Raw genomic sequence first — 54,182 nt, forward strand, 5'->3', positions numbered from 1 at the left:
TTCATGTTCGAGACGCGTTTTCCGCAGAAGGTGAGCCGCTTCGCGGCCGAGACGGCGGCGCTGCAGCGGGACTACGGCGACTACGGCCGTGCGCTGGCCCGCCACTTCGACCCGAACCGGCCGGAGGCGCGGAGATGAGCGGGATCGATCACACCCACGATACCGGCTTACGCAGCTGGGTTCCGGGGGCGGACGGCCACGCGGATTTCCCGATCCAGAACCTGCCGCTCGGCGTGTTTTCGCCGAACGGCGAGGCGCCGCGAGCGGGCGTCGCGATCGGTGGGCGCATCCTCGACCTGCCGGCGCTCTGAACGCTCATGCCCTGGCATCCCGTCGCCGACACCGCCGACTTCGCGCAGCGCCCCGTGATCGGGCGCGACTGCGCCGGGCGCAAGCTCGCGCTCTACCGCCTCGCCGACCGCTACTACGCCACCGCGAACACCTGCACCCACGCGAACGCGCTCCTCTCGGAGGGCGAAGTGGTGGAGGGCTACATCGAGTGCCCGGCCCATTACGGGCTGTTCGAGATCGCCACCGGCAAGGCGCAGGGGGCGCCGGTCTGTGTCGACCTCGCCACCTATCCGGTGCGGGTCACCGGCACCCGGGTCGAGGTCGAGATTCCGGACTGAGGGCCGCCCCTCAGGGCGTGCCGTGCTCCAGGCCGCGCAGCGGCAGCGGCGCCCCGCTCTTGAGCGTGTCGAGCACGATCGAGGAGCGCACGCTCGCGACGCTCTCGTGGGCCAGGAGCGCGCCGTTGACGACCGCCGACAGGGCGTTCAGGTCCGGCACGATCATCTTCAGCAGGTAGTCGCTGTCGCCGGTGAGCGCGTGGGCTTCGAGCACGCAGTCGAGGCTGCGCACGAGCTGCGCGAAGCGCCGGGAATTGTCGCCGCTGTGCGTGGCGAGCGTCACCCGGGTGAAGACCGTCACGCCGAGGCCGAGCCGCGCGGGATCGAGCTCGGCCCGGTAGCCGCGCACCACGCCCTGCTCCTCCAGGCGGATGCGGCGGCGCGAGCACTGGCTGGCCGACAGGTTCACGCGGTCGGCGAGCTCCTGGTTACCAAGCCGCCCGTCCTCCTGCAGCGCCGCGAGGATCTTGAGGTCGAACCCGTCGAGCGTGATCGAACCCGTCATCTCCGGCCCCTCCGATGCACGATCCTCGCGCGGATCGCCGCCGAGAGCCGTCACTTTGCACGCCCATCGCATCCTGCGCGTGCTGTCCTCGGCGCCGTCAACAGGAGGACGCGATGGGCCCCTATCCCCACGATGCACCCGCGCCGCGGATCGGCGAGGCGAACCCGATGGGCACCGACGGCTTCGAGTTCGTGGAATACGCCCATCCGGACCCGCAGGCGCTGCACGACCTCTTCCGGGCCATGGGCTTCACGGCCGTGGCGCGCCACCGCACCCGGGCGATCACCGTCTACCGCCAGGGCGACGTGAACTACCTCGTCAACGAGGCGCCGGGCACGCATGGGCACCGCTTCGTGGCGGCCCACGGCCCCTGCGCGCCCTCGATGGCCTTCCGGGTGGTCGATGCCCGCCACGCCTATGAGCGCGCCGTCGCGCTCGGCGCCGAGCCGGCCGATCCGACGGACGGAGAAAAGACCCTCGATGTCCTGGCGATCAAGGGGATCGGCGGCTCGCTCCTGTACTTCGTGGACACCTACGGGCCGAAGGGCTCGCCCTACGAGGCCGAGTTCGAGTGGCTGGGCGCGCGCGACCCGCGCCCCGAGGGCCTCGGCCTGTTCTACCTCGACCACCTGACCCACAACGTGCATCGCGGGCGCATGCAGGTCTGGGCGGACTTTTACGAGCGCCTCTTCAACTTCCGCCAGATCCGCTACTTCGACATCGAGGGCAAGCTGACCGGCCTCTTTTCCAAGGCGCTGACCTCGCCCGACGGCAAGATCCGCATCCCGATCAACGAGTCCGCCGACGAGAAGAGCCAGATCGAGGAGTACCTCCACGCCTATAACGGCGAGGGGATCCAGCACATCGCCTGCGGCTGCCGCGACATCTACGCGACGATCGAGGCGCTGCGGGCGCGCGGGGTGTCGTTCATGCCCTCGCCGCCCTCGGTCTACTACCGGCGCATCGACCGGCGGCTGCCCGGCCACGGCGAGCCGCTGGAGCGGATGGAGCGCAACGGCATCCTCATCGACGGCGAGGGCGTGGTCGAGGGCGGGATGACCAAGATCCTGCTGCAGCTCTTCTCGGCCAACGCGATCGGGCCGATCTTCTTCGAGTTCATCCAGCGCAAGGGTGATGACGGCTTCGGCGAGGGCAACTTCAAGGCCCTGTTCGAGTCGATCGAGGAGGACCAGATCCGCCGCGGCGTGCTCGGGCGGCCGGACGAGGCCGCCTGACGCGGCCTCTCAGGCAACGCGGTGCGGCGCGGCGTCCGCGGCGCCCGCCACGCGCACGTGGTTGCGGCCCTGCCGCTTGGCCTCGTAGAGGGCCGCGTCGGCGGCCGCGAACCACGCGTCGGTGGAGGCCTCGGCCGACAGGCGGCCTGCGTGCATCGCCCCGATGCTGACCGTGACCATGCCGCCTTCGTGTCCGGCATGCGGGATGGCCTTGGCGGCGATCGCCCGCCTGATCCGTTCCGCATAAGTCGCAGTGCCGGCCTCGTCCGTATCCTTGAGGATCACGGCGAATTCCTCGCCGCCGATCCGGCAGGCGAGGTCGCCGGTCCGCGCCACCTGCCGCTGCAGGACGCGGGCGATCGTCTTCAGCACGTGGTCGCCGGCCAAGTGCCCGTAGATGTCGTTGTAGCGCTTGAACTGGTCGGCATCGAGCAGCAGCAGCGCCGTGCCCGGATGCCGGCGGCGCGCGGCGCTCGCCATCGCCGCGTCGAAGCGGCGGCGGTTGGGCAGGCCGGTCAGCCCGTCGGTCTCGGCGAGGCGAGCGAGTTCCCGGCTCGCCGCCTGGGCGGCCGTCTCGGCCTCCCGGCGCCGTTCGAGTTCGCGCCGCAGCCACAGCGTCAGGCCGGCCACGCCGCCGCACATCACCAGCACGGTGAGCATCATGAGCAGCGCCTTCGGCCGCCACGCCGCATCGATCGCCGCCACCGGATAGGCCACGCTGATCCGCAGCGGCCGGCGGCCGACCCGCATGAAGGTCTGCAGGGACTCGGTCCCGCCCGCCATAGCGGTGAACCGTCCGGCCTCCTCGCTCAGGATGCGCGCGACGGCGGCGGCGTTTCCCTCCCCGGGCGGTGCGGCCGGAACCCGGACGAGCGGCGTGCCGTCGTCGAGCAGCAGCGTGATCGCGAGGCCGGGTTCGACGGTGAGGCGCGCGAACGCGCTCTCGAAATGCTCCACCTCGATGGTGCCGACGACCACGCCCGCGAAGGCGTCGTCCGCGTAGGCGAGGCGGCGGCTCAGCGGGATCACCACCTTGTCGCTCATGGACGAGGTCAGCGGACGCCCGATGTAGAGCCCGACGTCGGACGACTGCTCATGGACCTGGAAATAGGTGCGATCCGCGGCGTTCAGGCGCCGCGGCACGACGAACTGCGAGTCGATGTAGGCCTGCCCGCCCGCGTCGAGCACGAACATCGAGCCGAAGCCGGTGCCGCTCGCGGCGCGGTCGAACAGGACGAGCTGGCGGATCTCCGGGCTCAACCCCTCCAGCTCCGGGTTGCGCAGACCCTCCGTCACGGCCTGCAGCGAGAGGCCGTAGAGTTCGATGTCGCGGTCGAGGGTGCGCTCGACGCTGCGCAGCAGGCTCTCGGCGGTGCTCGTCGCATGGTCCCATGCATTGTTTCGCAGGGTCATGATGAGGCCGGTCGCCAGCGCGCAGAGCGCCACGGTCACGGCCGCGCTGAGGCCGACGAGGACGCGTGCCAGCTGCTTCAGGCGGTGCGGCTGATCCTGCGGCGTGGCGTTGCGTGGCATCCTGGGGTCCGGCCCGGCCTCTTGCGCCGACCGTAGGTCCGAACTCCTAAGCCGCCGTTGCGTCCCCGCCGATGCCGCCACCCCGAGGCCACGCGGGCCTGGAGCGGGATCCGATCGCGTTGTGACACGGTCCACGACAGCGCGATGGTGAGGAGGGCGCACGGATCTCGGAGGTTTCAGGGGGCCTCCTGAGTGACCCATCGTGTGGACACCTCCGGATGAGGTCGGGGGTAGTCTGAAGCTACAAACTCAGTCAAATTCTCTCGCACGTGCCTTTCCCGGACGACTGTAACGAAGTGGAAGGAGATCCGGGATCCAGCCGATGATTTGCCGCGCAGGGGCTCTGCATTTTTCACCGTTTCAGACAGGCGGACGCTTCGCGATGTCTTGCTCTGGGTCCCGGATCTCCTTCCGCTTCGCTCCAGTCGTCCGGGAAAGGGGGATTGGAGTGGGCCTGTTCCGCCATGCGGCATGGCCGTGTGCAACTGTCGTGTACCGCGGGCAACGCGATCGGATGCGGCTCTAGTGTGGCGATCCCGGCGTCTCCTGCGCCAGGATCCGGGCCACGTGGCGCAGCTTGTCGGGGTTGCGCATGATGTAGATCGCCCGGATGCGGCCGTCCTCGACCGCGAGCGCGGTCGTCTGCAGCACCTCGCCGCGATCGAGGCTGGCGAAGCCCGGCAGTCCGTCGATCAGCATCGGCCGCAGCAGGCGCGCGGGCTCGGCGCCGGGCTTGCGCCGCAGCCCCGCATAGAGCCGCAGCACCCGCGCGAGGCCGGTGATCGGGTTGCGGAAGGCGATGACGCGGCCGCCGCCGTCCGAGTGCAGCACCACGTCCTGCGCCAGCATCGCGCCGAGCGCCTGCGTGTTCCCGTCCCGCGAGGCGGCGAAGAAGGCCTGCGCGATCCGCTCGGCTTCCGCGTCCGCGATCGCGTAGCGGGGGGGGGCCCGCCCCNGCCAGCATCGCGCCGAGCGCCTGCGTGTTCCCGTCCCGCGAGGCGGCGAAGAAGGCCTGCGCGATCCGCTCGGCTTCCGCGTCCGCGATCGCGTAGCGCGGGCGCGCCGTCCGCACGTGCCGGCGCGCCCGCACGGCGAGCTGGCGCACAGCCGCGGCGTCCCGGTCGAGGGTGCTCGCCACGTCCGACAGCGCGACTCCGAAGACGTCGTGCAGCAGGAAGGCCGCCCGTTCGAGGGGGGAGAGGCGTTCGAGCGCCATCATCAGGGTCAGCGTGAGATCGTCCTCCGGCTCCGCCTCGCCGGCCCCGACCAGCGGCTCGGGCAGCCACGCGCCCACATAGGTCTCGCGCCGCGCCCGCGCCGACTTCAGGCGGTCGAGGCACAGCCGCGTGACGATGCGCGTCAGGAAGGCGGCGGGACTATCCACCGCCCGCTCCACGCCCTGCCAGCGCAGCCACGCATCCTGCACCACGTCCTCGGCCTCGGCCACCGAGCCGGTCATGCGGTAGGCGAGACGCAGCAGCCGGGGCCGCTGCGCCTCGAAGGCCGCGGTGGCCGCGTCAGGTTCCGGCACGGGGCGTCTCCACCGGATGGGCGGCCCGGAACCCGACCTGAAGGCGGTTCCAGACGTTGATGGCGCCGATCAGGAGGGTGAGCTGAACCTGTTCGGCCTCGCTGAAGTGCCGGGCCATCTCCTCGTAGTCGGCATCCGGGGCGCCGGTCTCGGCCACGCGGGTCAGCGCCTCGGTCCAGGCCAGCGCCGCGCGCTCGCGGGCGCTGTAGAGCGTCGATTCGCGCCACGCGCTCAACAGGTACAGGCGCATCTCGGTCTCGCCGTGCGCGCGGGCCTCGCTGGTGTGCATATGGATGCAGTAGGCGCAGCCGTTGATCTGCGAGGCCCGCAGCTTCACGAGGTGCTTCAGCCCCTGCTCGATCGGACCCGACCGGAAGCTCGCCTCCAGCGCCATCATGGCGCGGATGCCTTCGGGGGCAAGATCGTAGGGTTTATGCAGGCGAGGGGTCATCGTGCGTCTCCCGCGGGCGTTCTGCCCGCTCGCGGCGATGACGAGGCGGACCCTGCCCGGTGTGACATGGCCGCGCGAGAAATCGCGCGGCGCCGGCCGAGGCGAGATAGTTGCCTAGGCAACGAAATTGTGGCAGGTTGCGTCCCATGAGCCTGGGCCGCGATCCAGCGCGGAGGAAGCGATGCACGAGGCGTGGTCATGAGCGGCCCCGGCGGAATCGTGATTGTCGGGGCCGGCCAGGGCGGGTTCCAGGTGGCGGCGTCGTTGCGCGAGGGCGGCTACGAGGGATCGATCCTGCTCCTCGGCGACGAGCCGGCGCCGCCCTACCAGCGGCCCCCGCTCTCGAAGGCCTACCTCACCGGCAAGACCGATGCGGCCGGCCTGCAGCTGCGGCCCGAGAGCTTTTACGCCGATCACCGCATCGCGGTGCGCACCGGCGCGCCGGTCGTCGCCATCGACCGCGGGGCGCGGCAGGTGCGCCTCGCGGACGGGGAGGCGATCGGCTACGACCACCTCGTGCTGGCCACAGGCTCGCGCAACCGGCCGCTGCCGGTGCCGGGCACCGACCTCGCGGGCGTGCGGCAGCTGCGCACCCTGGCGGAGGCCGACGCGATCCGCGCCCGGCTCTCCGAGATCCGCCGCGTCGCGGTGGTGGGGGCGGGCTTCATCGGGCTCGAATTCGCCGCCGTGGCGGCCGCCCGCTCCATCGCCGTCACCGTGCTGGAGGCGACCGACCGGCCGATGGCCCGGGCGCTCTCGCGGCCGATGTCGGCCTTCTTCCGCGCCGCGCACGAGGCCGCGGGCATCACCTTCGCGTTCGGGGCCGGCGTGGTGCGCATCCACGGAGAGGACGGCCGCGCGACCGGGGTGGAGACCGCGGACGGGGCGATCGTGCCCGCCGACCTCGTCCTCGTCGGCATCGGCGTCGTGCCGAACGCCGAACTCGCGGCGGCGGCGGGCTTGGCGGTGGAGAACGGCGTCGTCGTGGACGCGCAGCTCCTGACCGCGGACCCGGCGATCTCGGCCATCGGCGACTGCGCCGCCTATCCGAGCCCCTTCGCCGACGGGGCGCCGACCCGGATCGAGGCGGTTCAGAACGCCGTCGATCACGCCCGCTGCGTCGCGGCCCGCCTCAACGGCCGGCCGGCCGCCTACGGGGCGGTGCCGTGGTTCTGGAGCGACCAGGGCCCGCTGAAGCTGCAGATCGCCGGGCTCGCCGTGCCGCACGACGAGACCGTGACCCGGGGAGACCCGGGGAGTGGCGCCTTCTCGGTCTTCTGCTACCGCGGCGGCCACCTCACGGGCGTCGAATCGGTGAACAAGCCGGCCGACCACATGGTGGCCCGCCGCCTGCTCGCCGGCCGCATCCCGCTCGCGCCTCGGGAGGCGGCCGACCCTGCCTTCGACCTGAAGGCGCGGCTCAGCGCCGCCTGATCGCCGCCGATGGTCCGCCTCAGCCTCATCCGCCACGACGGCCGCCGGCTCGGCGCCTCAGCCCTCGGGCATCGCCTTGGTGACGGCCGGGAGGTTCGCGTGCAGGCGGTTGAGGAGGCCGATCAGAGTCGCCTGCTGCTCGGCGTCGAGGCAGGCGAGCAGGCGCCGCTCCCGCTCCAGCGCCACCACGATGATCCGGTCGTGCAGCGCCGCCCCGGCCTCGGTCAGCCGGATCAGCCGGCGGCGCGCGTCGCCCGGATCCTCGGCGGTGTCCACGAGGCCGCGGCGCTCCATGGCGGCGAGCGTCCGGCTCACCGGCCCCTTGTCGAAGCCGATGACGTGGCAGATGCGGGCGGCCGGGATGCCGGGTTCGAGGGCGAGCAGCGAAAGAATCCGCCACTCGGTCACGTTCACGCCGAAGCGGCGCTGGTAGGTGGTGTTGGCGCTGCGCGAGAGCTTGTTGGCCACGAAGGTCAGGAGCGCCGGCACGTAGCGGTCGAGGTCGAGGCGCGGCGCCTCGCCGGCCACCGGACTCCGCTCCGCCCGTCCCTTCGCCATCCGTGCCTCGGACCGTCCTGCCTGAGGCCCGGTATGGCGCAACCGGTGCGGGCCGTCGACCCGCTCTGCCGAACCGCACACACCAGGGAGGTGCACCCATGACGCCGCTTCCACGCCCGCCCGAGACGGCGCCCGGACTCCCGCCGCTCGCTCCCGGCCTCTCGCCCTCCGGTGCGCCGGCCGTGGACGTCGATCCGTTCTCGACGGAGTTCTTCGAGGACCCGCACCGCATCCACGAGGCTTTGCGCGAGGCCGGGCCGGTGGTCTGGCTGCCGCGCTGGAGCGTCCACGCGGTGGCCCGCTACGCGGAGGTTCACGCCGTCCTCAACGATCCCGCCACCTTCTGCTCCGGCCGCGGCGTGGGCCTGAGCGACTTCGCCCGCGAGACACCGTGGCGGCCCAAGAGCCTGATCCTGGAGGCCGATCCGCCCGAGCACGGCCGCGCCCGCGCGGTCTTGAGCCGCGTGCTCTCGCCCGGCGTGATGAAGACCCTGCGCGAGCGCTTCCGGGTCGCCGCCGAGGCGCTGGCCGACGACCTGCTCGCCCGCCGCTCCTTTGACGCCGTCGCGGACCTCGCCGAGGCCTTTCCCCTCTCGGTCTTTCCCGACGCGGTCGGGCTGCAGCGCGAGGGGCGCGAGCACCTGCTGCCCTATGCGGGGCTCGCCTTCAACGCCTTCGGCCCGCCGAACGAGCTGCGCCAGCGCGCCCTGGAGACCGCCGCGCCGCACGTGGAGTGGGTGATGACCCAGTGCCGGCGCGAGAACCTCACATCCGGCGGCTTCGGCGCCGAGATCCACGCGGCGGCCGATCGCGGCGAGATCACTCCCGACGAGGCGCCGCTCCTCGTGCGCTCCCTCCTCACAGCCGGGCTCGACACCACGGTGAACGGGATCGGGGCGGCGATTTATTGCCTCGCCCGCTTCCCCGAGGCCTTCGCGCGGCTGCGTGAGAAGCCGGCCCTGGCGCGGGCGGCCTTCGAGGAGGCGGTGCGCTTCGAGAGCCCGGTGCAGACCTTCTTCCGCACCACGACGCGCGACGTCGAGATCGGTGGGGTGACCATCCCGGAAGGCTCCAAGGTGCTGATGTTCCTGGGCGCCGCCAACCGTGACCCGCGCCGCTGGCAGGAGCCGGCGCGCTACGACCCCGAGCGGCAGACCGTGGGCCATGTGGGCTTCGGCTCCGGCATCCACATGTGCGTCGGCCAGCTCCTCGCGCGGCTCGAAGGCGAGGTGATGCTGGGCGCGCTCGCCGCCCGGGTCGGGTCGATCGCCATCACCGGACCGGTCGTGCGCCGCTACAACAACACGCTGCGCGGCCTGGAGCGTCTGCCCGTGACCCTCACGCCGGCCTTCAGGCCGGTGCCGGCCCGAGACCGGCCCATTCCGACCTCGGGCGCAGCCGCCCGGGGTCGGTCCGCCCCTCTTCCCGATCTTGCACCCCGTTCGCCCCCGGACCGCTGACCGGGCCGGCGAACGGCGCCGAGGATGCACCATGACGAGCATCACCTTCATCCAGCCCGACGGCCACTCCCGGTCCCTCGGCCTTGCCGACGGCACGAGCCTGATGCAGGGCGCCACGGGGGCCGGCCTCGACGGCATCGTGGCCGAGTGCGGCGGCAACGCCATGTGCGCCACCTGCCACGTCTACGTGGACGAGGCCTGGGCCGGGCGCCTGCCGCCGCTCTCCGACGACGAGGACGCGCTCCTCGACGGCGCGGCGGCCGAGCGCCTGCCGACGAGCCGGCTCTCCTGCCAGATCACCGTCACGCCCGAACTCGACGGGCTCGTGGTACGCCTGCCGGAACGGCAGATCTGATCACCGCACACCACAAGATGGGGGAGGAGACCATGACGAAGACGATTCGCGCGCTCGCGCTCGCGGCGGCGCTCGCCGCGCCGCCGGCGCTGGCCGAGGTGTCGGACGGGGTGGTGCGCATCGGCGTGCTCACCGACATGTCGGGGCCGTTCCAAGACACCAACGGCATGGGCTCGGTGGAGGCCGCGCGCCTCGCCGCCGAGGATTTCGCCGGCGGAGGCAAGTCCATCCGGGTCGAGATCGTCTTCGCCGACCACCAGAACAAGGCCGATGTCGGCTCGGCCATCGCCCGCAAGTGGCTCGACATCGACAAGGTCGACGCAGTGGTCGACGTGCCGAACTCCTCGGTCGGGCTCGCCGTGAACGCGCTGGTGCGCGACACCCGGATGGCGCTCCTCGCCTCCGCCACCGCGACCTCGGAGCTGACCGGCAAGGCTTGCTCGCCCAACACCGTGCAATGGGTCAATGACGCCTGGGCCACCGGCAACACCACCGCCGCCGCGATGATGAAGCGGGGCGGCACCTCGTGGTACTTCCTGACCGTGAACTACGCCCTCGGGCAGGGTATCGAGGCGGAGGCGAGCGCCTACGTCACGCGCAACGGCGGCACCGTGAAGGGCGCGAGCCGCCACCCCCTCGGCACCGCCGATTTCTCCTCGCTGCTCCTTCAGGCGCAGAGTTCCGGCGCCAAGGTCGTCGGCCTCGCCAATGCGGGGGCGGACGCCATCAACATCGTCAAGCAGGCCTCGGAATTCGGCCTCAAGGAGAGCGGCCAGTCGCTGGTGGCGTTCTTGGTCTTCATCAACGACGTGCACGCGATGGGGTTGAAGGACGCGCAGGGGCTGCTCCTCACCGAGTCCTTCTACTGGAACATGAACGACGCCACGCGCGACTTCGCCAAGCGCTTCGCCGCCCGTCCCGGACAGGCCGGCAAGGTGCCGAGCGGCAACCAGGCCGGCGTCTACTCGGCGACGCTGGCCTATCTCGACGCGGTCGCGCGCACCGGCAGCGACGACGCCCGGACGGCGGTCGCCGAGATGAAGCGCCAGCCCCCGCGCGACAAGCTCTTCGGCGACCTCTCGGTGCGACCGGACGGACGGGCGATCCACCCGATCTACCTGTTCGAGGTGAAGAAGCCCGGCGAATCGAAGGCGCCCTACGACTACTACAACCTCGTCGCGACGGTGCCGGCCGACCAAGCCTTCCGGCCGATGGCCGAAGGCGGCTGCCCTATGGTGAAGTAGTGCGGCGCCCACCTTGGCCGTCGGCCTTCCTCGGCCCAAGCAGAATTGCACGGGGCAATTCTGCTTGGGCTCTTGTTTTGCATCATTGTCGCCGCCGAACCGGTGACCACTTCGGCGAATGATGCTTAGCTTGGCGGGGAAGGCGACACGGGGGTGGATATGGGACGGTGGATGGCGTGCGCGGCAACGCTCCTCGCGGTGGGGGGCCTCGCGCCGGCGCGGGCCGCCGAGGTGGTGGTCCGGGTCGACAAGGATGCCCAGCGCATGACCGTCACGGTCGACGGGCAGGAGCGCCATGCCTGGGCGGTTTCCACCGGGGCCTCGGGCTACGAGACGCCGGCCGGGTCGTTTCAGCCCAACCGGCTCGTGGCCGACCACCGCTCGAAGGAGTGGGACGATGCGCCGATGCCGCACTCGATCTTCTTCACCGAGGCCGGGCACGCCATCCACGGAAGCACCGCCGTCCGGCGGCTCGGCTCGCCGGCCTCGCACGGCTGCGTGCGGCTCGCGCCCGCCCACGCCCGGGCGCTGTTCGCCCTCGTGCGGACGGAGGGCATGGGCAGCACCCGCATCGAGATCACCGGCACGGAGGGGATCGCCACCGGCGTGGCGGGCGGAGCGTCCGGCACGCCCCTCGACTACCGCCGCCTCACCAGCTTCAACCCGATGGTGAGCGGCATCATGGTCGGCGGCACCGAGGCGCCGCGCCGGACCCGCACGCCGTAGGGCGGGGGAGGGGGCCGGAAACCGGCGGCCCCGCGCCCGGGTTGACCGAGCCCGGACGCGATGCGGAGTGGCGGATGCACGACAACGTCGAGAGGAGCCGCTTCGAGCTGCCGGTCGGGGACGCGATCGTCTACGCGGATTACCGACGCCAGGACGGGCACCTCGCCATCCTGTACGTCTACGCGCCTCCGGCGCTGCGCGGCACCGGCGCGGCGGGGCGGCTGATGGCTGCGGTGGCCGCCCGGGCACGGGCCGAGGGCCTGACCATCCGGCCGCTCTGCGGCTACGCGCGCTCCTGGCTGCGCGCCCATGGCAGCGATCTTCTGGCGTGACTTGGCGGCATGACCTGGGCCGGCCTGTACCGGCGGCCTCGATCTGGTAGGGTGCCCGCATGACCCTGCCCCGGCCTCTCGCGCGCCTGCTGGCGGCTTTGATCGTGACGATCGCCGGCTGCCTCCTGGCTTCGGCCGCGGAGGCCCATGCGGGGCATGCCCATGGACCGTCCGCCGCGTTCGTGGAGCGGCCGGCCGTGCAGGCGGTACCCGTCGCGGCCCGGCAGGCCGACGCGCCGGAGCCGTGCCTCGCGGCGGCGGACCGCGCGCCTTCCTGCCACGGCGTGTGCTGCAGCCTCGGCGCCTCCTGCTGCGCCCCGTCGCTCGGTCCGCCCGCGCTGCCGGGTCTCGCGGTGCCGGGCGCCGGGATCCGGCTGGCCGCGCCCGCGCAGCCCTTCCGCGCCGGCCTCTCGCCCGAAGCGCTGCCGCGACCGCCCCGGTCGCGCGCCTGAGGCACCCGCGCTCCCGCCCGTGACGGGCCGAGGGGCCTAAGGCTTTCACCCAACCTTCCCCTTCAGGCCGACCCGATCGCTGATCGAGGCGTGCAGACGCGCTCTCGCGCGCCGTCCGGTCGTGCCCGCCCATCCCCCCGGAGAACCCCATGATACCCTGGAGACTGCTCGTCGCGGGCGGCCTGCTGCTCGCCGCCCCGGTCTGCGCCCACGAGGCCTCGGGCCGCAACGGCGGCCGTGTCGCCGATGCCGGCCCCTACCACCTCGAACTCGTCGCGCGGGAGCGCACCGTCGACGTCTACGTGCTCGACGGGGCCGAGGCGCCGCTTCCCGCCGCCGGCTTCACGGCCACGGCCTTCCTGATGATCGACGGCAAGCCCGCGCGCATCGCGCTCGCGCCCGCCGGCGGCAGCCGCCTCACCGGTCTCGCCGAGGCCGCCCTCCCGGCCGCGCCGAAGGGCGCCGTGCAGCTCACGGCCCCGGACGGCTCCCGGGCCAGCGCCCGCTTCAACTGACGGAGGACCTTTCCCATGAGTCCAGCCACGATCACCCGCCGCGCGATGCCGGCCGTCCTCCTGCTCGGCCTCGCCGGTCCCGCTTCCGCGCAGCCGGGCGGCCACCACCACGGCGCACCGGCTGGCGGGACGCCGCGACACGACATGCAGGCGATGATGGACGCGACGAATCCCGCCCCGGGCGACGCCCCCTCGACGCGGGACTTCAAGGCCGCCGACCGGGCGATGATGCACGCCATGCACGTGCCCTATACCGGCGATCCCGACGTCGATTTCCGCACCCACATGATCCCGCACCACCAGGGCGCGATCGACATGGCGAAGGTGGTGCTGCGGCACACGTCGGACCCGGCGACCCGCCGGATGGCGCAAGCCATCATCGCCGAGCAGGAGCGCGAGATCGCCGAGATGCGCGACTGGCTGAAGGCGAAGGGCCGCTGAGGCCGGGCCGGTCAGGCTGCCTGACCGGCCACCAAGTCGACCACCGTGGTCCCGGCGGCGTCGCGCCGGGCCTGCGGCAGGCGCACCAGCACGATGGTGCCGGTGCCCTCCTCGGAGCGGATGCGCAGGCCCCCGCCATGCATGTCCGCGAGCGAGCGGGCGATGGCGAGGCCGAGCCCCGAGCCCTTGAAGCTGCGGGCGAAGTTGCTCTCGACCTGCTCGAAGGGGGCGCCGAGCTTCGGCAGCACCGCCTTGGGGATGCCGATGCCGCTGTCCTCCACGTAGATGTGGATCGCGCTGATCGCCCGCCGGATCCGCACCGCGACGCGGCCGGCCTCGGGGGTGAACTTCACGGCGTTCTGCAGCAGGTTGACGAGGATCTGGTGCAAGGCGCGCTCGTCGGCGAGCACCACCGCCTCGGCGTTCATCTCCACGCTGAGCGTCAGGCCCTTGGCGCGGGCCGGCTCCGCGATGAGCTTGAGCGCCCGCTCCAGCGCCTCGGCCACCGGCACCGGCTGCTTGGCGAGCGTGACCCGGCGCGCCTCGATGCGCGACATGTCGAGGATGTCGTCGATCACCGACAGCAGGTAATGCCCGCTGGAGCGGATGTCGCGGCAATACTCGCGGTATTTCTCGGAGCCGAGGGGGCCGAAGACCTCGTCCTGCATCACCTCGGCGAAGCCCAGGACCGCGTTGAGCGGCGTGCGCAGCTCGTGGCTCATGTTGGCCAGGAACTCGGATTTCGAGCGGTTGGCGCTCTCGGCCTGCGCCTTCTGGTCGAGGTAGCGCTCGGCGAGGTCGGCGAGCTGCTGGGTCTGGAGTTCGAGGGTGCGCCGGGAACGCTTGAGGTCCGCGACCGTGGCGATGAGCTGGCGCTCGGATTCGACGAGCCGCTCCTGGTGGCGCTTGAGCGTGGTGATGTCGGTGCCCACCGAGACGTAGCCGCCGTCCTTGGTGCGCCGCTCGCTGATCTGGAGCCAGCGCCCGTCCGCGAGTTCGGCCTCGAAGATCCGCGCCCCGGAATCCGCGAGATCGGGGTTGGGGAATTCCCGCCGCACCTGGGGCAGGGCGGCCCGGCCCATGATGGCGTCGTAGCGCCGCCCGGGCTGCGCCTCCTCGGGCGTGAGCGCGTGCAGGCGCCGGAACTTCGAGTTGCACAGCACGAGGTTGTTCTGCGCATCCCAGAGCACGAAGGCCTCCGAGACAGCTTCGACCGCGTCGCGCAGGCGCATGTCGGCGGTGGCGGTGGACTCGGCGAGGCGGCGCTGCTCGGAGACGTCCATCACGATGCCGACGAGGTGGCGCCCGCCATCCTCCTGGTCCTGGACGATCTCGGCCCGGGCCTTGAGCCAGATCCACTCGCCGGAGGCCGAGCGGATGCGAAATTCGTGGTCCACGGCCGCATCCTGCGCGGCGAGCTGCCGGGCGAGGCCGTAGAGGTCGGTGTCGTCGGGATGCACCAGGGCGTTGACGTCGCCGAAGGACAGGAACTCGCGCTCCCGGACGAAGCCGAGGATCTGGTACATCGAGTCCGACCAGTAGATCCGGCCGCGGGCGATGTCCCAGTCCCACAGGCCGCAGCGGCCGCGGCCGAGCGCGGTGTCGAGGCGCTGCCGGACTTGGTCGCAGACGCGGTCCACCGCCCGCGCCCGGTCCGCCTGGAGGGCGTAGGCGAGGCCGATGCAGATGATGACGAGGGCCACCGAGCCGACCACGATCCCCTGCGTGCGAGCCCGGCCCCACCACGCGGCCGTCGCCGCCTCCACGCCCTGGGTCACCGCCACCTGCCCGCGCCCGTCGGCGATGCGGCGCACCGTGGCGAGCACGTCGGCGCCGCCCGGCAGGGTGATGCGCATGATGCCGGCCCGCTCGCCCAGGATGCTGAGCGCCTGCCCCTCGCCGAAATGGTCGGTCAGCGTGCGCCGCCCGGCCGGCCCGGCCGGCAGCGCGGCCGACACCACCTCGTCGGGTCCGACGATGAGGAGGGTGCGGCCGTGATCGAGGGCGCCGGCCGGCAGCGCGGCTGCCAAGCGCTCCGCCAGCCCGGTCCCGCCGGGGGCTTGCCCGGTCCCGCCGGGGGCCTGGGCCAGGGACGCGGCTGCCAGGCGGGCGACGAGGTCGATCTCCCGCCCGGCCTCCGCCAGCACGTCCCGCCGCAGGGCGACGAGCTGGGTCAGCGTGATGGCCGCGAGGGAGAGGAGAAACAGCCCGAGGACGCCGGGGATCGCGAAGCGGAGCCAGGTCTCGGCCCGGGCGAGCCGCTGATGGGCCGGCGTCAGGACCCGCGTGATGCCCAGGATCGTTCCGGCACGTGCAGCGGTGGGGGCGGGATCCGCCTCCAGCATACCCAATCCCCCAAACCACGCGCTGCCGAGCGTTCACCCGCGGGCGCCGGGCACCCGCCGAATCACATCCATTTGTGACATTTCCACAGGCGATTTGTCCAGCATGTCGCTGGGGTCACACAGGCGTTAAACTTTCGTTTAACAGTTGAGAGTCGGCGCGCTGGAACCTGAATTGTTACAGCTGCTCAAGCGTTTGCCTGGTGACGTGCCGGAGCGAGCGACCGGTTGACAATGTCGCCGACGTCCGGCGAGAGCCCCGGCGAGCCCGCGATGGCGCGCAACGCCGCCTCGGCCCGAGCGCGGCGCTTGGCCTCCACCATACGCCACGTGCTGAAAGCCGTGAGGAGGCGCGCGGCGACCTGCGGGTTGCGGGTGTCCAGCGCCAGCACGGTCTCGGCCACGAGATCGTAGCCCGCGCCGTCCTCGCGATGGAACTGCGTCGGGTTGTTCAGGCTGAAACTGCCGATGAGCGAGCGCACCCGGTTGGGGTTGCCGAGCGAAAAACCCTCGTGCCGCATCAGGCCCCGCACCCGCTCCACCGTGCCCGCCTCGGGGATCGTGGCCTGGAGCGAGAACCACTTGTCGAGCACCAGCGGCTCGGTCCGGTGGGTCTGCGCGAAGGATTGGAGCGCGCGCTCGCGTGCCTCGCCCGGCAGGAGCGCGAGGGTGGCGAGCGCCGCCAGCCGGTCGGTCATGTTGGTCGCGCGGGCGAACTGCGCCTCCGCCATGTGCGTGCCCGTCGCCGGGTCGGCGGCCGCCACAAGGTCGAGGGCGGCGTTGGCGAGCGCCCGCCGCCCGGCGCTCGCCGCGTCCGGGCTGAAGGGGGCGTCGGCCGGGGCGGCGAGGCGCTCGCGCAGCGCGATCAGGCGCGGCGCCAGGGCGCGGCCGAGATGCTGCCGCAGGGTCCAGCGGGCGCGATGGATCGCGTCGGGATCGACGTTGGCGCCGATCTCCTGCGCCACCTCCTGGTCGCCCGGGATCGCCAGGACCAGGGCCGCGAAGGCGGGATCGGCCAGGGCCTCGGCGTCGAGGAAGGTGCCGAGCGCCTCGGCCAGCGCGGCGCCGTCCGCCCCCGCCTCGTCCACCAGGGGAGCGCCCGCGCGGGCGCGCGCCGTCAGCACGTCGAGGGCGAGGCCCTGCGCCGCCTGCCAGCGGTTGAACGGGTCGCTGTCGCGGGCGAGCAGGGTCAGGCGCTGGCCCGCGTCGAGGGCGTGGGCCACCCGCACGGGGGCCGAGAAACCGCGAAACAGCGAGGGCACCGGCGCCTCGGGCACGTCGGTGAAGACGACGCGCCCGCTCTCCTGCTCCAGCACGAACACGCCGTCGCGCACCTGCTCCGATCGCGCCGCCACCGGCCCGCCCTCCGGCGCCACGAGGCCGAGGGCGACCGGGATGACGAGGGGCTGCGGCTCGCCGCCCGCGCTCGCCTCGGTGGCGACGACCGGCAGGCTCTGGTGGAAGTCGAGGGTGTAGGTGCGGGCGTGCGGGTCGTGGCGCCCCGACACCGAGACCACCGGGGTGCCGGCCTGGGCGTACCAGCGGGCGAAGGCCGTGAGGTCGCGCCCGCTCACCTCCGCGAAGGCGGCGAGGAAGTCCTCCACCGTCGCCGCCGTGCCGTCGCAGCGCGCGAAGTAGAGGTCCATCCCGGCCCGGAAGGTCTCGGGCCCGAGCAGGGTGCGCAGCATGCGCACGATCTCGGCGCCCTTTTCGTAGACGGTCGCCGTGTAGAAGTTGTTGATCTCGCGATAGGCCTGGGGACGCACCGGATGGGCCAGCGGGCCGGCATCCTCCGGGAACTGGCGGGCGCGCAGGGTCCGCACCTCGGCGATGCGGTGGACCGGGCGCGAACGCTCGTCCGACGAGAATTCCTGGTCGCGAAACACCGTCAGCCCTTCCTTGAGGCAGAGCTGGAACCAGTCGCGACAGGTCACCCGGTTGCCGGACCAGTTGTGGAAGTACTCGTGGGCGATGATCGCCTCGATGTTGGCGTAGTCCGTGTCGGTGGCGGTGTCGGGGCTCGCCAGCACGTACTTGTCGTTGAAGATATTGAGGCCCTTGTTCTCCATCGCGCCCATGTTGAAGTCGGAGACCGCGACGACGTTGAAGACGTCGAGGTCGTAGACGCGGCCGAAGGCGCGCTCGTCCCAGGCCATCGCGCGCTTGACGGCGTCGAGCGCGTAGGGCGCGCGCTCCTCCTTGCCGGGCTCGACGTAGACGGCGACCTCGACCGTGCGTCCCTCCAGGGTAGTGAAGGTCGAGGCGATGCGGCCGAGCCGGCCGCCCACGAGCGCGAACAGGTAGGCGGGCTTGGGGTGGGGGTCGTGCCAGACCGCGAAATGCCGGTCCGGCCCCACCTCACCGGTCTCGACCGGGTTGCCGTTGCCCAGCAGCACCGGCGCCTCGGTCCGGTCCGCCTCGATGCGGGTGGTGTAGACCGCCAGCACGTCCGGCCGGTCGAGGAAGTAGGTGATGCGCCGGAACCCGTCCGCCTCGCACTGCGTGCAGTAGACCCCGTTCGAGCGGTAGAGCCCCATCAGCTTGGTGTTGGCGCTGGGGTTCACCTGCGTCTCCAGGCTGAGCACGAAGGGGCGGCTCGGCGGCTGGTGCAGGGTGAGCCCGCGCGGCCCGGCCTCGATCGCGCCGGGTGCGGTGGGCTGCCCGTCGAGGGCGATCGCGAGCAGCGTGAGGTCGTCGCCGTCGAGGACGAGCGGCGCCCCGGCCTCGCCCGCCGGGTTGGGCCGCAGCGCCAGCGTGGCGGTGACGCGCGTCTCGGTCGGGTGCAGGCGCACGTCGAGATCGACCCGGTCGATCAGGTAGTCGCTCGGCCGGTAGTCGGCGAGGCGGATGACCGGCGGGGTCTCGGTGCGCATGGGTTCTCCGGGCTTCCTGAGCAGGTGTCGCAACGCTGGCTGCCGGTCTCGCGGCCCGACCCTGCGCCATAGCCAAAACCGGGTCGCCGAGCGGCGCCGCGTCCCTCTTTTAGCCGCGACGCGCCCCCGCGCAACGCGGCGGGTGGGTGGCGGGGGGCCGTGCGTTGACCCGACCGGCCGCCGAACCATCTAAGGCCCCGTCATTCAGGAGCCCCCGACGATGGAATACCTGCACACGATGGTCCGGGTCGCCGACCTCGACCGCGCCCTCGACTTCTACTGCGCCAAGTTCGGCCTGCAGGAGGTGCGCCGGGTCGAGAACGAGAAGGGCCGCTTCACCCTGGTCTTCCTGGCCGCCCCGGGCGATGCCGCGCGGGCCAAGGACACCAAGTCGCCGCTCCTCGAACTCACCTACAACTGGGACCCGGAGGAGTACGGGGGCGGGCGCAATTTCGGACATCTGGCCTATCAGGTCGACGACATCTACGCGACCTGCGCCAAGCTGCAGGAGGCCGGCATCACCATCAACCGCCCGCCGCGGGACGGCTATATGGCCTTCATCCGCTCGCCGGACGGCATCTCGATCGAGATCCTGCAGAAGGGGGGCGCCAAGCCGCCGCAGGAGCCCTGGGCCTCGATGCAGAACACCGGGACGTGGTGAGGCCCAGGGTCGGGCACAGCGGCGGGCTCAGCCCTTGCGGGTGAGGAAGGCCGCGATGCCCTCCTCGGCGGCGCGGGCCAGCATATTTTCGGTCATCACCCGGCCGGCATGCGCGTAGGCCTCGGCGAGGGGCATCTCGATCTGCTCGTAGAAGGCGCGCTTGCCGACCCGCACCGTGTAGGGGCTGCGCGCCGCGATGCCCGCCGCCAGCGCCTGCGCTTCGGCGAGCGCGGTCCCGGCCCGCACCACCCGGTTGACGAGGCCGAGATCCTTGGCCTCGGCCGCGTCGGCCAGCTCGGCGGTGAGCAGCATCGCCATCGCGGCCTTGCGCGAAAGATTACGCGAGAGCGCCACCATCGGGGTCGAGCAGAAGAGGCCGATCTGGACGCCTGGGGTCGCGAAGCGCGCCTCCTCGCCCGCCACCGCGAGGTCGCAGGTGGCGACGAGCTGGCAGCCCGCCGCCGTCGCCACCCCTTCCACCGCCGCGATCACCGGCTGGGGCAGGGCGGGGATCGCCATCATCACCGCCGAGCAGAGGTCGAACAACGCGGCGAAGCGCGCCGCGCCCCGGTCCGCCTCGGCGCGGAAGGCGGTCATCTCCTTGAGGTCGTGGCCCGCGCAGAAAGCCGGCCCCGCCCCCGCGATCACCACGACGCGCACGCTCTCGTCCCGCGCCAAGTCCGCGAAGGCGTCCCGCAGCGCGCCGAGCAGCCCGAGCGAGAGGGCGTTGCGCGCCCGCGGACGGTTGAGGGTCAGCGTCGCGACGCCGTCGCGGTCCTCGCGCAGGAGAAGGGGTTCGTCCATCGGTGGCCTGTCAGTCTCCGTGAGGGGCGCCCATTGTCGGGCGGCCGGCGCCGTGCTGCAAGGCGCGCATTCCCATCCCCGACGGACCCGGAGCCGATGCCCCCCGAACCCGTGATGAGCCGCGAGGCGGTGTCCGCCTTCCTCGACGAGGTGTTTCCCCAGATCCATCACGGCGGCCCCGGGCCGGTGGTGGAGGCGGTCGGGCCGCTGACCGCGACCATGCGGCTGCCTTACCACGAGCGGCACCTGCGCCCGGGCGGCACGATCTCCGGCCCCGCCATGATGGGGCTCGCCGACGTCGCGCTCTACGTGGCGGTGCTGGCGAGCCTCGGCCCCGTCCCGCTCGCGGTGACTACCAACCTGTCGTTCAACTTCATGCGCAAGCCCGGGCCGCGCGACCTGATCGGCGAGGCGCGGCTGATGAAGCTCGGGCGCCAGCTCGCGGTGGGCGAGGTGCTGATCCGCAGCGAAGGCGAGAGCGAGCTGGTCTGCCACGCCACCGGCACTTACGCGATTCCGCCGCGCTGACGTGCGCGGTATCAGAGTACCGCAATGGCGAAGTCGCTCTCGCGTCTCGCGTTTTTCCGGACGCGGCGCACCCGAACACGATTGACGGGGCGCACCGGCTCGCGTAGAAGCCCCCGCATCGCCGCTGCGCTCCTCCTTGCGCGGCGGCGTCCTGTTTCTTGGATAGCTCTCGGGATTCCAGCGCGATGAAGACCTTTTCGCTGAAGCCCGCCGACGTCGAGAAGAAGTGGGTGATCATCGACGCCGAGGGCCTCGTCGTGGGCCGTCTCGCGTCGATCATCGCGATGCGTCTGCGGGGCAAGCACAAGGCCCAGTACACGCCCCACGTCGATTGCGGCGACAATGTCATCGTCATCAATGCGGACAAGGTGAAGTTCACCGGCCGCAAGTACGAACAGAAGGTGTACTACCACCACACCGGCTACCCGGGCGGCATCAAGGAGCGCTCGGCGAAGTTCATCCTCGAAGGCCGGTTCCCGGAGCGCGTGGTCGAGAAGGCCGTGGAGCGCATGCTGCCGCGCGGGCCGCTCTTCCGGAAGATCCTCGGCAACCTGCGGGTCTACAAGGGCTCGGAGCACCCCCACGCCGCCCAGCAGCCGGAGACGCTCGACGTCGCCGCTCTCAACCGCAAGAACGTGAGCGCGTAAGATGGCGACCCTTCAGTCTCTCGCCGATCTCGGCCAGGCCAACAAGGCCGGCCTCTCCCAGGGCGAATCCGACGCTCCGGTCCACGTCCAGAAGCTGGACGCCCAGGGCCGGGCCTACGCCACCGGCAAGCGCAAGGACGCGGTCGCCCGCGTCTGGATCAAGCCCGGCGGCGGCACGATCACGGTCAACGACCGTCCGGTCGAGGTCTACTTCGCCCGTCCGGTGCTGCGCATGATCCTGCAGCAGCCCCTGCACGTCGCGGGCCGCGTCGACCAGTACGACGTGATCGTGACGGTGGCCGGCGGCGGCCTCTCGGGCCAGGCCGGCGCGGTGCGCCACGGGCTGGCCAAGGCGCTGACCCACTACGAGCCGGACCTGCGCTCGCCGCTCAAGCGCGAGGGCTTCCTGACCCGCGACCCGCGCGTCGTGGAGCGCAAGAAGTACGGCCGCAAGAAGGCCCGCCGCAGCTTCCAGTTCTCGAAGCGCTGACGGCGATTGCCCGATCGGACGAGAAGGGCGGGTCCTCGCGGGCCCGCCCTTTTTGCGTCTCCGGGGATCGGCGCGGCCGGCTCTACTTCGTCACCTTCACGGAGACCGGGTCGCTGGTCGGGAAGGTTTCTTCCAGCCCCTGGTCGAGGCGCTCGTTGAGCTTGTCCTGGCGGTTGTCGGGGAGGTGCTTGTCCCCCGGGCTCCCGCCCTGGCGAACACCGGGCTGGTCGGTGCGGGGCTTCGGCGTGTCGGCGGGTTGGGTCACGGCGGCTCTCCTGGCTCGCGGGCGCCTCTCCGGGCGCGGGTTCGCCAGGTCAACGCCCGGACCCGCGCAGGGGTTCGGACACAGGTCCCATGATGGGTCCCACGGCCGCGGCGCCATCATTTCAGCGCAGTGCTGTATTGGTGAGGATCGGGGCCTGCGCCGCGCGGTCGTGAGCCGGCCCCCCGATTCGACTCGTCTGGAGCCCCGACCGATGCGCCACTGCCTGCGCCTCCTGCTGCTCGCCGCGCTCGCCCTCGGCCCCGTCGCCGCGAGCGCCGACCCGGCGCCGCCCACCCGGGCGCTGCCCGAGAGCCGCGGGCAGGTGCAGCTCTCCTTCGCGCCGCTGGTGCGCCGCGCCGCGCCCTCGGTGGTGAACGTCTACGGCGCCCACGTGGAAAAGCGCGCGGCCAACCGCAGCGCCATGGACGAGTTCCTGCGCCGCTTCTTCGGCGATGCCGGTCCGGGCAGCCGGCCGCAGGAGCGCGCGCAGCGCTCGCTCGGCTCGGGTGTCATCGTCGATGAATCGGGGCTGATCGTCACCAACAACCACGTCATCGAGAACATGAACGAGGTGCGGGTGGCGCTGAACGACCGGCGCGAGTTCGAGGCGCAGATCGTGCTGCGCGACCCCCGCACCGATCTGGCGGTGCTGCGCATCAAGGCGCCGGGCGGCCTCGTGGCGATGGCGTTCGGGGATTCCGAGGCGCTGCAGGTCGGCGACTTCGTCATCGCCATCGGCAACCCGTTCGGGGTCGGGCAGACGGTGACGCAGGGCATCATCTCGGCGCTGGCGCGCACCCAGGTCGGCTCCGCCGACTACCAGTTCTTCATCCAGACGGATGCGGCCATCAACCCCGGCAATTCGGGCGGCGCGCTCGTCGACCTCAACGGCGGCCTCGTCGGCATCAACACCGCGATCTTCTCGCAGTCCGGCGGCAGCCACGGCATCGGCTTCGCCATCCCGGCCAGCATGGTGCGGGCGGTGGTCGAGACCGCCAAGGGCGGCGGCCGGGTGGTGCGCCGGCCCTGGCTCGGCGCGCGCCTGCAGAACGTCACCCCGGACATCGCCGAGAGCGTCGGCCTCGACCATCCCACCGGCGTGCTGGTGGCCGGCATGGTGGCGAAGAGCCCGGCCGAGGAGGCCGGCCTGAAGCGCGGCGACGTGATCCTCACCGTCGACGGCCAGCCGGTCGACGACCCGGAGGCGTTCGGCTACCGCTTCGCCCTCAAGGGCGTCAGCGGCCAGACCACGTTCACGGTGCTGCGGGGCTCCGCGCGCACGTCGCTGCCGGTGCGCCTCGCGCCCGCGCCCGAGACCCGCCCGCGCGACCTGCTGAAGGTGAAGACCCGCTCGCCCTTCCTCGGCGCCACCGCGGTGAATGCCTCGCCGGCGGTCGCCGAGGAGATGCAGATCGAGGCCTCGGGCGAGGTCGTGGTGATCACCGAGGTGGACGGCGGCAGCATCGCCAACCGGGTCGGCCTGCAGAAGGGCGACGTGATCGTGGCGGTGAACGGCGTCCCGGTCACGACCACCCGCGACCTCGACCGCGCGACCCGCGCCCCGGCCCCGAGCTGGGAGGTGACGATCAACCGCAACGGCCAGCAGCTCACCTCGGTGTTCGGGGGGTGAGGCCGGGGGCCTGAACCCGGGATCCGCGCCACTATCAAGAATGAGGCGCGGGGAACCCCTCTCCCGAGCGGGAGAGGGGCAGGGGTGAGGGTCCAGGTGGAGCCGCAGTGAAACGCGGAACGTGGTGAGGGGAGCGGGAGCGTTCAGGTTCGGCAACCAGCCTCAGTGCTGGTAGCGGCAGCGTCGAGACCACTTGCTGCACCCTCCCGGTACCCTCACCCCTACCCCTCTCCCGCACGGGAGAGGGGGTCCTGCGCTGCCCGCGGTCTTCCATCCAGCGCCGCAGACGGACCTCTGACCCTCAGCGCAGCTTCAGCGTCGCGAGGCCGAGCAGGGCCAGCACCACGGCGATGATCCAGAACCGGATCACCACCTGCGGCTCCTTCCAGCCCTTCTGCTCGAAATGGTGGTGGATCGGCGCCATGCGGAAGACCCGCTTGCCGGTGAGCTTGAAGGACGCGACCTGGATGATCACCGAGGCGATCTCCAGCACGAACAGGCCCCCTACCACCGCGAGCACGATCTCGTGCTTGGTCGCGACCGCCACCGTGCCGAGCAGCCCGCCCAGGGCCAGCGAGCCGGTGTCGCCCATGAAGATCTGCGCGGGCGGCGCGTTGAACCACAGGAAGCCCAGGCCCGCCCCGATCAGTGCCCCGCACACCACCGCGAGTTCGCCCGTGCCCGGCACGTAGTTCACCTGCAGGTAGGAGGCGTAGATCACGTTGCCGACGAGGTAGGCGATGATGCCGAAGGTCGCCGCCGCGATCATCACCGGCACGATGGCGAGGCCGTCGAGCCCGTCCGTGATGTTCACGGCGTTGCCCGCCCCCACGATGACGAAGCTCGCGAACAGGACCCAGAAGATCCCGAGGTTGACGATCGCGTCCTTGAACACCGGGAAGGCCAGCCGGTAGGCGAGCCCGGGCGCCGAGTACTCCGCCACCGCGACGCAGGCCGCCACCGCGATCAGCGCTTCGAGCCCGAGCCGGAACTTGCCGGAAAAGCCCTTGTGGCTCTGCTTCGTCACCTTGAGGTAGTCGTCGTAGAAGCCGATGGCGCCGAAGCCCAGCGTCACCACCACGGTGATCCAGACGTAGGAGTTGCGCGGGTTCGCCCAGAGCAGCACCGCCACCATGACCCCGGCCAGGATCATCAGCCCGCCCATCGTCGGCGTGCCGCGCTTGGTGAGCAGGTGGGTCTGCGGCCCGTCCTCGCGGATCGGCTGCCCCTTGCCCTGGCGCAGGCGCAGGAGCGAGATGATCCACGGGCCGAACCAGAACACGAACAGGCCCGCCGTGAAGAGCGCGCCGCCCGTCCGGAAGGTGATGTAGCGGAAGACGTTGAACGGCGAGAAGACGCCGCTCAGTTCCGACAGGAGGTACAACATCCGGGGCTCATCCCGTGCCTGAGGTGAGCGCCGGCCCAGGAAGGCTGGCGGCGCCGCGTGGGGTCTCTCTCCGGGCGCGCGGGCCGCAACCGGCGTGGGTGAGTCTAGCCCGGCCGGCCGACGGCGCGGTCCGGGGTGGCGCCCCCGTAGCGGGCTTTGAGCGCCTCGACAATCCGGCCCATGCGGGTGCTGTTCGAGCCCTTGACCATCACGGCGTCGCCCGGGCGGATCCCGGCCACCACCGCGTCGAGGAGATCGCCCGAGGCCGGGGCCGCGACGCCGCGCAGGGGAGCCGGGAGGGCATTCGACAACTCCGCCATCATCGGCCCGGCCGTGTGGACGAGGTCGATCCCGTGCTCGCGCACGCTCTCGGCGAGGTCGCGGTGGTGGCGCGCCGCCTCCGGGCCGAGTTCCAGCATGTCGCCGAGCACGGCGATGCGCCGCCCCGGGGGCTCCACCGCGATGCCGGCCAGCGTCGCCAGCGCCGCGCGCACCGAGGCCGGGTTGGCGTTGTAGCTCTCGTCGACGAGGAGCGCCTCGCCCCCGGGCAGCCGCAGCATCGTGCGCTCGCCGCGTCCCACCGGCGGGCGCAGCTGGGCGAGCGACAGGGCCGCGAGCGCCAGATCGGCGCCGAGCGCGTGCACGGCCGCCATCACGGCGAGCGAGTTGAGCGCGGTGTGGCGCCCCGGCGTGCCGAGCTGGTAGGTGACCGGAACGCCCTGCACCTGCGCGTCCACGATCGACAGGTCGGGGCGCATCACGATCCGCTCGGCCCGCACGTCGGCCTGCGGATGCTCGCCGAAGCTGATGATCCGCCCGGCCCGCGAGGCCAGTGCGTGGGCGCTCAGGCGCTCGAAGCTCGGATTGTCGCGGTTGAGGATCGCGACGCCGCCCGGCTCCAGGCCGGCGAAGATCTCGCCCTTGGCGTCGGCAATGCCCGACAGCGAGCGGAAATGCTCGATATGCACCGGCTCGATCGTCGTGACGATGGCGATCTCGGGCCGCACGAGGCGGGTGAGCGGGGCGATCTCGCCCGCGTGGTTCATCCCGATCTCGAACACCCCGAAGGCGCTGGCGGCCGGCATGCGGCCGAGCGTCAGGGGCACGCCCCAATGGTTGTTATAGGAAGCGACCGAGGCGTGCGTCGTCCCCTGCGCGGCGAGCACGTGGCGCAGCGCCTCCTTGGTGCCGGTCTTGCCGACCGAGCCGGTCACGGCGACGATCCGGGCGGCGGTGCGGGTGCGGGCCGCGACCGCCAGCGCCCGCATGGCGGCGAGCACCGGGTCGTCCTCGGCCTCTGGCACCACCAGCAGCGGGCCGGCCTCGGCGAGGTCGGCGGCGCGCGACGCGCTCACCACGGCCGCACCCGCCCCGCGCGTCAGCGCGTCGCGCACGAAGTCGTGCCCGTCGCGGGCCTCGCCGCGGATGGCGAAGAAGAGGTCGCCGACCTTCAGGGTCCGGGTGTCGATGGACAGGCCGCCGAGCGGCCGCGCCTCGCCGTCGAGGCGCGCGCCGGTGGCGGCAGCGACGGCCTCAAGGGTCCAGAGGGGCTCTGTCATGCGCGCGTCTCCTCGATCGCGGCCCGGACCGCGTCATGGTCCGAGAACGGCAAGGTGCGGTTGCCCACGATCTGGCCGGTTTCATGGCCTTTGCCCGCCACCACCAGCACATCGCCGTCGCGCAGGTCCCGCACGGCTGCGCGGATCGCCTCGGCCCGGTCGCCGATCTCTTCCGCGCCGGGCGCGGCGGCCAGGATCTCGGCCCGGATCGCGGCCGGATCCTCGCTGCGGGGGTTGTCGTCGGTCACGATGACGCGGTCGGCCCCCTCCACGGCGATGCGGCCCATCATCGGGCGCTTGGCCCGGTCCCGGTCGCCGCCGCAGCCCATCACGCAGACGAGCCGGCCGCTGGCGAAGGGCCGCAGCGCCGCCAGGATTCCGGCCAACGCCTCCGGCTTGTGGGCGTAGTCCACCACGCAGAGCGCCCCCTTGACCGTGCCGACCCGCTCCAGCCGGCCCGGCACCCCCGCGAGGCCGCCGAGCGCCGCGATCACCTCGGCGGCTCGACCGCGCCCGGCCTCGGTGGCGAGCACCAGGGCTGCCGCCACGAGCGCGTTCTCCACTTGGAACCCGCCGACGAGCGGCAGGTCGACGCGATGCTCGCGGCCCTCGGCCAAGAGGGTCAGGTGCTGGGCGAAGGCGCGGGTCTCTGCACCGACGAGGCGCAGGGTCTCGCCGGACCGGCCCGTCGTCATCACGGGCAGCCCGCGGGCGCGGGCGGCCTGCACCGCCCGATCGGCCTGCGGGCCGTCCGCGTTCACCACCGCGGCGGCGCCGTCCGGCAGGAGCGTCTCGAACAGGCGCAGCTTGGCGGCGAGGTAGGCTTCCGGGGTGTGGTGGTAGTCGAGGTGGTCGTGGCCGAGATTGGTGAAGGCCGCCGCCGCGAGCCGCACGCCGTCGAGGCGCCGCTGCTCGATGCCGTGCGAGGAGGCCTCCATGGCGAGATCGGTGACGCCGTCCTCGGCGAGGCGCCGCAGGGTCTCGTGCAGGGTGACGGGATCGGGCGTCGTGAGCGAGCCGTAGGACGCGCCGTCGCTCGTCACGACGCCCAGCGTGCCGAGGCTCGCCGAGCGCCGCCCGAGCCGCGCCGCGATCTGGCGCACGAAGTCGGCCACCGAACTCTTGCCGCTGGTGCCCGTGACGGCCACCACTGTTTCGGGCTGGCGCGGGTGCAGGCGGGCGGCGGCGAGCGCCAGCGCCCGCCGGGAATCGGCCACCGGGAGATAGGCCACCGCCTCCGGCAGCTCGGCCGGGCGAGGGCCCTCGGCCGCCATCGCGACGGCGCCGGCCGCGGCGGCCTGCGCGGCGAAGAGCCGGCCATCTGCCTTCGTGCCCGGCACCGCCACGAAGACGAAGCCGGGGCCGACCCGGCGGCTGTCGGCGGTGAGGCCCGCCACGGGGATCCCGGCGGCCGGGCCGGCCGCGTCGGGAAACAGGGTGCCCAGCGTGGGGGCTGTGTCGGTCGCGCGCATCCGTTCCGCCTGCTCGGCCTCGTGGCCGGACGTCTCACACGGTCACGCGTCAAGCGCGGGCAGCACCCCCTCCCGCACGGGAGAGGGGTTCCCGCGCGTGACTCGTCACCCTGGATCGGTCCGGGAGGTACTCCTAGGCTCGCCTGTCCGCAGGGTCGAGCCCTCCCGTCCCTCACCTGACCCCCTCATCGGGTGCCCCAGGCACCCAGCTTCACCATCTGCGGGAAGGGCTTTTCCGGCGGCTCGAAGCGCGGCGGGATGCCCAGCACCGGGCCGACGCGCTCGATGATCCGGCCGGTGATCGTCCCGGAATTCCAGGCGGCGGTCGCGTAGCCGAAGGTCTCGGGCGCCGGCTGCGGCTCGTCCATGATGGTCAGGAAGAGGTAGCGCGGCTTGTCGGCGGGCGAGATCGCCATGAAAGTCGTGAACAGCCGGTTCTTGGCGTAGCGGCCGTTGATGACCTTTTCGGCCGTGCCGGTCTTGCCGCCGATGTAGTAGCCGGGGATCGCCGACTTCTTGGCCGAGCCGTGGACAGCGTTCATCCGCATGATGAAGCGCAGGGCCTCGCTGGTTTGGGACGAGATCACCCGGGCGCCCTTCTCGTGCGCCTCGGCCTCCGAGCGCTTCAGGAAGGTGGGGGTGACGAGTTCGCCGCCGTTGGCCAGCGCCGCCACCGCCGCCGCCGCCTGGATCGGCGCCACCGCGAGGCCGTGGCCGAAGGCGATGGTGATGGTGTTGATCTCGCTCCAGCGGGCCGGGACGATCGGCTCGGCGCTCTCGGGCAGCTCGGTCCGCATCCGGTCGAGCAGGCCCATCTTCTTCAGGAAGGCCTTGTGGCCCGGGACGCCGACGCCGAGCGCCATCTTGGCCGAGCCGATGTTGGAGGAGTGGATGAACACCTCCGGCACGGTGAGGACGCGACCGGTGCCGTGGTACTCGTGGATGACCTGGCGGCCGTAGCGCAGCACGCCGCCGGCCGTGTCGAAGGTCGAGTTGATGCTGAACTTGCCCGAATCGATGGCCATCGCGGTGGTCACGGCCTTGAAGGTCGAGCCCATCTCGTAGACGCCGACGTTCATCCGGTTGATGCGGTCGGGATGAAGGGCGTCGGCGGGTTCGTTCGGGTCGAAGTCCGGCAGCGAGACGAGCGCGATCACCTCGCCCGTGACGACGTCGAGGATCAGCCCGGCGGCGGCCTTGGCGCGGAAATGCTCCATGCCCTTGACCAACTCGTCGCGCACCGCGTGCTGGGCGCGCAGGTCGAGGGAGAGCCGGACCGGGGCGAGGTCGGCGGCGCGCTGGATGAAGCCCAGGCTGTTGAGGTCCTTGAGGCCGGACTTGTCGATGTATTTTTCGATGCCGGCGATGCCGACATTGTCGAGGTTGGCGAAGCCCAGCACGTGGGCCGCCGCGACGCCGTTCGGATAGACCCGCTTGTGGTCGGGCAGGAAGCCGATGCCCGGGATGCCGAGCCGGTGCACCTCGGCCTGCTGCTTGGGCGTGATCTCGCGCTTGACCCAGACGAAGCCCTTCTTGGTGCTCAGCTTCTCGCGCAGCTCGCGGGCGTTGAGGCCCGGCAGCACGGCAGTGAGGAGTTCGACCGCCTCGTCCTTGTCGTAGATGTTGCGCGGCTCGGCGAAGAGCGAGACCGTGCGGATGTCGGTCGCCAGGATCTCGCCGTTGCGGTCGACGATGTCGGGCCGGATCGCCGTCGAGGCCCCGGCCGCCGCGCGCTGCGCGGTGCCGGTCGGATCGTCCGGAAACAGCGCCATGGTGACGAGGCGTCCGACGATGACCGCGAACACCGTGCCGAAGACGAGGCCGACGAGGCCGACGCGCGCGGCGCTGCGCTCGACGGCGAAGCGGAACATCGCCCGCAGGATGGTCTTGAAGCTCCGCGCGCGCGGGGCGGCGGCGCCCGCCTCGGGGATGATCGGGGCCGGATCGGGGGAGGCGTCGGACACGGCAGCTTACCTCGTCGCCGTCGGGGTGCGGGTGGACGTGGATCCGGTGGTGCGGGGCTCGTCGCGGCCGGGGGTCGAGGCCGCGCGCTCCTTGGCGCCCGGGGTCGCGGTGGCGAACAGGCCCAGGCTCTCGAGCTTGCGGGCGATCTCGTCGCCCCGGTCCGTGCGGGCCGGCAGGTCGGCGAAGCGCCCGAGATGGCCCGCGCCGCTCGCCTCCATGGTCAGGTACTTGTCGGCCGCCGCCTGGAGCCGGTCCGGACGGGTCAGGAGCTGCCACTCGGCGCGCAGCACCGCGATCGCCTCGCGCTCCTTGCGCAGGCGGGTCTTCAGCTTGGCGACCTGCTCGGCCTGGTAGAGCGTGTCGTACTTGATCGAGTAGGCGTAGATGGCCGAGGTGATCAGGCCCGCGATGGCGGCGAGGTGCAGGAGGCGGATCATCGGCGGCCTCCGCGGTCGCGGGAGGGAAGGGCGGCCAGCGCTTCGAGCGCGGCCAGGGGTTCGGGCACGGGCGCGTCCGTGCGCTCGCCCGCCCGCAGCTTCGCCGAGCGCGCCCGCGGGTTGCGGGCGGCTTCCGCCTCGCCCGGGCCGACCGGCCCCTTGGTGACGAGGGTGAAGCTGCGCGGCACGGGTTTTTCCGCCATCGGCACGTGGCGGGAGGCCGACACGGCCCGGCCGCTGCGGGCTGAGAGGAATTGCTTGACGATGCGGTCCTCCAGCGAGTGGAAGGTCACGACCGCGAGCCGCCCGCCCGGGCGCAGGATGCGCTCCGCCGCGTGCAGCGCCCGCTGCAACTCGCCGAGTTCGTCGTTCACGGCGATGCGCAGGGCCTGGAAGGTGCGGGTCGCCGGGTGGATGCCGCTGCCGGGTTCCGCCCGCACCACGCCCGCGACGAGGTCGGCGAGCGCCCCCGTGCGGGTGATCGGCGCCCGGCGCCGCGCCTCGATGATCGTGCGCGCCACCACCCGCGCCCGGCGCTCCTCGCCGTACAGGTAGATGATGTCGGCGAGTTCGGCCTCGGACGCCTCGTTGACGAGGTCGGCCGCGCTCAGGCCCTCCGCCCCCATGCGCATGTCGAGCGGGCCGTCGTGCCGGAACGAAAAACCGCGCTCGGCGCGGTCGAGCTGCATCGAGGACACCCCGACATCGAGCACCACCGCGTCGACGGCGGCGCAGCCCTGGTCCGCCGCCAGCGCGTCGAGGTCGCCGAAACGGCCCTCGACCAGCACGAGGCGGCCCTCCAGTGCGGCGGCGAGCGGCCGGCCCGCCGCGATGGCGGTGGGGTCGCGGTCGATGGCGATCACGTGGTTGCGCGGATCGGCATCGAGGATCGCGCGGGTGTAGCCGCCGGCCCCGAAGGTGCCGTCCACGATCAGGCCCGGCTCATCGCCCAGCCGCAGAGCCGCCGCGACCTCGTCGAGCAGCACCGGGACATGGGGGGCGGGGATGCCCTCGCCCGCGCTCATCGGGCGGCTCCCCGCGACAGGAACGAACGGACGGGCCGCGCAGGCGCGGCGCGGTCGCAGACGTGACGGTGCATGGATCCCCGCACTCCGAACGGGCCGCGAGTTCGGCCGGTCTGGGCGCCGCGACGCCGTCGGTCCCGCTCCGGCAGGCGACGCACGGCCGACCACCCTGCACGCGCAGGGTGCAGCCGACGGTTCGGAAGGCGCCGCGGACGGGGTGACTCGGGCTAACATGGGCCTCCGGGAGCGTCAACGCGCGGGCGCGGGACGCCGCGCCCACGCCGGCTCCGATCAGACGTCAGCAACGTTAACGAAGCCTTGCGGCCCCGCTCGGCGGAGGGGAGGAGGGGAGAGTATCAGCCGGCCTGTAAGCCGGGTTCTGTAGGGCCCGGGGAGCCCGCGAGGGTCCCCCGGACGTGGCGGCCATTCCTCTGGGACGGCCGTTGCCGGCCGCCTCGAGCAACCAACCCGGGCGACGGGCCTGGAGATCGGGCCTGCGCGGGCCTTTCGGCCCGCCCGTGTCGCCCCTATTCGGTTTTGCTCCCGGTGGGGTTTGCCGTGCCGTCCGCGTTGCCGCGTCCGCGGTGCGCTCTTACCGCACCGTTTCACCCTTGCCGCGGCGGGACGAGCCCGGCGGCGGTCTCTTCTCTGTGGCACTGTCCCTGGGGTCGCCCCCGCCGGACGTTATCCGGCACCGTCTCTCCATGGAGCCCGGACTTTCCTCCCCGCGCGGGGCGCGGAGCGGCCGCCCGGCCGGCTGATGGCGGCGATGTGCGATGCGGCGCGCGCGCCGTCAAGCGCCCTCGACGGGTTGCCGGGGCCGATCCGATCCCTACCTGCCGGAGTCCGGGCCGCCGCGCCGCGGCCGCAACGAAGGAAGGACGCCATGAGCGAGACCGCCGAGGCCGGTTGGACCTTCGAGACCGTGCAGCAGCTGCGGGCCATGGCCCGCGAGGGCGTGTCGCCGGAGGTGATGAGCCTGAAGCTGAAGCGCTCCGTGACGGCCGTGCACGCCAAGCTCGCCGAACTCGGCATCACGCCATCCGCCAAGGGTTGAAGGCCAAGGGCTGATGGCCAAGGGCTGAGGCGGGGCTCCCGCAGCCGGAGGGCTGGCGTGGGCGCGCGCTCCCGTGCGAAGGAGCCGGACCCACGGAGCCGGACCCAAGCCCGCGAGCCGCCGATGATCGACGCCTTCGACCCCGCCCGCCACGACCGCTACGACGACGAGGCGCTGCGCGCGCTGCTGCGTCGGGTGCGCTCCATCGCCCTCGTCGGCGCCTCGGCGAACCCGGCCCGGCCGAGCTGGATCGTCACCAAGTACCTGCTGGAGCGCGGCTACGACGTGATCCCGGTCAATCCGGGTCTCGCCGGGCAGGACCTGCTGGGCAAGCGGGTGGTCGGGCGCCTCGCCGAACTCGGGCGCCCCGTCGACATGGTGGAGATCTTCCGCAACTCGGAGGCGGCCGGCCCTCTGGTGGACGAGGCGCTGTCGCTCGATCCGCTGCCGGGGGTGATCTGGATGCAGCTCGGCGTGCGCAACGACGCGGCAGCCAGCCGAGCGGAGGCGCGCGGCGTCACCGTGGTGATGAACCGCTGCCCGAAGATCGAGTACGGGCGGCTCTCGGGCGAGATCGGCTGGACGGGCGTCAACTCCCGGATCCTCAGCGCCAAGCGGCCGAAGCTGGCGCCGAAGGGGTTCCAGAAGCTCACGATCGAGGAGCGCTGAGCGCGCAACCGAACCTCTTCTGTCCCGGACGAGTGCAACGCAGTGGAAGGAGATCTGGGAACCAGCGCGAAAAGCGCCGCGAAGGGGCTCAATCTGTCGGCGGTGTCGTCGAGATCGGACGCTTCACGACTTGTCTTGGCTGGTTCCCGGATCTCCCCTCGCTTCGCTTCAGTCGTCCGGGAAAGGGGGCGGCGCCTACAGCAGGGTGCCCCTCAGGATCACCAGCGCCACCGTGAAGTAGATCACCAGCCCTGAGACGTCGACGAGCGTCGCCACGAACGGGGCCGAGGCAGTGGCCGGGTCGAAGCCGAGGCGCTGGAGCAGGAAGGGCAGCATCGATCCGGCGAGCGAGCCGAACAGCACGATGCCGATCAGCGCCGTGCCGACGGTCGCGGCCACCAGCATCCAGTGCTCGCCGTAATCGTAGAAGCCGGCCTTCTGCCAGATGACGATGCGCACGACCCCGATCAGCCCGAGGATCGCCCCCAGCGTGATGCCGGCCGGAACCTCGCGCAACGCCACCCGCCACCAGTCGCGCAGGCGCACCTGATGCAGCGCCAGCGCGCGGATGAGCAGCGAGGTCGCCTGCGAGCCGGAATTGCCGCCCGAACTCATGATGAGCGGGATGAACAGCGTGAGGACGAGCGCCTTCTCCAGCTCGCCCTCGAAGCCCTGCATGGCGCTGGCGGTGAGCATCTCGGACAGGAAGAGCACGCACAGCCAGCCCGCGCGCTTGCGGATCATCTGCCAGAACGAGATGTCCATGTAGGGCTCGTCCAGGGCCTCCAGGCCGCCGAAGCGCTGCACCTGTTCGGTCTGGCGCTGGACCATGGCGTCGATGACGTCGTCCACCGTCACGATGCCGATGACGTGGTTGGATTCGTCCACGACCGGGATGGCCAGGAGGTCGTACTTCGAGATCAGGCGCGCGGCCTCGTCGCGGCTGGCATCGGCCGTGAGCACGACCGGCCGGCGCGACGGCGCCACCGACAGGATCGGGTCGCCGGGTTCGCCCGAGAGCAGGCGGCGCAGGGGCACCGCCTTGGCGAGCGCCCGGGTGCGCGGGTCGAGCACGAAGATGGAATAAACCGTCTCGCGCGTGCGCTCGACCTCGCGGATGTGCTCCAGCGTCTGCTGCACCGTCCAAGTGGTCGGGACCGAGACGAACTCCGTCGTCATCAGCGAGCCGACGCTCTCCTCCGGATAGGCGATCAGCCGGTCGACGGCGCCCCTCGTCTCGGCGTCGAGGCGCGCACGCAGGTCCGAGCGGCCCGGCTCCTCGATCTCGCGGATCAGGTCGGTGACCCGGTCGGCCGCCATGGCCGAGAGGTAGGAGGCGACGCGGTCGCGCGGCAGCATCTCGATGATGTCGGCGGCGCAGTCCAGTTCGGGCTGGTCCAGCACCTCGACGGCGCGATCGTGCGGCAGTCCGAGCAGGATGGCCGCCGCCACCTCGGGGGCTTCCTCGTTGAGGGTTTCGACGATGTCGGGGGCGTTTTCCTCGGCGAGGCGCGCGGCGAGCGCCGCGGGCTCGACGGGCGCATCGAGGGTCGGGGTCTCGATCATGGCTCACCTTCCTGTCGGCCTGCCGTTCCGGCCGGCCGCGGTGAGCGCTGTCGCGGGCGCGCGGGCCCGGGGAGCGGTCAGCCGGCCGGCCGGAACGGCGGGCGCGATCGACTATGACTGTCGCTCGGCATGGAGGATCCGGTCGGGGATTGCTGCGGCGCGAAGGCCGCCGACCGGACTTCCCTGCGCCCGGGCCCGGTCTCAGTCAAGAGCGGAACCGGTCCGCCGGTGAGGGATTGCGTAGGGGAACCCGAGGGCCGCACCGGGCGGTCGCAGGAGGTGCCCGATGGCGATCGCCCGTACCTTCACCGATTTCTCGGCCGCGGTCGCCCGCGCGGCCGGCAAGCCCGCCACCTTCGCGATCAGCCTGCTGCTGATCGTGGTCTGGGCCATCACCGGCCCGCTGTTCCACTTCTCGGATACGTGGCAGCTCATCATCAACACCGGCACCACCATCGTGACATTCCTAATGGTCTTTCTGATCCAGAACACCCAGAACCGCGACGGCGCGGCGATCCAGGCCAAGCTCGACGAGCTGATCCGGGCGAGCGCGGCGCAGAACGCCTATATCGGCATCGAGCACCTGACCGAGGAGGAACTCGACGGCCTGCGCGCGCGCTGCGAGGAGCGGGCGCGCAGCTTCCGGGCGAGCGAGGCCGCCGACGCCGCCGAGGAGGAGGCCAACCGCAAGGCCGCGCGCGCGGCGGCCGAGGCCGCCGGGCATTGAGGCGCGCGCCCGCACGCCCTCCATCCCGGAGCGGGGGCTCGACAGCCGCCCCCTCCGGCGGGCAATCATCCGGCATGGTCCGCGCCGCTTCCCCCGCATGACGATCGAGACGCTGCTCGCCGCCGCCCGCACCGCTCAGGGACGGGCGCACGCGCCCTATTCGCGCTTCCGGGTCGGCGCCGCGGTGCTGGATGAGCACGGGGCGATCCATGCGGGCTGCAACGTCGAGAACGCCGCCTACCCGGTCGGCACCTGCGCGGAGGCGGGCGCCATCGCCGCGATGGTGGCGGCGGGCGGCCGGCGCATCGCGGCGATCCTCGTGCTGGGCGAGGGCGACACGCTGGTGACGCCCTGCGGCGCCTGCCGCCAGCGCGTCCGCGAATTCGCCGGCCCCGACACGCCGGTGCACGTCGCCGGCCCCGAGGGGGTGCGGCGCAGCTTCACGCTCGAGACTTTGCTGCCGGCCTCCTTCGGACCCGACACCCTGGGGCTGCCCGGGTGAGCACGGCCGATCCCCGCATCGCCGAGGCTGCTGCCTTCCTGCGAGAGCGGGGCTTCGGCGGTCCCTTCGCGCTCGCGGTCGTGGCCGGCACGGGGCTCGGCCCGCTCGCGGAGGCGCTGGCGTCGCCGCGCAGCCTCGCCTACGCGGAGATTCCGCATTGTCCGGTCTCGGGCGTCACCGGCCATGCCGGGCGGCTCGTGGCCGGCACCCTCGCGGGGCGCCCGGTGCTGCTGTTCCAGGGGCGCGCCCACCCCTACGAGCACGGCGAGGCCGACGCCATGCGCGTGCCGGTGGGGCTGGTGGCGGCGCTGGGCGCCCCGCCGCTCCTCCTCACCAACGCGGCCGGCTCGCTCCTCCCCGAGGCGGGGCCGGGCAGCCTCGCGCTCGTCACCGACCACCTGAACCTATCGGGGATGAACCCGCTGATCGGCGAGCCCTCCGATGCCCGCTTCGTGCCGATGGTGAACGCCTACGACCCGGCGCTCCGGGCGGGCCTGCACCGCGCTGCAGAGGCGGCCGGGCTGCGGCTGCACGAGGGCGTCTACGCGTGGTTCTCCGGCCCCAGCTTCGAGACGCCGGCGGAGATCCGCATGGCCGGCCGGCTCGACGCCGATCTCGTCGGCATGTCGACGGTGCCGGAGGTGATCCTGGCCCGGTTCTTCGCCCTGCGCGTCGCCGCCCTGTCGCTGGTCACGAACTACGCGGCGGGGTTCACCGGCGGGGCGCCGAGCCACGCCGAGACGAAGCGCGTCGCGGCGACCGCCGCCGCGGACGTCGTGCGCCTGCTCACCGCGTGGCTGGAGGATTTTTCGTGATCCCGCCCGATGCGGCCCGCGCGGTGGCGCGGCGCGCCCTGCCGCTCCTCGACCTCACCGATCTCTCGGACACCTGCACCGAGCCCGCGGTCACGGCGCTCTGCGCCAAGGCCCTGGCGCCGGGCGGTCCGGTGGCGGCATTGTGCGTCTGGCCCCGCTTCGTGCGCGTTGCGGCCGGGCTCCTCGCCAGCACGCCGGTGCGCGTCGCCACGGTGGTCAACTTCCCGCAGGGCGGGGAGGACGCCGCCGGCGCGGTGGCGGCCACGGAGGCGGCGCTGGCGGAGGGCGCCGACGAGATCGACCTCGTGCTGCCCTATCGGGCATTGAGGCGCGGCGACGAGGCCGCCGCCCGCGCGGTGGTGGCGGGTGTGCGCCGCGCGGTGACCGGCGGACGCACCCTCAAGCTGATCCTGGAGACGGGCGAACTCGCGGACGCGGCGCTGATCGACCGGGCGAGCCGGCTCGGCTTCGCCGAGGGAGCCGACTTCCTCAAGACCTCGACGGGCAAGACCCCGGTCTCGGCGACGCCCGAGGCCGCGCGCGTGATGCTGGAGGCGATCCGGGCGACGGGATCGGCCGCGGGCCTCAAGGTGTCCGGCGGCTTGCGGCGGGTCGAGGACGCCGCCACCTACCTGTCGCTCGCCGACCGCATCATGGGGCCGGGCTGGGTCTCGGCCGACAGGTTCCGGCTGGGGGCCAGCAGCCTGCACGACGCCCTGGCGGCGGCGCTGGCAGGGGAGGGGTGACGCGTGCTGCTGCCGCAGGAGATCATTCGGGCCAAGCGCGAGGGGGCGGTGCTGCCGCCCGAGGCGATCGAGCGATTCATCGCCGGGCTCACGGAGGGCCACGTCACGGAGGGGCAGGCGGCGGCCTTCGCGATGGCGGTGTGCTGGCGCGGGCTGTCGCTGCCGGAGCGCGTGGCGCTGACCCGCGCCATGACGCTCTCCGGCACCGTTCTGTCCTGGGACCTGCCGGGTCCGATCCTCGACAAGCATTCGACGGGGGGCGTGGGCGACACGGTGAGCCTCGCGCTCGCCCCGCTGGTGGCGGCCTGCGGCGGCTTCGTGCCGATGATCGCGGGGCGCGGCCTGGGCCATACCGGCGGCACCCTCGACAAACTCGACAGCATCCCGGGCTATGCCACCGCGCCGGACATCGCGCATTTCCAGCGGGCGATGCGGCAGGTCGGCTGCGCCATCATCGGCCAGACGCCGGACCTCGCCCCGGCCGACCGGCGCCTCTACGCGATCCGCGACGTTACCGGCACGGTGGAGTCGCTTGATCTCATCACCGCCTCGATCCTCTCGAAGAAGCTCGCCGCCGGTCTCGGAGGGCTGGTGATGGACGTCAAGGCCGGCTCCGGCGCCTTCATGGCGACGCGGGAGGAGGCGCAGGCCCTCGCCGAGAGCCTCGTCACGGTGGCGAACGGGGCGGGCCTGCCGACCCGCGCCGTCCTCACCGACATGGACGCGCCGCTGGCGAGCGCCGCCGGCAATGCCGTCGAGGTGCTGTACGCCCTCGACTACCTCACCGGGCGGCGGCGCGAGCCGCGCTTCCACGCCGTCACCCTGGCGCTCGGGGCCGAGATGCTGGTGCTCGGCGGCCTCGACCCCGACCACGCGGCGGCCACCACCCGGCTGGAGGCGGCGCTCGCCTCGGGCCGGGCCGCCGAACTGTTCGGCCGCATGGTCGAGGCCCTGGGCGGCCCGCCGGACGTGGTGGCGCGGCCCGACCGGCACCTGCCGGGCGCGCCGGTGCTGCGGCCGGTGCCGGCCCCCCGGGCCGGCCGCGTCGTGGCCATCGCCACCCGCGAGATCGGGCTGGCGGTGATCGGCCTCGGCGGCGGCCGCACCAAGCCGCAGGATGCGATCGACCACGCGGTCGGCCTCACCGACCTCGCCGCGCCCGGCGCGGAAGTGGCGGCGGGCGAGCCGATCGCGATGGTGCATGCGCGCAGCGAGGCCGCGGCGGAGCGGGCCATCGCGGCCGTGCAGGCGGCCTACCGGATCGGGGACGGTCAGGGGGCCGGTGGAGACCCGATCCTGGCGCGGGTGGTGTGAGACCCGCGCGCCCGCGCGGGACACGCGGGTCCCCATATCAGGATTCCGCGCGGCCCGCTTTTGACCGGTGAGGTGGTTGGGGCGAGCCGCCCCCGCCTCACGCCCGCCGCTTCATCAGCGCGGCGGCCGCCAAGCCCACACCCGCCACGACGGCGCTGGTCGTCAGCGGGTGCAACTGTGCCCGGGTGTAGGTGCTGGTGCGCCGCACGTAGCCCGGATATTCGCCGCGGGCGTGCCCGTCCTGGCCGGGCTCGTGCAGCGCGCCCTGCGGGTCGCGCGGGGGCTCCTGGCTGAGCTGGGCGACAGCGAGGCGGGAGCCGAGGCGTTCGAAGGTGCGGGGGGCGACCTTCTTGAACCCGCTCATCACCCGGCCGCCGCCGCCGACGTAGATCTCGCGCTGCGGGTGGACGGCGGCGTGCAGGATCGCGCGGGCGACCTCGTCCGGGTGGTAGACCGGCGGCGGCAGTTGCGGCTCGCGGTCGGTGTAGTTCCGGGCGTGCTGCGGCAGCGGCGTGTCGATCGAGCCGGGCTTGATCAGCGTCACCGAGACCGGGGCGCCGTCCATGTCCAGCTCCGCCCGCAGGCCGTCCGTGAAGCCCCGGACGGCGTGCTTGCTCGCCGAGTACATGGCCTGGAGCGGGATCGCCAAGTCGGAGGCGATGCTGCCGACGTTGATCAGGGCGCCGCCGCGCCGCTTCAGGTACGGCACCGCCACGAGCGAGCCGTAGACTGTGCCCCAGAAATTGGTCTGGAACAGGCGGTCGCTGTCCTCGTCGCTCACCTCTTCCAGGCGGCCGAAGATCGAGATGCCGGCGTCGTTCACCCAGGTGTCGAAGCCGCCGAAGCGCTCGACCACCCGATCGGCGAGGGCCTGCACGTCCTCGCGCCGGCCGACATCGCCGACCACGTGGGTCGCCTCGCCGCCCTCGCGGGCTATCTCCTCCTGGATGGTCGCCAGCGCCTCGGCGTTGCGGGAAAACAGCACCACGCGGGCGCCGTGCCGGGCGGCCATGCGGGCGGTGGCGAGACCGATGCCGCTCGACGCGCCGGTGATGACGATCACCTGCTGGGCGAGGGGCTTGTGGGCATAGGCCATGTCGCGTCTCCGTCCTGGTGGGGAGTATGTGGAAATCCCCACCCCAACGAATGGCGGCGCGATGCGTTCACGGTGGCGCGGTGCGGCGCCTGGGGCTGCGGTCACTCGACGTCCGGCGCCACCTGCCCCCAGTTGAGCACCGCCACCAGCGCGACGCCGCCGAACAGGTTGCCCAACAGCGTCGGCAGGAAGAACCGCCCGACATAGTCGCCCCAGGTCGCCTCGCCGAGAAACACCAGGTAGGCCGCATCGACCGAGCCCGCGACGACGTGCGCGAGGTTGCCCACCGCGATCACGTAGGTGAGGATCAGGATCACGAACGGCCGGGCGTCGCCCGAGGAGGGCAGCAGCCAGACCATCAGGGCGAGCAGCCAGCCGGCCAGCACCGCCTTCAGGCAGGTGGTCCAGAACGGATACGCGAAGACGTGGTGGCTGAGCTTGCGGAAATGCTCCCGCACGCTCTCGTCGAACACCTCCGTGTGGGCGAGCGCCGCGGCGAACAGGATGGTGCCGACGAGGTTGGCGGCGAGCACGATGCCCCACAGGCGCAGCACTTGGACCAGCACCTTGAGCGTGCGGTCGTGCAGCAGCGGCAGCACCGGCGTCAGGGTGTTTTCGGTGAAGAGCTGCTGGCGGCCCATCACCGCGATGAGGAAGCCGAGCGTGTAGCCCCAGCCGCTGACCAGTTCGCTCCACTTCGCCTCCGGCAGGTGCGCCAGCAGAACCCCCTCGCCGACGAGCGAGAAACCCATCGAGAGGCCGGCGGCCAGACCCGAGAGCGCGAGCGCCGAGGCGGTGCGGGCGAGATCCTCGACGCCCTCGTGGCGGATGACCTCGTGGATGATGACCGCGCTCGGCCAGCGCTCCTCCTCGACCTCCTCGGCGACCTCCTGTTTGCGGGTCTCCGGGTCGGCGTCCTTGGTCGGGTCGCGCATGGCAGGCTCGCGTGCGGCCGGATGATCCCGGTCATGCGCAAAGCGCCGAGCTCGGTTCGGTTCCGCGATGTCGCCGGAATCGTCGGCCGCGCTGCCCTACGGTTCGGCCAGTCAGCCGGAACTACCCGGATGCAGCGGCGCCTGATAGGCGAGCCCCATGTCCCAGGGAAAATAGATCCAAGTGTCCTGGCTCACCTCGGTCACGAAGGTATCGATCAGCGGGCGCCCGGCCGGCTTGGCGTAGACGGTGGCGAAATGCGCCCGCGGCAGGAGATCGCGCACGACCTGTGCGGTCCGGCCCGTATCCGTGAGGTCGTCGATGACGAGCACGCCCCGGCCGGTGCCGTCGCCGATGGCCCGGATGCTCGGCGCCACCTCCTTGAGCACCGTGAGCGCGCCCTGCTCCTGGTAGTCGTGGTAGCTCGCGATGCACACCGTCTCGATCAGCCGGATGCCGAGTTCCCGCGCCACCACGGCGGCCGGGACGAGGCCGCCGCGGGTGATGCAGACGATCGCCTCGAACGGCCCGGCGCCCGTGAGCCGCCACGCCAGCGCCCGCGCGTCGCGGTGGAACTGGTCCCAGGAGACCGGAAACGCCTTCTCGCCGGCCGCCGCCATCGCCTCCCTCCCTCACCCCTTGGCGGCGTGCAGGCGCGCGACCGCCGCCTCGATGTCGCGGCGGGCCGCCGCCACCGCCGCGGCGTCGCGCCCGCGCACCACGATCTGGTTGCGGAATCCCGCGGGCGTCATCGACGGGTAGGAGCCGATCGACACGTCCGGATGCGCGCCCGCGACGGTGGCGAGGTCGGCGGCGTAGGCCCCCTCGGGCAGGGCTCCCGCCTCAATCGTCTCGGCGATGACCCGCGCGCCGGTCCTGAGCCGCGGCGCCACCCGGTCGAGCATCGCCTGCATGATCGAGGGCACGCCGGCCATCACGATCACGTTGCCGATCATGAAGCCGGGCGCCTTGGAGATCGGGTTCTCGATCAGCTCGGCTCCGAAGGGGATGCGGGCCATGCGCAGCCGCGCCTCGTTGAGGTCGGCCTCGGCGATGCGCTCCAGCAGCATCGCCCGGGCGCGCGGATCGACGTCGATGCCGACCCCGAACGCCGCCGCCACGCAATCGGCCGTGATGTCGTCGTGGGTCGGGCCGATGCCGCCGGTGGTGAACAGGTAGGTGTAGCGGGCGCGCAGCGCATTGACGGCGCCGACGATCTCCTCGGCCACGTCCGGCACCACGCGCACCTCGCGCAGGTCGATGCCGGAATTGGTGAGGTACTCGGCGATGTAGCCGATGTTCTTGTCCTTGGTCCGGCCCGACAGGATCTCGTCCCCGATGACCAGGATGGCGGCCGTGACCGGTTGCGGCTGGGACATCGGATCTCCTGAGGCGAGCACGGATTGGCTCTATCGCGGCCCTGCGCGCCGCTCAAGCATGGCCCGGCCGGTTCGCGGCTGCTTGAGCGCTCTCCGCCGAAGTGGAGTCCGGTTCGGCGCAAGAGAGCGCGGAAAACAAGGAGCGAGAACGGGATCCGATTGCAGCGCGATCGGATCCCGTTCTAAGCGGGGCGTGATGCAAAGCTCCGCCTCCCGCCCGTGCGCTTCCCCGCCCCGCTGACCGAAGGGCGGCTGCTGCGCCGCTACAAGCGCTTCCTCGCCGACGTCGAACTCGCCGACGGCGCGGTGGTCACGGCCCATTGCGCCAATCCGGGCGCGATGCTGGGCCTCGTGGTGCCGGGCCGGCCGGTTCTGCTCTCCGCCGCCGCCAATCCGGCCCGCAAGCTCGCGTGGTCCTGGGAGATGGTGGAGGCCGACCTGCCGGGCGGGCCGCAATGGGTCGGCATCAACACCCTGCGCCCGAACGCGCTCGTGGCGGAGGGGTTTCGCGAAGGCACGCTGCCCGCCCTGCGGGGCGCCACCGCGCTCAAGCCCGAGGTGCGCTATGCCCGCGCGAGCCGGGTCGACTTCCTGGCCGACGGGCCGGACGGTCCCTGCCACGTCGAGGTGAAGAACTGCCACATGATGCGCCGGGCCGGCCTCGCGGAATTTCCGGACTGCACCGCCGCCCGCAGCGCCCGGCACATGGACGATCTCGCCGGCGTGGTGCGCGCGGGCGGCCGGGCGATGGTGATCGTCGTGGTGCAGATGCGCGCCGAGCGCTTCGACGTGGCGGGCGACATCGACCCGGCCTTCGCGGCGGCGTTCCGCCGCGCCCGGGCGGCGGGCGTCGAGACCCGCGCCTATGCCTGCCGGCTGAGCCCGGAGGAGGTCGCGCTCGCGCACGAGATCCCGATCGTCACGGCGCCCTAGACGGCCCGCCGGCGCCGGCCCGACGCACCAAGAAATCCCGGGTGAGGGCGGCGATCTCGTCCGCCTTCACGTCCAGGGCGAAATGGCCGGCATCGAGCAGGTGGACCTCCGCGTCCGGCACGTCGCGCCGGTAGGCCTCGGCCCCAGCGGTCTGGAACGACGGATCGAATCGGCCCCAGAGCACGAGGAGCGGCGGCCGGTGACGGCGCAGCCAGCGCTGCCAGTCCGGATAGCGCGCGACGTTCGTGCGATAATCATAGAAGAGGTCGGTCTGGATGGTGTCCTGGCCCGGCCGGCTCAGGAAGGCGAACTCGTCCGTCCAGAGGTCCGGGTCGTAGGCGGCCGTGTCCGGGTCGCTCCCCAGGTGCCGCTGCCGGGTGGCCGCCAGCGACAGGAAGTTGTCCCGCAGGGCCGCCTCGTGGGCCTGTCGATCCGCCCAGAAGGCGCGCCGCTTCTCCCAGAGCGGCCCGAGGCCGTCCTCGTGGGCGACGGCATTCTGGACGACGATGGCCGCGATGCGCTCGGGGTGCCGGAGCGCGAGACGGAAGCCCACCGGCCCCCCGTAATCCTGCACGAACAGGCTGTAGCGCCGCAGGCCGAGCGCGACCGTGAAGCCGTCGATCACCTCGGCCAGCCGATCGAAGGTGTAGGCGAACGCGGCCGGATCGGGCGCCTCGCTGTGGCCGAACCCGATGAGGTCGGGCGCGATCAGGCGATGGGTGGCGGCGAGCCGCCCGAGCAGGGGCTCGTACATGCGGGACGACGAGGGGAATCCGTGCAGGAGCAGCAGGATCGGCGCGTCGGGCGGCCCGGCCTCCCGGTAGAACACCGAGAGACCGCCGACCGCGACGGTCCGATAGGAGACCCGAGACATCGCAGCATCCTCCCGATCCGTCGTGCGGGCCCCCGCCGCGATGCCGAGACGCGGCGAGGGGCCGGGCCGTGACCGCGGCGGCGGCCGATCCTCCCGCGATCGCGGCCGGCGAGGGCCTCGTCTTCGTGGCGGATCCTGCGCATCCCGCGTGCGGCGATTCAACATCGCATGGAAACGCCCGCGGAGCAGGGCCGTGGCCGGCGGCCCCATTGCCGCCACGCCGGCTGCGGCGTACCCAGGCAGCCATGATGCACGCCCGCTTCCAGACCTTCGACGATCCCGGCCATCGCGAGGGCGCGGCCCGCATCGCCGCCCTGCGCGCGGCGATGCTGCAGCAGGGTTTCTCGGGCTTCGTGGTGCCGCGGGCCGACGAGCATCAGTCGGAATACGTGCCGCCCCACGCCGAGCGGCTGGCGTGGCTCACCGGCTTCACCGGCTCGGCCGGCACCGCGATCATCCTGCCCGACCGGGCCGCGCTGGTGGTGGACGGACGCTACACCCTGCAGGCGGCCGAGCAGGTGGATGGTGCGGCGATCACCCCGGTGCCGCTCGCCGAGACCACCGCCGAGGCCTGGATCGAGGCGAACCTGCCCGCGGGCGGCGTGCTCGCCTACGATCCCTGGCTCCACACCCCGGACGGGCTCGCCCGGCTGGAGCGGGCGGTGCAGGCCGCGGGCGGGCGGCTCGAACCGGCCCGCCTCAACCTCGTGGACCAGATCTGGATCGATCGGCCGGCTCCGCCCAAGGCGCCCGTCGTGCCGCATCCGGAGGCGCTGGCCGGCGAGGGCGCGGCGGGCAAGCTCGACCGGGTGCGTGCGGCGCTCGCCAAGCAGAAGGCCGACGCCCTCGTCGTCTCCGATCCGCACAATCTCGCCTGGGCCTTCAACCTGCGCGGCGGCGACGTCGCCCACACGCCCCTGCCGCTCGGCTACGCGATCGTCCCCCGCGAGGGGCGCGCCACCCTGTTTCTCGACGCCGGCAAGGTCACGCGCGAGGCGGAGGCCGCACTGGGCGGCCTCGCCGAGCGGGCCGATCCGGCCGCGCTCCCGGGAGCGCTCGACGCGCTGGGTGCCGCCCGGGCGCGGGTGCGGCTCGACGCGGCCACCGGGGCGGTGGCGCTGCGGCGGCGCATCGAGGAGGCGGGCGGCACGGTGGATGTCGGCCCCGATCCGATCACCGCCATGAAGGCCGTGAAGAACGCGGCCGAGATCGCCGGCACGCGGGCGGCCCACCGGCGCGACGGCGCCGCGGTGACGCGCTTCCTCGCATGGCTCGCCCGCGAGGCGCCGGGCGGCGCGGTGAGCGAGATCGCGGCCGTCTGCCGGCTCGAAGCCTTCCGGGCCGAGGGCGGGGACCTGCGCGACGTCTCTTTCCCGACCATCTCGGGCAGCGGGCCGAACGGCGCCATCGTGCATTACCGGGTGACGAAGGCGACGGACCGGACCCTGCGGCCGGGCGAACTCTTCCTGATCGATTCCGGCGCGCAGTACCGCGACGGCACCACCGACATCACCCGCACGGTGGCGGTCGGCGCGCCGACGCCCGAGATGCGCGACCGCTTCACCCGCGTGCTCAAGGGCCACATCGCGGTGGCGACCGCGGCCTTCCCGCGCGGCACCACCGGGGCGCAGATCGACAGCTTCGCCCGCCGCCCGCTCTGGGAGGCCGGCCTCGACTTCGACCACGGCACCGGACACGGGGTCGGCTCCTTCCTGTCGGTGCACGAGGGGCCGCAGCGCATCGCCAAGACCGGCACCACCGTGCTCCAGGCCGGCATGATCCTGTCGAACGAGCCGGGCTACTACCGGGCCCGCACCTACGGCATCCGCATCGAGAACCTGATCCTCGTGGAGGAGCGGACGATCCCGGGGGGCGAGCGCCCGATGCTCGGCTTCGAGACCCTGACCCTCGCGCCGATCGACCGCGCGCTGATCGAGCCCGCGCTGCTCACGCCCGCCGAGGCCGCGTGGCTCGACGCCTACCACGCCCGGGTCGCCGAGACCCTGTCGCCGGACCTCGACCTTGAGACCCGCGCGTGGCTCGACGCGGCGACGCGCCCGATCGGCGCCTGACCCCCGCGACGCCGCTCAATCTTGCCTTCAGACGGCCGGGATTCTACCGATCTGCTCAGTTCGACAGCCCGGCTCCCTGCGGAGAACGACCATGATCACTCGGCGCGACGCGCTGGCGCTCACCGGCGCGGCCCTGCTCCTTCCCCGCCTCGCGCTCCCCTCGCTGGCGCAGGGGCCGGCGGCCGACAGCCTGCTCCAGCCCGGGCCGCTCGGCGACGTCTGGCTCGGCCCGGCCGACGCGAAGTGCACGATCATCGAGTACGCCTCGATGACCTGTTCGCACTGTGCGGCCTTCCACAAGTCCACGTGGCCGACGCTGAAGGAGCGGTGGATCGACACCGGCAAGGTGCGCTTCACCCTGCGCGAGTTCCCCCTCGACCCGCTCGCCACCGCGGCCTTCATGCTGGCGCGCGCCGACAACTCCGCCCGCTACTACCCGATCACCGACCTGCTCTTCGACCAGCAATCCACCTGGGCCTTCGTGCCCAAGCCCCTCGACGCCCTCGAACAGATGATGAAGCAGGCCGGCTTCACGCGCGAGAAATTCGAGGCGACGCTCAAGGACCAGAAGCTCTACGACGGGATCAACGCCGTGAAGGACCGGGGCATGACCGTGTTCAAGGTCAACTCGACCCCGACCTTCTTCATCAACGGGCAGAAGCACCAGGGCGACACCTCCATCGAGGGCATGGAAAAAATCATCAAGCCGATCGTCGGAGCCTGAGGCGCGGCGGCCGGGCCGCGCGGTCGCTGGATCGCCGCGCGGCCTGAGGAGCGCCCGTCGACACCCCGATGAAGCTCACCCGCCTGCGCATCGTCGGCTTCAAGACCTTCGTCGAGCCGAGCGAATTTTTCATCGAGCCGGGCCTCACCGGCATCATCGGCCCGAACGGCTGCGGCAAGTCGAACCTCGTCGAGGCCCTGCGCTGGGTCATGGGCGAGAACTCGCACAAGAACATGCGCGCGTCCGGCATGGACGACGTGATCTTTTCGGGCTCCGGTCACCGGCCCGGCCGCAGCCACGCCGAGGTGATTCTCAGCCTCGACAACGCCGCCCGCACGGCGCCGGCCGCCTTCAATGCCGCCGACGTGCTGGAGGTCGCCCGGCGCATCGACCGGGGCGAGGGCTCGACCTACCGCATCAACGGCCGCGAGGTGCGGGCGCGCGACGTGCAACTGCTGTTCGCCGACGCGGCGACGGGCGCGCGCTCGCCTGCGATGGTGCGCCAGGGGCAGGTGGCCGAGATGATCGCCGCCAAGCCCCAGGCGCGCCGGCGCATCCTGGAGGATGCGGCGGGCATCGGCGGCCTGCATGCCCGCCGGCACGAGGCGGAGCTGCGGCTGCGCGCGGCCGAAGACAACCTCGCGCGGGTCGAGGACGTGCTGACGGCGATCACCTCCGGGGTCGATTCGCTGCGCCGGCAGGCCCGGGCGGCGCAGCGCTACCGCGCGCTGGCCGCCGAGATCCGCCGCCACGAGGCGCTGCTGCTGCTGATCACCCATGCGGGCGCCCGCACGGAGGCCGCCGCCGCGGCGCGGGCGGTGGCCGCCGCGCAGGAGCGCGCCGCCGCCGCCCAGGCCGAGCAGCAGGAGGCGGCGACCGCCCAGGCCGTGGCGGCCGCCGGGCTGCCGCGCCTGCGCGAGGCCGAGACCGAGGCCGCCGCCGCGCTCCAGCGGCTGCAGCATGCCGCGGCCTCTCTCGACGCGCAGGAGCGCCGCGCGGCCGAGCGCCTGCGCGACCTCACCCGCCAGGTCGCGGACCTGCGCCGCGACATCGCCCGCGAGACGGCGTCCCGCGCCGACGCGGCGGCCACGCTGGAGCGCCTCGACGCCGAGGCCGCCGCCCTGGCGGCGGAGGCGGACGAGGACGCCGCGCGGGCGATGGCCGCCGCGCGGGAGGCCGCGGCGGACGAGGCGCTGGCCGCGGCCGAGACCGCGCTCGCCGCCGCCCAGACGGCGGCGGCGGAGCAGCAGGCCCGCCGTGCGGCCCTGGAGCGGGCCCTGCGCGACGAGCGCCTCCGGGCGGAGCGCTTTTCCGCCGAGCGCGCCCGCCTCTCTCGGGAGGCGGCCCAGGCCCCCGCCGGGTTGCGGGATCTCGAGGAGGTCCGGGCCACCCTCGCGGCGGCGGCCGAGGAGAGCGAGATGGCCGAGGAGGCCGCCCTCGCCGCGCGCGACGCGCTGGCCTCCGCCCGCGACGCGGAGGCGCGCGGCCGGCCCACCCTGACCGAGGCGGAGCGCGAGGCGGCGCGGCTCGACACCGAGGCGCGGACCCTCGCCAAGCTGGTGGCCCCCGCGGCCCAGGCCCGCTTCGCCCCGGTGATCGACGCCGTCACGGTCGCGCCCGGTTACGAGGCCGCGCTCGCGGCGGCGCTCGGCGAGGATCTCGACGCTTCCACCGATGCCGCCGCGCCCACCCGCTGGGCGGGTGCGCCCCACCTGCCCGACGATCCGCCCCTGCCGCCCGGGACGGAACCGCTCGCGCGCTTCGTCACGGCGCCGGAACTCCTGGCGCGGCGCCTCGCCCAGATCGCGGTCGCGCCCCGCGCCACGGCGGGCGACCTGCGCGCTGCCCTGCGCCCGGGCCAGCGCCTCGTGACGCGGGAGGGCGATATCCATCGCTGGGACGGATTCACGGTCGCCGCCGAGGCGCCGGCCCCGGCGGCGCGGAGGCTCGCCGAGCGCAACCGGCTCGACGCGCTCCGCGCGCAGGCCGCGCGCGCCCGGGAGGCTGCGGAGGCCGCGCGCGAGGGCTTCGAGGCCGTGCAGGCCGCGGTCCGGGAGGCCGCCGCCGCGGAGGCGCGCGCGCTCGACGGCGCCCGCTTGGCGCGGCGCGGCTTCGATGCGGCGCGCGAGGCCCTGGCGGGGGCCGAGCGCCGGGAGGCCGAAGGGGCGGCCAAGCGCGCCGCGCTCGCCGAGGCGCTGGCCCGCGTGACCGAGGAGGCGGAGGAGGCTGCTGCCCGGATGGAGGCCGCCGCCGAGGCCTTGGCGGAGTTGCCCGAGGACGACGCGGCGGCCCGCACCCTCGCGGCCGCTCGGGCCAGCGCGGAGGCCGGCCGGGCCGAGGCCGCGGAGGCCAAGGCCGCGCGCCTCGCCCTGACGCGGGCCGACGAGGAGCGGCGGCGGCGCCGCGAAACACTCGACGCCGAGCGGGCGCGCTGGCGCGAGCGGGCCGGGCGCGCCGAGGCCGCCCTGGACGAGTTCGCCGAGCGGCTCGGCCGGGCCGAGGAGGAGCTGGGCGACCTCGCCGAGGCGCCCGACACCTTCCTGGTGGAGCGCCGCCGACTCGCGGGCGCGACCGAGGCGGCCGAGGCCGCGCGCCGGGAGGCCGCCGACCGGCTCGCCGCCGCCGAGACGGCGCGGGCCGAGGCCGACACCCGCGCGCGCAGCGCCCTCGACGCGCTGGCCGCCGCCCGCGAGGGGAGGGCGGCGGCGCTGGCCGGGCACGAGGCGCTGGAGCGCCGCCTCGCCGAGATCGCCCGCAGCATCCACGATGCCCTCGACACGGATCCGGACGGGCTGTTCGCGCTCGCGGGCGTCGCGCCCGGCGATTCCCCGCCGGAGGCGGCCGGCATCGAGGCGCACCTGTCCGGTCTCAAGGCCGACCGCGAGCGGCTCGGCGCCGTGAACCTGCGGGCGGAGGCGGAGCTGGAGGAGGCGGAGGGACGGCGCGACGACCTCGGGCGCGAGCGCGACGACCTGATCGAGGCGATCCGCCGCCTGCGCGGCGGCATCGCCAGCCTCAACCGGGAAGGACGCGAGCGCCTGCTCGCCGCCTTCGCGGCGGTGAACGGGCATTTCGAGCGCCTGTTCACCACGCTGTTCGGCGGCGGCACCGCCGAACTGACGCTGGTCGATTCGGACGATCCCCTGGAGGCGGGACTGGAGATCCTGGCCCGCCCGCCCGGCAAGAAGCCCCAGACCATGACGCTGCTCTCAGGGGGCGAGCAGGCGCTCACCGCGACCGCGCTGATCTTCGCGGTCTTTCTGACCAACCCCTCGCCGGTCTGCGTGCTCGACGAGGTCGACGCCCCCCTCGACGACGCCAACGTCGAGCGCTACTGCGACCTCTTGGACGCGATGGCGCGGGACACCGACACGCGTTTCCTCGTCATCACGCACAACCCGATCACCATGGCGCGGATGAACCGGCTGTTCGGGGTGACGATGGCGGAGCGGGGCGTGTCGCAGCTGGTCTCGGTCGATCTCGCCACCGCCGAGTCCTTGCGCGAAGCCGTGTAGGGACGCGCAGGCGTCGCGAATCAGCAAGGCGGACCAACGACTTATGGCTAATTCACGCGTTCTTGACTCCCAAGGTGGGCGAAACTATGGTGCGCCCGCTCGAAGGGGGCACCCGGGTCCGATCCCATCGCCTCGCCGACGTGAGGTCGCGCCATGACCGGCAAAGACCCGCGCGACGAGAACGAGGCCGGTCGGGATCCTGCCGCCGACAGCGATCTCTCCGCGAGGCTCAAACGTCTCGAAACGCAGATCGACCGGAAGCGGCCCCCGGCTGCTCCCGATCCTTCGTCGCGTTCGGGACGGGCCGATCAACCCTCGCCCCTCGGCCAGGCCATGCGTCTCTCGACGGAGTTCGTGGCGGGCGTGCTGGCGGGCGGCCTTCTCGGTTGGGGCTGCGACCGGCTCCTGGGCACCAAGCCCTGGGGACTGATCGTCCTGCTCGTGCTCGGGTTCGCGGCCGGGATCTACAACGTGATGCGCGTGTCGGGGTTTTTTCGTGTCACGGACACGAAGAATGACGGCACGGGGACTTGATCATCCGGTGGATGCCGTGCATCCGCCAGCACGGATCAGGCGCCGCACCCGCGGCGCCGACAGGGGAAGGGCGGGACCGGCATGGCCGCGAAGATGGATCCGATCCACCAGTTCGAGCTGAAGCCGCTGATTTCGTTCGGGCACATCGGCCACCAGGAAATCGCCTTCACGCAGTCGGCGCTCTACATGTTCGCCGCCGTGGGTGTGATCGCGCTCCTCACCATCGTGGCGACGAGCCGCCGCTCCCTCGTGCCCGGGCGCATGCAGTCCCTCGCCGAGACCTTCTACGAGTTCATCGCCTCCACGGTGCACCAATCCGCCGGGCATGGCAGCGAGCGCTTCGTGCCGCTCGTGTTCTCGCTCTTCATGTTCATCCTGATCCTCAACCTGTTCGGGATGATCCCCTACACCTTCACGGTGACGAGCCACATCATCGTGACCTTCATGCTGGCCCTCGTGGTTATCCTGACCGTGATCATCTACGGGTTCATGGCGCACGGCACCCACTTCCTGAACCTGTTCGTGCCCCCGGGCGTGCCCGGCTGGCTGAAGCCGCTGGTGGTGGGCATCGAGGTGGTCTCGTTCATCTCGCGGCCGATCAGCCTCTCGGTGCGTCTCTTCGCCAACATGCTGGCCGGCCACATCGCGCTGAAGATCTTCGCGGGCTTCGTGCCGGCCCTGCTCGCGGCCGGCGCCGCCGGCATCCTCTCGCCGCTGCCGCTCGCCCTCGCGGTCGCCCTCACGGCCCTCGAAGTGCTGGTCGCGGTGCTGCAGGCCTACGTCTTCGCCACGCTGACCTCGATTTACCTCAGCGACGCGCTGCACCCGGGCCACTAAGGCGGCCCGCGCCCCCTTTCCCACCCCGGTTCGCCGTGTCGCGGCCGGATCCCACCCGCCAGACGACTAGACGACCTCAGGAGTACTCAGATGGATCCCGTTGCTGCGAAGTACATCGGCGCCGGTCTCGCCTGCCTCGGCATGGCGGGTGCCGCCGTGGGCCTCGGCAACCTGTTCGGCCAGTTCTTCGCCGGCGCCCTGCGCAACCCCTCGGCCGCCGACAGCCAGCGCGCCAACCTGCTCCTCGGCTTCGCGCTGACGGAAGCGCTCGGCATCTTCTCGCTGCTCGTCGCGCTGCTGCTGCTCTTCGCGGTCTGATCCGAACCGGATCCGCGGGCGCTAAGCGCGCGCGCCGGCCCGGCGCGCGCACGCGGCGCCCACCTCATTCCGTAGCCGCGCCCCCTGACGGAGCGCGGCGGTCCGACGGCCTTCAGCTGCGGGTCCTTCCCTCGCATACCCGGACGACACGATGGCGCAGCCCCAATCCCCCGCCGGCCTGCAGGAAGGCCTGATCCAAGAGCCGGCCTCCGAGCACGGCGGCGGCTTTCCGCCGTTCGAGACCAGCACCTTCGCGGCGCAGATCCTCTGGCTCGCCCTCGCGTTCGGCCTGCTCTACTACCTGATGTCCCGGGTCGCGCTCCCGCGTATTACCGCGATCCTGCACGAGCGGCAGTCCCGGCTTTCCAGCGACCTCGACGAGGCCGCCCGGATGAAGAGCGACGCCGACGCGGCCCGCGACGCCTACGAGACCTCCCTCAAGCAGGCGCAGGACAAGGCCAAGGGCATCGCCCAGACGACGCGCGATCAGCTCGCCGCCGAGGCCGACGCCCGCCGCAAGACCCTCGAGGCCGATCTCGCCACCAAGCTCACCGCCGCCGAGGACCAGATCCGCGCCCGGACCGCGAGCGCCATGGGCAACGTGCGCGAGGTCGCGGCGGATGCCGCCACCGCCATCATCGAGCGCCTCATCGGCCAGACACCCGACCGCACCGCGGTCGAGGCGGCCTACGACCGCGCCCAGACCGCCCACTAAGCAGAATTGCCCCGTGCAATTCTGCTTACGCTCTTTTTGCATCATTTTCGCCGCCGAACCGGCGACCACTTCGGCGAATGATGCTTACCCGGAGGACCGAACATGCTGATGGAAGCGGAATTCTGGGTCGCCGTCGCCTTCTTGATCTTCTGCGGCATCGTCTGGAAGGCCGGCGGCTTCGACCAGATCGTCAAGGGCCTCGACGGCCGGGGCGAGCGCGTGCGGCGCGAGCTGGAGGAGGCCCGCCGCCTGCGCGAGGAGGCCGCCAGCGTGCTGGCCGACTACAAGCGCCGCCGTGACGAGGCCGAGCGCGAGGCCGCGGCCATCGTGGCGAGCGCCCGCGAGGAGGCCGAGCGCGCCGCCGCCGAAGGCCACGCTCGGCTCAACGAGTTCGTGGCCCGGCGCACCAAGGCCGCCGAGACCAAGATCGCGCAGGCGGAGGCGCAGGCCGCCGCCGACGTGCGGGCCGCCGCGGCGGAGGCCGCCGTGCGGGTCTCGGAGACCATCCTGCGCGAGAAGGTCAGCGGCGAGGCCGCCCAGGACCTCATCCGGCGCAGCCTCGGCGACGTGCGGACGCGCCTGCGCGCCTGACGCCGGAGCCTGTCCGGAGGACGACCGACCGCTCCTCGCGGGCGGACCCGTGCCTCGACATGCGAAGCCTGACGGGCGCCGCGGCCCAGCCGCGGCGCCCTTTGCTTGTGGGGGATCAGCGACGCGGTCCGCCGGACGTGTTGCCGAGCTGCTGCTGGTAGCCCGGACGGGACGGGTTGCGGGCGTTCGAGTCCCCGGACCGCATGGAGTTGCGGCGCATCATGCGCCGGCTGCGCATGTCGCGGGCGCGGACCATCTCGCGCCGAGAGGCGACCGTCTCCACCATGCTCTCGCCCGAGAGTCCGATGGTCGGGACGGCGGGAGCGGCGGAGGCGGGCGTGACGACGGCCGCCGCGGTCAGCAGCAGCGCGCCGCAGCCGAGGGCGAGTGACGTACGGATCATGGGCTGACTTCCTCGATGTGGTGGCGGTCCGGCTCGGCCGCGTCCCACATCTCGGCGTCCAAGACCGGCCGAACCGCGCCGCGATGACGGAATGGATCGCGCCGGAGTGGGATCGGCCCCACGGAGCGCCACGTGTCATCTGATCTTGGGAGCCGAGACATGAGCGAGAGGCCGTCCCGTCCGCAGGGTTGGGACGGAGGTGTCCTGTCGACAGGCACGTCCGATGTGCCATCGATGTCCATTAAACGGATGGCGATTGAATTGGGTCCTGCCGAAGTGGAAGGATATTTGCGGCAGGCGCGCGGATCGTTCGGCCATGAGCGTGGCGGCCGGTCGTCGCGGCGTTGACGAGGGCGGGCAGGGCGCCAAGTCGGTG

55 protein-coding genes, 1 other RNA gene and 1 pseudogene are annotated in these 54,182 nt (G+C 72.6%); 33 read left to right on the forward strand and 24 right to left on the reverse strand.

What is annotated here, in order from left to right; genetic code table 11:
* The first annotated feature begins 134 nt into the window (after positions 1-134).
* Positions 135-311 (forward strand): hypothetical protein, encoded by a 177-nt coding sequence (locus ACKUB9_RS05545; RefSeq protein WP_407520096.1) that lies wholly within the window; start codon positions 135-137, stop codon positions 309-311.
* Positions 312-317: 6 nt separating this feature from the next.
* Positions 318-629 (forward strand): non-heme iron oxygenase ferredoxin subunit, encoded by a 312-nt coding sequence (locus ACKUB9_RS05550; protein WP_407520097.1) that lies wholly within the window; start codon positions 318-320, stop codon positions 627-629.
* A gap of 10 nt (positions 630-639) precedes the next feature.
* Here ACKUB9_RS05550 and ACKUB9_RS05555 read toward each other — a convergent pair whose 3' ends face one another.
* Complete coding sequence (locus ACKUB9_RS05555; RefSeq protein ID WP_407520098.1) at positions 640-1,134, reverse strand: Lrp/AsnC family transcriptional regulator; 495 nt, start codon at positions 1,132-1,134, stop codon at positions 640-642.
* Between the two features lie 113 nt (positions 1,135-1,247).
* Between ACKUB9_RS05555 and hppD the strand changes: the two genes are divergently transcribed.
* Entirely contained in the window at positions 1,248-2,369 is a 1,122-nt protein-coding gene (hppD, locus tag ACKUB9_RS05560; RefSeq protein ID WP_407520099.1) for a 4-hydroxyphenylpyruvate dioxygenase, read from the forward strand.
* Positions 2,370-2,378: 9 nt separating this feature from the next.
* Here hppD and ACKUB9_RS05565 read toward each other — a convergent pair whose 3' ends face one another.
* The 4 genes and pseudogenes from ACKUB9_RS05565 to ACKUB9_RS05580 form a co-directional block, all read right to left on the reverse strand.
* Positions 2,379-3,902: a sensor domain-containing diguanylate cyclase gene (locus ACKUB9_RS05565; protein WP_407520100.1), complete on the reverse strand. Its 1,524-nt coding sequence runs from the start codon at positions 3,900-3,902 to the stop codon at positions 2,379-2,381.
* 522 nt (positions 3,903-4,424) lie between these two features.
* The gene (locus ACKUB9_RS05570; protein ID WP_410825783.1) at positions 4,425-4,751 is read right to left on the reverse strand and encodes a sigma-70 family RNA polymerase sigma factor family protein; all 327 of its coding nucleotides are present in this window, start codon (positions 4,749-4,751) and stop codon (positions 4,425-4,427) included.
* Positions 4,752-4,878: 127 nt separating this feature from the next.
* Positions 4,879-5,433 (reverse strand): annotated as a pseudogene (locus tag ACKUB9_RS05575) (sigma-70 family RNA polymerase sigma factor); the annotation flags it as partial.
* Complete coding sequence (locus tag ACKUB9_RS05580; RefSeq protein ID WP_407520102.1) at positions 5,420-5,884, reverse strand: carboxymuconolactone decarboxylase family protein; 465 nt, start codon at positions 5,882-5,884, stop codon at positions 5,420-5,422. The gene ACKUB9_RS05580 and the pseudogene ACKUB9_RS05575, both read right to left, overlap by 14 nt.
* Before the next feature lie 198 nt (positions 5,885-6,082).
* Here ACKUB9_RS05580 and ACKUB9_RS05585 point away from each other — a divergent pair, with 198 nt between their 5' ends.
* Positions 6,083-7,318, forward strand: a complete 1,236-nt coding sequence (locus ACKUB9_RS05585; protein ID WP_407520103.1) for an NAD(P)/FAD-dependent oxidoreductase — start codon at positions 6,083-6,085, stop codon at positions 7,316-7,318.
* A gap of 57 nt (positions 7,319-7,375) precedes the next feature.
* Here ACKUB9_RS05585 and ACKUB9_RS05590 read toward each other — a convergent pair whose 3' ends face one another.
* Positions 7,376-7,876, reverse strand: a complete 501-nt coding sequence (locus ACKUB9_RS05590; protein WP_407520104.1) for a MarR family winged helix-turn-helix transcriptional regulator — start codon at positions 7,874-7,876, stop codon at positions 7,376-7,378.
* Between the two features lie 98 nt (positions 7,877-7,974).
* Here ACKUB9_RS05590 and ACKUB9_RS05595 point away from each other — a divergent pair, with 98 nt between their 5' ends.
* The 8 genes from ACKUB9_RS05595 (at position 7,975) to copM (ending at position 13,401) form a co-directional block, all read left to right on the forward strand.
* Positions 7,975-9,336 (forward strand): cytochrome P450, encoded by a 1,362-nt coding sequence (locus tag ACKUB9_RS05595; protein WP_407520105.1) that lies wholly within the window; start codon positions 7,975-7,977, stop codon positions 9,334-9,336.
* A gap of 31 nt (positions 9,337-9,367) precedes the next feature.
* Positions 9,368-9,691, forward strand: a complete 324-nt coding sequence (locus ACKUB9_RS05600; protein ID WP_407520106.1) for a 2Fe-2S iron-sulfur cluster-binding protein — start codon at positions 9,368-9,370, stop codon at positions 9,689-9,691.
* Positions 9,692-9,723: 32 nt separating this feature from the next.
* Positions 9,724-10,935: an ABC transporter substrate-binding protein gene (locus tag ACKUB9_RS05605; RefSeq protein ID WP_407520107.1), complete on the forward strand. Its 1,212-nt coding sequence runs from the start codon at positions 9,724-9,726 to the stop codon at positions 10,933-10,935.
* A gap of 171 nt (positions 10,936-11,106) precedes the next feature.
* Positions 11,107-11,661 carry a L,D-transpeptidase gene (locus tag ACKUB9_RS05610; RefSeq protein ID WP_410825776.1) on the forward strand — a complete coding sequence of 185 codons (555 nt, stop codon included), beginning with the start codon at positions 11,107-11,109 and terminating at the stop codon, positions 11,659-11,661.
* A gap of 74 nt (positions 11,662-11,735) precedes the next feature.
* Positions 11,736-11,993 carry a GNAT family N-acetyltransferase gene (locus ACKUB9_RS05615; protein WP_407520109.1) on the forward strand — a complete coding sequence of 86 codons (258 nt, stop codon included), beginning with the start codon at positions 11,736-11,738 and terminating at the stop codon, positions 11,991-11,993.
* A 59-nt stretch (positions 11,994-12,052) separates the two neighbouring features.
* The gene (locus tag ACKUB9_RS05620) at positions 12,053-12,445 is read left to right on the forward strand and encodes a hypothetical protein (protein WP_407520110.1); all 393 of its coding nucleotides are present in this window, start codon (positions 12,053-12,055) and stop codon (positions 12,443-12,445) included.
* Between the two features lie 149 nt (positions 12,446-12,594).
* The gene (locus tag ACKUB9_RS05625) at positions 12,595-12,960 is read left to right on the forward strand and encodes a hypothetical protein (protein ID WP_407520111.1); all 366 of its coding nucleotides are present in this window, start codon (positions 12,595-12,597) and stop codon (positions 12,958-12,960) included.
* Positions 12,961-12,975: 15 nt separating this feature from the next.
* Positions 12,976-13,401, forward strand: coding sequence for a CopM family metallochaperone (copM, locus tag ACKUB9_RS05630; RefSeq protein ID WP_407520112.1), 426 nt, complete (start codon positions 12,976-12,978; stop codon positions 13,399-13,401).
* 11 nt (positions 13,402-13,412) lie between these two features.
* On the opposite strand, the gene ACKUB9_RS05635 is transcribed toward copM, so the two are convergent.
* A complete protein-coding gene (locus ACKUB9_RS05635) occupies positions 13,413-15,746 on the reverse strand; it encodes a PAS domain-containing sensor histidine kinase (protein ID WP_407520113.1) in 2,334 nt (777 codons plus the stop codon).
* A gap of 185 nt (positions 15,747-15,931) precedes the next feature.
* A complete protein-coding gene (gene pepN / locus ACKUB9_RS05640) occupies positions 15,932-18,616 on the reverse strand; it encodes an aminopeptidase N (protein ID WP_410824056.1) in 2,685 nt (894 codons plus the stop codon).
* 220 nt (positions 18,617-18,836) lie between these two features.
* Between pepN and ACKUB9_RS05645 the strand changes: the two genes are divergently transcribed.
* Positions 18,837-19,277 (forward strand): VOC family protein, encoded by a 441-nt coding sequence (locus ACKUB9_RS05645; RefSeq protein ID WP_407520116.1) that lies wholly within the window; start codon positions 18,837-18,839, stop codon positions 19,275-19,277.
* Between the two features lie 27 nt (positions 19,278-19,304).
* On the opposite strand, the gene ACKUB9_RS05650 is transcribed toward ACKUB9_RS05645, so the two are convergent.
* Complete coding sequence (locus ACKUB9_RS05650; RefSeq protein WP_407520117.1) at positions 19,305-20,081, reverse strand: enoyl-CoA hydratase; 777 nt, start codon at positions 20,079-20,081, stop codon at positions 19,305-19,307.
* A 96-nt stretch (positions 20,082-20,177) separates the two neighbouring features.
* Between ACKUB9_RS05650 and ACKUB9_RS05655 the strand changes: the two genes are divergently transcribed.
* The 3 genes from ACKUB9_RS05655 to rpsI all read left to right on the forward strand — a co-directional run bounded on the left by ACKUB9_RS05655 (position 20,178) and on the right by rpsI (position 21,746).
* Positions 20,178-20,609 carry a PaaI family thioesterase gene (locus tag ACKUB9_RS05655; protein WP_407520118.1) on the forward strand — a complete coding sequence of 144 codons (432 nt, stop codon included), beginning with the start codon at positions 20,178-20,180 and terminating at the stop codon, positions 20,607-20,609.
* A gap of 185 nt (positions 20,610-20,794) precedes the next feature.
* Positions 20,795-21,256 carry a 50S ribosomal protein L13 gene (gene rplM / locus ACKUB9_RS05660; RefSeq protein WP_407520119.1) on the forward strand — a complete coding sequence of 154 codons (462 nt, stop codon included), beginning with the start codon at positions 20,795-20,797 and terminating at the stop codon, positions 21,254-21,256.
* Position 21,257: 1 nt separating this feature from the next.
* The gene (gene rpsI, locus ACKUB9_RS05665) at positions 21,258-21,746 is read left to right on the forward strand and encodes a 30S ribosomal protein S9 (protein ID WP_407520120.1); all 489 of its coding nucleotides are present in this window, start codon (positions 21,258-21,260) and stop codon (positions 21,744-21,746) included.
* An 82-nt stretch (positions 21,747-21,828) separates the two neighbouring features.
* On the opposite strand, the gene ACKUB9_RS05670 is transcribed toward rpsI, so the two are convergent.
* Positions 21,829-22,011: a hypothetical protein gene (locus ACKUB9_RS05670; RefSeq protein WP_407520121.1), complete on the reverse strand. Its 183-nt coding sequence runs from the start codon at positions 22,009-22,011 to the stop codon at positions 21,829-21,831.
* Positions 22,012-22,222: 211 nt separating this feature from the next.
* Between ACKUB9_RS05670 and ACKUB9_RS05675 the strand changes: the two genes are divergently transcribed.
* Positions 22,223-23,641 carry a DegQ family serine endoprotease gene (locus ACKUB9_RS05675; RefSeq protein ID WP_407520122.1) on the forward strand — a complete coding sequence of 473 codons (1,419 nt, stop codon included), beginning with the start codon at positions 22,223-22,225 and terminating at the stop codon, positions 23,639-23,641.
* Positions 23,642-23,942: 301 nt separating this feature from the next.
* Here the strand turns inward: ACKUB9_RS05675 and mraY are convergent, their stop codons facing one another.
* From mraY to rnpB, 7 genes are all read right to left on the reverse strand, one after another.
* Positions 23,943-25,028 carry a phospho-N-acetylmuramoyl-pentapeptide-transferase gene (mraY, locus tag ACKUB9_RS05680; RefSeq protein WP_407520123.1) on the reverse strand — a complete coding sequence of 362 codons (1,086 nt, stop codon included), beginning with the start codon at positions 25,026-25,028 and terminating at the stop codon, positions 23,943-23,945.
* Between the two features lie 104 nt (positions 25,029-25,132).
* Positions 25,133-26,587 carry a UDP-N-acetylmuramoylalanyl-D-glutamyl-2,6-diaminopimelate--D-alanyl-D-alanine ligase gene (locus ACKUB9_RS05685; protein ID WP_407520124.1) on the reverse strand — a complete coding sequence of 485 codons (1,455 nt, stop codon included), beginning with the start codon at positions 26,585-26,587 and terminating at the stop codon, positions 25,133-25,135.
* A complete protein-coding gene (locus tag ACKUB9_RS05690) occupies positions 26,584-28,059 on the reverse strand; it encodes a UDP-N-acetylmuramoyl-L-alanyl-D-glutamate--2,6-diaminopimelate ligase (protein WP_407520125.1) in 1,476 nt (491 codons plus the stop codon). Before ACKUB9_RS05690 ends, ACKUB9_RS05685 begins: the two co-directional genes overlap by 4 nt.
* A 185-nt stretch (positions 28,060-28,244) precedes the next feature.
* Positions 28,245-30,023 carry a peptidoglycan D,D-transpeptidase FtsI family protein gene (locus ACKUB9_RS05695; protein ID WP_407520126.1) on the reverse strand — a complete coding sequence of 593 codons (1,779 nt, stop codon included), beginning with the start codon at positions 30,021-30,023 and terminating at the stop codon, positions 28,245-28,247.
* A 6-nt stretch (positions 30,024-30,029) separates the two neighbouring features.
* A complete protein-coding gene (gene ftsL / locus ACKUB9_RS05700; RefSeq protein ID WP_407520127.1) occupies positions 30,030-30,461 on the reverse strand; it encodes a cell division protein FtsL in 432 nt (143 codons plus the stop codon).
* Positions 30,458-31,486, reverse strand: coding sequence for a 16S rRNA (cytosine(1402)-N(4))-methyltransferase RsmH (gene rsmH, locus ACKUB9_RS05705; protein ID WP_407520128.1), 1,029 nt, complete (start codon positions 31,484-31,486; stop codon positions 30,458-30,460). The genes ftsL and rsmH overlap by 4 nt, the downstream gene beginning before the upstream one ends.
* A 352-nt stretch (positions 31,487-31,838) precedes the next feature.
* Positions 31,839-32,247: RNase P RNA component class A (gene rnpB / locus ACKUB9_RS05710), an RNA gene on the reverse strand.
* A 125-nt stretch (positions 32,248-32,372) separates the two neighbouring features.
* On the opposite strand from rnpB, the gene ACKUB9_RS05715 reads away from it, so the two are divergent.
* Both ACKUB9_RS05715 and ACKUB9_RS05720 read left to right on the forward strand, forming a co-directional pair.
* Positions 32,373-32,543 carry a hypothetical protein gene (locus ACKUB9_RS05715; RefSeq protein ID WP_407520129.1) on the forward strand — a complete coding sequence of 57 codons (171 nt, stop codon included), beginning with the start codon at positions 32,373-32,375 and terminating at the stop codon, positions 32,541-32,543.
* A 123-nt stretch (positions 32,544-32,666) separates the two neighbouring features.
* Positions 32,667-33,212 (forward strand): CoA-binding protein, encoded by a 546-nt coding sequence (locus ACKUB9_RS05720; protein ID WP_407520130.1) that lies wholly within the window; start codon positions 32,667-32,669, stop codon positions 33,210-33,212.
* 195 nt (positions 33,213-33,407) lie between these two features.
* On the opposite strand, the gene mgtE is transcribed toward ACKUB9_RS05720, so the two are convergent.
* Positions 33,408-34,778 (reverse strand): magnesium transporter, encoded by a 1,371-nt coding sequence (gene mgtE / locus ACKUB9_RS05725; RefSeq protein ID WP_407520131.1) that lies wholly within the window; start codon positions 34,776-34,778, stop codon positions 33,408-33,410.
* 286 nt (positions 34,779-35,064) lie between these two features.
* Here mgtE and ACKUB9_RS05730 point away from each other — a divergent pair, with 286 nt between their 5' ends.
* From ACKUB9_RS05730 to deoA, 5 genes are all read left to right on the forward strand, one after another.
* On the forward strand, positions 35,065-35,505 hold the full coding sequence (locus ACKUB9_RS05730) for a low affinity iron permease family protein (protein WP_407520132.1): 441 nt from the start codon (positions 35,065-35,067) through the stop codon (positions 35,503-35,505).
* A gap of 97 nt (positions 35,506-35,602) precedes the next feature.
* On the forward strand, positions 35,603-36,007 hold the full coding sequence (locus ACKUB9_RS05735; protein ID WP_407520133.1) for a cytidine deaminase: 405 nt from the start codon (positions 35,603-35,605) through the stop codon (positions 36,005-36,007).
* Complete coding sequence (locus ACKUB9_RS05740; protein WP_407520134.1) at positions 36,004-36,822, forward strand: purine-nucleoside phosphorylase; 819 nt, start codon at positions 36,004-36,006, stop codon at positions 36,820-36,822. Before ACKUB9_RS05735 ends, ACKUB9_RS05740 begins: the two co-directional genes overlap by 4 nt.
* A complete protein-coding gene (gene deoC / locus ACKUB9_RS05745; protein ID WP_407520465.1) occupies positions 36,822-37,568 on the forward strand; it encodes a deoxyribose-phosphate aldolase in 747 nt (248 codons plus the stop codon). The genes ACKUB9_RS05740 and deoC overlap by 1 nt, the downstream gene beginning before the upstream one ends.
* Before the next feature lie 3 nt (positions 37,569-37,571).
* The gene (gene deoA / locus ACKUB9_RS05750; RefSeq protein ID WP_407520135.1) at positions 37,572-38,882 is read left to right on the forward strand and encodes a thymidine phosphorylase; all 1,311 of its coding nucleotides are present in this window, start codon (positions 37,572-37,574) and stop codon (positions 38,880-38,882) included.
* Between the two features lie 97 nt (positions 38,883-38,979).
* On the opposite strand, the gene ACKUB9_RS05755 is transcribed toward deoA, so the two are convergent.
* The 4 genes from ACKUB9_RS05755 to ACKUB9_RS05770 form a co-directional block, all read right to left on the reverse strand.
* Positions 38,980-39,978 carry an SDR family oxidoreductase gene (locus ACKUB9_RS05755; protein ID WP_407520136.1) on the reverse strand — a complete coding sequence of 333 codons (999 nt, stop codon included), beginning with the start codon at positions 39,976-39,978 and terminating at the stop codon, positions 38,980-38,982.
* A 101-nt stretch (positions 39,979-40,079) separates the two neighbouring features.
* Positions 40,080-40,913, reverse strand: a complete 834-nt coding sequence (locus ACKUB9_RS05760; protein WP_407520137.1) for a formate/nitrite transporter family protein — start codon at positions 40,911-40,913, stop codon at positions 40,080-40,082.
* 111 nt (positions 40,914-41,024) lie between these two features.
* Positions 41,025-41,531 carry a xanthine phosphoribosyltransferase gene (gpt, locus tag ACKUB9_RS05765; protein WP_407520138.1) on the reverse strand — a complete coding sequence of 169 codons (507 nt, stop codon included), beginning with the start codon at positions 41,529-41,531 and terminating at the stop codon, positions 41,025-41,027.
* Positions 41,532-41,543: 12 nt separating this feature from the next.
* Positions 41,544-42,290, reverse strand: a complete 747-nt coding sequence (locus tag ACKUB9_RS05770; protein ID WP_407520139.1) for a competence/damage-inducible protein A — start codon at positions 42,288-42,290, stop codon at positions 41,544-41,546.
* A 219-nt stretch (positions 42,291-42,509) separates the two neighbouring features.
* Between ACKUB9_RS05770 and sfsA the strand changes: the two genes are divergently transcribed.
* Complete coding sequence (sfsA, locus tag ACKUB9_RS05775; protein ID WP_407520140.1) at positions 42,510-43,223, forward strand: DNA/RNA nuclease SfsA; 714 nt, start codon at positions 42,510-42,512, stop codon at positions 43,221-43,223.
* Here the strand turns inward: sfsA and ACKUB9_RS05780 are convergent.
* On the reverse strand, positions 43,210-44,097 hold the full coding sequence (locus tag ACKUB9_RS05780) for an alpha/beta fold hydrolase (protein ID WP_407520141.1): 888 nt from the start codon (positions 44,095-44,097) through the stop codon (positions 43,210-43,212). The two genes, sfsA and ACKUB9_RS05780, sit on opposite strands and share 14 nt — an antisense overlap.
* A gap of 245 nt (positions 44,098-44,342) precedes the next feature.
* On the opposite strand from ACKUB9_RS05780, the gene ACKUB9_RS05785 reads away from it, so the two are divergent.
* The 8 genes from ACKUB9_RS05785 to ACKUB9_RS05820 all read left to right on the forward strand — a co-directional run bounded on the left by ACKUB9_RS05785 (position 44,343) and on the right by ACKUB9_RS05820 (position 53,403).
* Positions 44,343-46,169: an aminopeptidase P family protein gene (locus tag ACKUB9_RS05785; RefSeq protein ID WP_407520142.1), complete on the forward strand. Its 1,827-nt coding sequence runs from the start codon at positions 44,343-44,345 to the stop codon at positions 46,167-46,169.
* A gap of 91 nt (positions 46,170-46,260) precedes the next feature.
* Positions 46,261-46,893, forward strand: a complete 633-nt coding sequence (locus ACKUB9_RS05790; protein ID WP_407520143.1) for a DsbA family protein — start codon at positions 46,261-46,263, stop codon at positions 46,891-46,893.
* A gap of 68 nt (positions 46,894-46,961) precedes the next feature.
* Positions 46,962-50,408 (forward strand): chromosome segregation SMC family protein, encoded by a 3,447-nt coding sequence (locus ACKUB9_RS05795; RefSeq protein ID WP_407520144.1) that lies wholly within the window; start codon positions 46,962-46,964, stop codon positions 50,406-50,408.
* 153 nt (positions 50,409-50,561) lie between these two features.
* Positions 50,562-50,942 (forward strand): AtpZ/AtpI family protein, encoded by a 381-nt coding sequence (locus ACKUB9_RS05800; RefSeq protein ID WP_407520145.1) that lies wholly within the window; start codon positions 50,562-50,564, stop codon positions 50,940-50,942.
* An 81-nt stretch (positions 50,943-51,023) separates the two neighbouring features.
* A complete protein-coding gene (locus ACKUB9_RS05805; protein WP_407520146.1) occupies positions 51,024-51,779 on the forward strand; it encodes a F0F1 ATP synthase subunit A in 756 nt (251 codons plus the stop codon).
* A gap of 90 nt (positions 51,780-51,869) precedes the next feature.
* Positions 51,870-52,097, forward strand: coding sequence for a F0F1 ATP synthase subunit C (locus tag ACKUB9_RS05810; RefSeq protein ID WP_012336551.1), 228 nt, complete (start codon positions 51,870-51,872; stop codon positions 52,095-52,097).
* A gap of 151 nt (positions 52,098-52,248) precedes the next feature.
* Positions 52,249-52,812 (forward strand): F0F1 ATP synthase subunit B, encoded by a 564-nt coding sequence (locus ACKUB9_RS05815; protein WP_407520147.1) that lies wholly within the window; start codon positions 52,249-52,251, stop codon positions 52,810-52,812.
* 105 nt (positions 52,813-52,917) lie between these two features.
* On the forward strand, positions 52,918-53,403 hold the full coding sequence (locus ACKUB9_RS05820; protein ID WP_407520467.1) for a F0F1 ATP synthase subunit B family protein: 486 nt from the start codon (positions 52,918-52,920) through the stop codon (positions 53,401-53,403).
* Between the two features lie 115 nt (positions 53,404-53,518).
* Here ACKUB9_RS05820 and ACKUB9_RS05825 read toward each other — a convergent pair whose 3' ends face one another.
* The gene (locus tag ACKUB9_RS05825; protein ID WP_407520148.1) at positions 53,519-53,806 is read right to left on the reverse strand and encodes a hypothetical protein; all 288 of its coding nucleotides are present in this window, start codon (positions 53,804-53,806) and stop codon (positions 53,519-53,521) included.
* Between the last annotated feature and the right edge of the window lie 376 nt (positions 53,807-54,182).

The organism is Methylobacterium oryzisoli (assembly GCF_046557895.1).
GTDB classification, from domain to species: domain Bacteria; phylum Pseudomonadota; class Alphaproteobacteria; order Rhizobiales; family Beijerinckiaceae; genus Methylobacterium; species Methylobacterium oryzisoli.

Coding starts and splice junctions, on each gene's coding strand:
- ACKUB9_RS05610 (WP_410825776.1), top strand. CDS start 11,107: ATGGCGTGCGCGGCAACGCTCCTCGCGGTGGGGGGCCTCGCGCCGGCG.
- ftsL (WP_407520127.1), bottom strand. CDS start 30,461: ATGATCCGCCTCCTGCACCTCGCCGCCATCGCGGGCCTGATCACCTCG.
- ACKUB9_RS05780 (WP_407520141.1), bottom strand. CDS start 44,097: ATGTCTCGGGTCTCCTATCGGACCGTCGCGGTCGGCGGTCTCTCGGTG.
- ACKUB9_RS05585 (WP_407520103.1), top strand. CDS start 6,083: ATGAGCGGCCCCGGCGGAATCGTGATTGTCGGGGCCGGCCAGGGCGGG.
- ACKUB9_RS05550 (WP_407520097.1), top strand. CDS start 318: ATGCCCTGGCATCCCGTCGCCGACACCGCCGACTTCGCGCAGCGCCCC.
- ACKUB9_RS05675 (WP_407520122.1), top strand. CDS start 22,223: ATGCGCCACTGCCTGCGCCTCCTGCTGCTCGCCGCGCTCGCCCTCGGC.
- ACKUB9_RS05595 (WP_407520105.1), top strand. CDS start 7,975: ATGACGCCGCTTCCACGCCCGCCCGAGACGGCGCCCGGACTCCCGCCG.
- ACKUB9_RS05645 (WP_407520116.1), top strand. CDS start 18,837: ATGGAATACCTGCACACGATGGTCCGGGTCGCCGACCTCGACCGCGCC.
- mgtE (WP_407520131.1), bottom strand. CDS start 34,778: ATGATCGAGACCCCGACCCTCGATGCGCCCGTCGAGCCCGCGGCGCTC.
- ACKUB9_RS05715 (WP_407520129.1), top strand. CDS start 32,373: ATGAGCGAGACCGCCGAGGCCGGTTGGACCTTCGAGACCGTGCAGCAG.
- ACKUB9_RS05690 (WP_407520125.1), bottom strand. CDS start 28,059: ATGCGCGCGACCGACACAGCCCCCACGCTGGGCACCCTGTTTCCCGAC.
- ACKUB9_RS05615 (WP_407520109.1), top strand. CDS start 11,736: ATGCACGACAACGTCGAGAGGAGCCGCTTCGAGCTGCCGGTCGGGGAC.
- ACKUB9_RS05800 (WP_407520145.1), top strand. CDS start 50,562: ATGACCGGCAAAGACCCGCGCGACGAGAACGAGGCCGGTCGGGATCCT.
- rsmH (WP_407520128.1), bottom strand. CDS start 31,486: ATGAGCGCGGGCGAGGGCATCCCCGCCCCCCATGTCCCGGTGCTGCTC.
- ACKUB9_RS05565 (WP_407520100.1), bottom strand. CDS start 3,902: ATGCCACGCAACGCCACGCCGCAGGATCAGCCGCACCGCCTGAAGCAG.
- ACKUB9_RS05605 (WP_407520107.1), top strand. CDS start 9,724: ATGACGAAGACGATTCGCGCGCTCGCGCTCGCGGCGGCGCTCGCCGCG.
- ACKUB9_RS05825 (WP_407520148.1), bottom strand. CDS start 53,806: ATGATCCGTACGTCACTCGCCCTCGGCTGCGGCGCGCTGCTGCTGACC.
- ACKUB9_RS05805 (WP_407520146.1), top strand. CDS start 51,024: ATGGCCGCGAAGATGGATCCGATCCACCAGTTCGAGCTGAAGCCGCTG.
- ACKUB9_RS05790 (WP_407520143.1), top strand. CDS start 46,261: ATGATCACTCGGCGCGACGCGCTGGCGCTCACCGGCGCGGCCCTGCTC.
- ACKUB9_RS05635 (WP_407520113.1), bottom strand. CDS start 15,746: ATGCTGGAGGCGGATCCCGCCCCCACCGCTGCACGTGCCGGAACGATC.
- ACKUB9_RS05650 (WP_407520117.1), bottom strand. CDS start 20,081: ATGGACGAACCCCTTCTCCTGCGCGAGGACCGCGACGGCGTCGCGACG.
- ACKUB9_RS05625 (WP_407520111.1), top strand. CDS start 12,595: ATGATACCCTGGAGACTGCTCGTCGCGGGCGGCCTGCTGCTCGCCGCC.
- ACKUB9_RS05770 (WP_407520139.1), bottom strand. CDS start 42,290: ATGTCCCAGCCGCAACCGGTCACGGCCGCCATCCTGGTCATCGGGGAC.
- hppD (WP_407520099.1), top strand. CDS start 1,248: ATGGGCCCCTATCCCCACGATGCACCCGCGCCGCGGATCGGCGAGGCG.
- ACKUB9_RS05655 (WP_407520118.1), top strand. CDS start 20,178: ATGCCCCCCGAACCCGTGATGAGCCGCGAGGCGGTGTCCGCCTTCCTC.
- ACKUB9_RS05600 (WP_407520106.1), top strand. CDS start 9,368: ATGACGAGCATCACCTTCATCCAGCCCGACGGCCACTCCCGGTCCCTC.
- ACKUB9_RS05555 (WP_407520098.1), bottom strand. CDS start 1,134: ATGACGGGTTCGATCACGCTCGACGGGTTCGACCTCAAGATCCTCGCG.
- ACKUB9_RS05545 (WP_407520096.1), top strand. CDS start 135: ATGAGCGGGATCGATCACACCCACGATACCGGCTTACGCAGCTGGGTT.
- ACKUB9_RS05760 (WP_407520137.1), bottom strand. CDS start 40,913: ATGCGCGACCCGACCAAGGACGCCGACCCGGAGACCCGCAAACAGGAG.
- ACKUB9_RS05580 (WP_407520102.1), bottom strand. CDS start 5,884: ATGACCCCTCGCCTGCATAAACCCTACGATCTTGCCCCCGAAGGCATC.
- ACKUB9_RS05785 (WP_407520142.1), top strand. CDS start 44,343: ATGATGCACGCCCGCTTCCAGACCTTCGACGATCCCGGCCATCGCGAG.
- ACKUB9_RS05815 (WP_407520147.1), top strand. CDS start 52,249: ATGGCGCAGCCCCAATCCCCCGCCGGCCTGCAGGAAGGCCTGATCCAA.
- ACKUB9_RS05570 (WP_410825783.1), bottom strand. CDS start 4,751: ATGCTGGCGCAGGACGTGGTGCTGCACTCGGACGGCGGCGGCCGCGTC.
- ACKUB9_RS05735 (WP_407520133.1), top strand. CDS start 35,603: ATGACGATCGAGACGCTGCTCGCCGCCGCCCGCACCGCTCAGGGACGG.
- ACKUB9_RS05810 (WP_012336551.1), top strand. CDS start 51,870: ATGGATCCCGTTGCTGCGAAGTACATCGGCGCCGGTCTCGCCTGCCTC.
- pepN (WP_410824056.1), bottom strand. CDS start 18,616: ATGCGCACCGAGACCCCGCCGGTCATCCGCCTCGCCGACTACCGGCCG.
- ACKUB9_RS05730 (WP_407520132.1), top strand. CDS start 35,065: ATGGCGATCGCCCGTACCTTCACCGATTTCTCGGCCGCGGTCGCCCGC.
- rplM (WP_407520119.1), top strand. CDS start 20,795: ATGAAGACCTTTTCGCTGAAGCCCGCCGACGTCGAGAAGAAGTGGGTG.
- ACKUB9_RS05755 (WP_407520136.1), bottom strand. CDS start 39,978: ATGGCCTATGCCCACAAGCCCCTCGCCCAGCAGGTGATCGTCATCACC.
- ACKUB9_RS05685 (WP_407520124.1), bottom strand. CDS start 26,587: ATGACAGAGCCCCTCTGGACCCTTGAGGCCGTCGCTGCCGCCACCGGC.
- copM (WP_407520112.1), top strand. CDS start 12,976: ATGAGTCCAGCCACGATCACCCGCCGCGCGATGCCGGCCGTCCTCCTG.
- rpsI (WP_407520120.1), top strand. CDS start 21,258: ATGGCGACCCTTCAGTCTCTCGCCGATCTCGGCCAGGCCAACAAGGCC.
- gpt (WP_407520138.1), bottom strand. CDS start 41,531: ATGGCGGCGGCCGGCGAGAAGGCGTTTCCGGTCTCCTGGGACCAGTTC.
- mraY (WP_407520123.1), bottom strand. CDS start 25,028: ATGTTGTACCTCCTGTCGGAACTGAGCGGCGTCTTCTCGCCGTTCAAC.
- ACKUB9_RS05590 (WP_407520104.1), bottom strand. CDS start 7,876: ATGGCGAAGGGACGGGCGGAGCGGAGTCCGGTGGCCGGCGAGGCGCCG.
- ACKUB9_RS05795 (WP_407520144.1), top strand. CDS start 46,962: ATGAAGCTCACCCGCCTGCGCATCGTCGGCTTCAAGACCTTCGTCGAG.
- ACKUB9_RS05720 (WP_407520130.1), top strand. CDS start 32,667: ATGATCGACGCCTTCGACCCCGCCCGCCACGACCGCTACGACGACGAG.
- ACKUB9_RS05620 (WP_407520110.1), top strand. CDS start 12,053: ATGACCCTGCCCCGGCCTCTCGCGCGCCTGCTGGCGGCTTTGATCGTG.